The 56236-nt window shown below is 61.6% G+C and carries 54 protein-coding genes (2 of these 54 only partly in view); 25 read left to right on the forward strand and 29 right to left on the reverse strand.

The annotated features are described in order from the left end of the window. The 5 genes from glgC to RLCC275e_RS18550 all read left to right on the forward strand — a co-directional run. Positions 1-244: the end of a glucose-1-phosphate adenylyltransferase gene (gene glgC, locus RLCC275e_RS18530; protein WP_017995188.1), read on the forward strand. It extends 1019 nt beyond the left edge of the window; only the last 244 of its 1263 coding nucleotides appear in the window; its start codon lies off the left edge, out of view; the stop codon is at positions 242-244. A gap of 3 nt (positions 245-247) precedes the next feature. After that, positions 248-1690, forward strand: coding sequence for a glycogen synthase GlgA (gene glgA / locus RLCC275e_RS18535; RefSeq protein WP_033179658.1), 1443 nt, complete (start codon positions 248-250; stop codon positions 1688-1690). 6 nt (positions 1691-1696) lie between these two features. Further along, the gene (locus tag RLCC275e_RS18540) at positions 1697-3328 is read left to right on the forward strand and encodes an alpha-D-glucose phosphate-specific phosphoglucomutase (RefSeq protein WP_033179657.1); all 1632 of its coding nucleotides are present in this window, start codon (positions 1697-1699) and stop codon (positions 3326-3328) included. 12 nt (positions 3329-3340) lie between these two features. After that, the gene (gene glgX, locus RLCC275e_RS18545; RefSeq protein WP_033179656.1) at positions 3341-5317 is read left to right on the forward strand and encodes a glycogen debranching protein GlgX; all 1977 of its coding nucleotides are present in this window, start codon (positions 3341-3343) and stop codon (positions 5315-5317) included. A gap of 90 nt (positions 5318-5407) precedes the next feature. Beyond that, positions 5408-5896 (forward strand): MaoC family dehydratase, encoded by a 489-nt coding sequence (locus RLCC275e_RS18550; protein ID WP_033179655.1) that lies wholly within the window; start codon positions 5408-5410, stop codon positions 5894-5896. Between the two features lie 15 nt (positions 5897-5911). Here the strand turns inward: RLCC275e_RS18550 and RLCC275e_RS18555 are convergent, their stop codons facing one another. Genes RLCC275e_RS18555 through RLCC275e_RS18580 form a run of 6 tightly spaced genes read right to left on the reverse strand, consistent with a single transcriptional unit; the run spans position 5912 to position 11894 of the window. Beyond that, positions 5912-6310 carry a VOC family protein gene (locus RLCC275e_RS18555; protein WP_033179654.1) on the reverse strand — a complete coding sequence of 133 codons (399 nt, stop codon included), beginning with the start codon at positions 6308-6310 and terminating at the stop codon, positions 5912-5914. A gap of 44 nt (positions 6311-6354) precedes the next feature. Next, the gene (locus RLCC275e_RS18560; RefSeq protein WP_033179653.1) at positions 6355-6903 is read right to left on the reverse strand and encodes a sarcosine oxidase subunit gamma; all 549 of its coding nucleotides are present in this window, start codon (positions 6901-6903) and stop codon (positions 6355-6357) included. Then, positions 6896-9889, reverse strand: coding sequence for a sarcosine oxidase subunit alpha (locus RLCC275e_RS18565; protein WP_033179652.1), 2994 nt, complete (start codon positions 9887-9889; stop codon positions 6896-6898). Before RLCC275e_RS18565 ends, RLCC275e_RS18560 begins: the two co-directional genes overlap by 8 nt. Further along, positions 9886-10227 carry a sarcosine oxidase subunit delta gene (locus RLCC275e_RS18570; protein WP_003552810.1) on the reverse strand — a complete coding sequence of 114 codons (342 nt, stop codon included), beginning with the start codon at positions 10225-10227 and terminating at the stop codon, positions 9886-9888. Before RLCC275e_RS18570 ends, RLCC275e_RS18565 begins: the two co-directional genes overlap by 4 nt. 12 nt (positions 10228-10239) lie before the next feature. Further along, positions 10240-10641 carry a hypothetical protein gene (locus RLCC275e_RS18575; protein WP_003552812.1) on the reverse strand — a complete coding sequence of 134 codons (402 nt, stop codon included), beginning with the start codon at positions 10639-10641 and terminating at the stop codon, positions 10240-10242. Then, a complete protein-coding gene (locus tag RLCC275e_RS18580; RefSeq protein WP_003552814.1) occupies positions 10641-11894 on the reverse strand; it encodes a sarcosine oxidase subunit beta family protein in 1254 nt (417 codons plus the stop codon). Before RLCC275e_RS18580 ends, RLCC275e_RS18575 begins: the two co-directional genes overlap by 1 nt. A gap of 254 nt (positions 11895-12148) precedes the next feature. Between RLCC275e_RS18580 and RLCC275e_RS18585 the strand changes: the two genes are divergently transcribed. Further along, positions 12149-13216, forward strand: a complete 1068-nt coding sequence (locus tag RLCC275e_RS18585; RefSeq protein ID WP_033179651.1) for a FecR family protein — start codon at positions 12149-12151, stop codon at positions 13214-13216. Positions 13217-13221: 5 nt separating this feature from the next. Here the strand turns inward: RLCC275e_RS18585 and RLCC275e_RS18590 are convergent, their stop codons facing one another. Then, positions 13222-15393, reverse strand: coding sequence for a CHASE2 domain-containing protein (locus RLCC275e_RS18590; RefSeq protein ID WP_033179650.1), 2172 nt, complete (start codon positions 15391-15393; stop codon positions 13222-13224). 286 nt (positions 15394-15679) lie between these two features. Between RLCC275e_RS18590 and RLCC275e_RS18595 the strand changes: the two genes are divergently transcribed. From RLCC275e_RS18595 to RLCC275e_RS18615, 5 genes are all read left to right on the forward strand, one after another. Further along, complete coding sequence (locus RLCC275e_RS18595) at positions 15680-17281, forward strand: adenylate/guanylate cyclase domain-containing protein (protein WP_033179649.1); 1602 nt, start codon at positions 15680-15682, stop codon at positions 17279-17281. Positions 17282-17458: 177 nt separating this feature from the next. After that, positions 17459-17674 carry a 30S ribosomal protein S21 gene (gene rpsU, locus RLCC275e_RS18600; protein ID WP_003542939.1) on the forward strand — a complete coding sequence of 72 codons (216 nt, stop codon included), beginning with the start codon at positions 17459-17461 and terminating at the stop codon, positions 17672-17674. 135 nt (positions 17675-17809) lie between these two features. Continuing rightward, entirely contained in the window at positions 17810-18679 is an 870-nt protein-coding gene (locus RLCC275e_RS18605; protein ID WP_033179648.1) for a tetratricopeptide repeat protein, read from the forward strand. Between the two features lie 489 nt (positions 18680-19168). Next, positions 19169-20821, forward strand: a complete 1653-nt coding sequence (locus RLCC275e_RS18610; protein ID WP_033179647.1) for a sensor histidine kinase — start codon at positions 19169-19171, stop codon at positions 20819-20821. Between the two features lie 61 nt (positions 20822-20882). Further along, on the forward strand, positions 20883-21365 hold the full coding sequence (locus RLCC275e_RS18615; RefSeq protein WP_033179646.1) for a DUF992 domain-containing protein: 483 nt from the start codon (positions 20883-20885) through the stop codon (positions 21363-21365). A 95-nt stretch (positions 21366-21460) separates the two neighbouring features. Here RLCC275e_RS18615 and RLCC275e_RS18620 read toward each other — a convergent pair whose 3' ends face one another. From RLCC275e_RS18620 to RLCC275e_RS18645, 6 genes are all read right to left on the reverse strand, one after another. Beyond that, positions 21461-22864 carry an NAD(P)(+) transhydrogenase (Re/Si-specific) subunit beta gene (locus RLCC275e_RS18620; protein WP_033179645.1) on the reverse strand — a complete coding sequence of 468 codons (1404 nt, stop codon included), beginning with the start codon at positions 22862-22864 and terminating at the stop codon, positions 21461-21463. Between the two features lie 7 nt (positions 22865-22871). Then, a complete protein-coding gene (locus tag RLCC275e_RS18625) occupies positions 22872-23270 on the reverse strand; it encodes a proton-translocating transhydrogenase family protein (protein ID WP_003552830.1) in 399 nt (132 codons plus the stop codon). Beyond that, on the reverse strand, positions 23270-24418 hold the full coding sequence (locus RLCC275e_RS18630) for a Re/Si-specific NAD(P)(+) transhydrogenase subunit alpha (protein ID WP_033179644.1): 1149 nt from the start codon (positions 24416-24418) through the stop codon (positions 23270-23272). Before RLCC275e_RS18630 ends, RLCC275e_RS18625 begins: the two co-directional genes overlap by 1 nt. A gap of 155 nt (positions 24419-24573) precedes the next feature. Next, entirely contained in the window at positions 24574-24798 is a 225-nt protein-coding gene (locus tag RLCC275e_RS18635; protein ID WP_003552834.1) for an aa3-type cytochrome c oxidase subunit IV, read from the reverse strand. A gap of 242 nt (positions 24799-25040) precedes the next feature. Then, positions 25041-25793 (reverse strand): N-acyl amino acid synthase FeeM domain-containing protein, encoded by a 753-nt coding sequence (locus RLCC275e_RS18640; RefSeq protein WP_003542957.1) that lies wholly within the window; start codon positions 25791-25793, stop codon positions 25041-25043. Positions 25794-25934: 141 nt separating this feature from the next. Continuing rightward, positions 25935-28238 (reverse strand): putative bifunctional diguanylate cyclase/phosphodiesterase, encoded by a 2304-nt coding sequence (locus RLCC275e_RS18645; protein ID WP_033179643.1) that lies wholly within the window; start codon positions 28236-28238, stop codon positions 25935-25937. 328 nt (positions 28239-28566) lie between these two features. On the opposite strand from RLCC275e_RS18645, the gene RLCC275e_RS18650 reads away from it, so the two are divergent. After that, positions 28567-29106 carry a TRAP transporter small permease subunit gene (locus RLCC275e_RS18650; protein ID WP_033179642.1) on the forward strand — a complete coding sequence of 180 codons (540 nt, stop codon included), beginning with the start codon at positions 28567-28569 and terminating at the stop codon, positions 29104-29106. Positions 29107-29127: 21 nt separating this feature from the next. Further along, positions 29128-30621, forward strand: a complete 1494-nt coding sequence (locus RLCC275e_RS18655; RefSeq protein WP_033179641.1) for a TRAP transporter large permease — start codon at positions 29128-29130, stop codon at positions 30619-30621. An 84-nt stretch (positions 30622-30705) separates the two neighbouring features. Here the strand turns inward: RLCC275e_RS18655 and RLCC275e_RS18660 are convergent, their stop codons facing one another. Beyond that, positions 30706-31812, reverse strand: a complete 1107-nt coding sequence (locus RLCC275e_RS18660; RefSeq protein ID WP_018243590.1) for a TRAP transporter substrate-binding protein — start codon at positions 31810-31812, stop codon at positions 30706-30708. 281 nt (positions 31813-32093) lie between these two features. Between RLCC275e_RS18660 and RLCC275e_RS18665 the strand changes: the two genes are divergently transcribed. Next, positions 32094-32873: a gamma-glutamyl-gamma-aminobutyrate hydrolase family protein gene (locus RLCC275e_RS18665; protein WP_033179640.1), complete on the forward strand. Its 780-nt coding sequence runs from the start codon at positions 32094-32096 to the stop codon at positions 32871-32873. A 51-nt stretch (positions 32874-32924) separates the two neighbouring features. Here RLCC275e_RS18665 and RLCC275e_RS18670 read toward each other — a convergent pair whose 3' ends face one another. The 7 genes from RLCC275e_RS18670 to RLCC275e_RS18700 all read right to left on the reverse strand — a co-directional run bounded on the left by RLCC275e_RS18670 (position 32925) and on the right by RLCC275e_RS18700 (position 39494). Beyond that, positions 32925-33704 (reverse strand): VWA domain-containing protein, encoded by a 780-nt coding sequence (locus tag RLCC275e_RS18670; protein ID WP_024322302.1) that lies wholly within the window; start codon positions 33702-33704, stop codon positions 32925-32927. Between the two features lie 3 nt (positions 33705-33707). Then, positions 33708-34745 (reverse strand): hypothetical protein, encoded by a 1038-nt coding sequence (locus RLCC275e_RS18675; RefSeq protein WP_033179639.1) that lies wholly within the window; start codon positions 34743-34745, stop codon positions 33708-33710. Positions 34746-34758: 13 nt separating this feature from the next. Then, on the reverse strand, positions 34759-35466 hold the full coding sequence (locus RLCC275e_RS18680; protein ID WP_003552860.1) for a TerD family protein: 708 nt from the start codon (positions 35464-35466) through the stop codon (positions 34759-34761). Positions 35467-35488: 22 nt separating this feature from the next. Next, positions 35489-36664, reverse strand: coding sequence for a Toxic anion resistance protein (TelA) (locus tag RLCC275e_RS18685; RefSeq protein WP_033179638.1), 1176 nt, complete (start codon positions 36662-36664; stop codon positions 35489-35491). Positions 36665-36855: 191 nt separating this feature from the next. After that, on the reverse strand, positions 36856-37812 hold the full coding sequence (locus tag RLCC275e_RS18690) for a 2-hydroxyacid dehydrogenase (RefSeq protein WP_033179637.1): 957 nt from the start codon (positions 37810-37812) through the stop codon (positions 36856-36858). Positions 37813-37841: 29 nt separating this feature from the next. After that, positions 37842-38864, reverse strand: coding sequence for a LacI family DNA-binding transcriptional regulator (locus RLCC275e_RS18695; RefSeq protein WP_003542973.1), 1023 nt, complete (start codon positions 38862-38864; stop codon positions 37842-37844). A 117-nt stretch (positions 38865-38981) separates the two neighbouring features. Then, entirely contained in the window at positions 38982-39494 is a 513-nt protein-coding gene (locus tag RLCC275e_RS18700) for a MarR family winged helix-turn-helix transcriptional regulator (RefSeq protein WP_011653550.1), read from the reverse strand. Between the two features lie 85 nt (positions 39495-39579). Between RLCC275e_RS18700 and RLCC275e_RS18705 the strand changes: the two genes are divergently transcribed. The 5 genes from RLCC275e_RS18705 (at position 39580) to cysE (ending at position 44059) form a co-directional block, all read left to right on the forward strand. Beyond that, a complete protein-coding gene (locus tag RLCC275e_RS18705; protein ID WP_033179636.1) occupies positions 39580-40368 on the forward strand; it encodes a creatininase family protein in 789 nt (262 codons plus the stop codon). A 148-nt stretch (positions 40369-40516) separates the two neighbouring features. Continuing rightward, a complete protein-coding gene (locus RLCC275e_RS18710; protein WP_033179635.1) occupies positions 40517-41620 on the forward strand; it encodes a CobW family GTP-binding protein in 1104 nt (367 codons plus the stop codon). Next, the gene (locus RLCC275e_RS18715) at positions 41620-42609 is read left to right on the forward strand and encodes a WD40 repeat domain-containing protein (protein WP_033179634.1); all 990 of its coding nucleotides are present in this window, start codon (positions 41620-41622) and stop codon (positions 42607-42609) included. The genes RLCC275e_RS18710 and RLCC275e_RS18715 overlap by 1 nt, the downstream gene beginning before the upstream one ends. Before the next feature lie 15 nt (positions 42610-42624). Further along, positions 42625-43119, forward strand: coding sequence for a GNAT family N-acetyltransferase (locus RLCC275e_RS18720; RefSeq protein WP_033179633.1), 495 nt, complete (start codon positions 42625-42627; stop codon positions 43117-43119). A 121-nt stretch (positions 43120-43240) separates the two neighbouring features. Further along, on the forward strand, positions 43241-44059 hold the full coding sequence (gene cysE, locus RLCC275e_RS18725; RefSeq protein ID WP_033179632.1) for a serine O-acetyltransferase: 819 nt from the start codon (positions 43241-43243) through the stop codon (positions 44057-44059). 84 nt (positions 44060-44143) lie between these two features. Here the strand turns inward: cysE and RLCC275e_RS18730 are convergent, their stop codons facing one another. From RLCC275e_RS18730 to odc2, 4 genes are all read right to left on the reverse strand, one after another. Next, the gene (locus tag RLCC275e_RS18730) at positions 44144-45301 is read right to left on the reverse strand and encodes a GGDEF domain-containing protein (protein WP_033179631.1); all 1158 of its coding nucleotides are present in this window, start codon (positions 45299-45301) and stop codon (positions 44144-44146) included. A 164-nt stretch (positions 45302-45465) separates the two neighbouring features. Then, a complete protein-coding gene (locus RLCC275e_RS18735) occupies positions 45466-46494 on the reverse strand; it encodes a serine hydrolase domain-containing protein (RefSeq protein ID WP_033179630.1) in 1029 nt (342 codons plus the stop codon). A 252-nt stretch (positions 46495-46746) separates the two neighbouring features. Continuing rightward, the gene (locus tag RLCC275e_RS18740) at positions 46747-47337 is read right to left on the reverse strand and encodes a GNAT family N-acetyltransferase (protein ID WP_033179628.1); all 591 of its coding nucleotides are present in this window, start codon (positions 47335-47337) and stop codon (positions 46747-46749) included. Positions 47338-47431: 94 nt separating this feature from the next. Next, positions 47432-48565, reverse strand: a complete 1134-nt coding sequence (gene odc2 / locus RLCC275e_RS18745) for an ornithine/lysine decarboxylase (protein WP_003542992.1) — start codon at positions 48563-48565, stop codon at positions 47432-47434. A gap of 528 nt (positions 48566-49093) precedes the next feature. On the opposite strand from odc2, the gene RLCC275e_RS18750 reads away from it, so the two are divergent. From RLCC275e_RS18750 to RLCC275e_RS18760, 3 genes are all read left to right on the forward strand, one after another. Continuing rightward, the gene (locus RLCC275e_RS18750; protein WP_003542994.1) at positions 49094-49987 is read left to right on the forward strand and encodes a LysR family transcriptional regulator; all 894 of its coding nucleotides are present in this window, start codon (positions 49094-49096) and stop codon (positions 49985-49987) included. Positions 49988-50125: 138 nt separating this feature from the next. After that, the gene (locus RLCC275e_RS18755) at positions 50126-50767 is read left to right on the forward strand and encodes a DUF1007 family protein (protein ID WP_018072743.1); all 642 of its coding nucleotides are present in this window, start codon (positions 50126-50128) and stop codon (positions 50765-50767) included. Then, positions 50761-51837: a nickel/cobalt transporter gene (locus RLCC275e_RS18760; RefSeq protein WP_033179627.1), complete on the forward strand. Its 1077-nt coding sequence runs from the start codon at positions 50761-50763 to the stop codon at positions 51835-51837. The genes RLCC275e_RS18755 and RLCC275e_RS18760 overlap by 7 nt, the downstream gene beginning before the upstream one ends. Positions 51838-51839: 2 nt before the next feature. On the opposite strand, the gene RLCC275e_RS18765 is transcribed toward RLCC275e_RS18760, so the two are convergent. The 4 genes from RLCC275e_RS18765 to RLCC275e_RS18780 all read right to left on the reverse strand — a co-directional run bounded on the left by RLCC275e_RS18765 (position 51840) and on the right by RLCC275e_RS18780 (position 54360). Beyond that, complete coding sequence (locus RLCC275e_RS18765; RefSeq protein ID WP_017962148.1) at positions 51840-52046, reverse strand: hypothetical protein; 207 nt, start codon at positions 52044-52046, stop codon at positions 51840-51842. Further along, entirely contained in the window at positions 52043-52738 is a 696-nt protein-coding gene (locus RLCC275e_RS18770; protein WP_033179626.1) for a GNAT family N-acetyltransferase, read from the reverse strand. Before RLCC275e_RS18770 ends, RLCC275e_RS18765 begins: the two co-directional genes overlap by 4 nt. A 146-nt stretch (positions 52739-52884) precedes the next feature. Further along, positions 52885-53604, reverse strand: coding sequence for a tellurite resistance TerB family protein (locus tag RLCC275e_RS18775; protein WP_033179625.1), 720 nt, complete (start codon positions 53602-53604; stop codon positions 52885-52887). Positions 53605-53721: 117 nt separating this feature from the next. After that, the gene (locus tag RLCC275e_RS18780) at positions 53722-54360 is read right to left on the reverse strand and encodes a 2-dehydro-3-deoxy-phosphogluconate aldolase (protein WP_018072738.1); all 639 of its coding nucleotides are present in this window, start codon (positions 54358-54360) and stop codon (positions 53722-53724) included. Positions 54361-54514: 154 nt separating this feature from the next. On the opposite strand from RLCC275e_RS18780, the gene RLCC275e_RS18785 reads away from it, so the two are divergent. From RLCC275e_RS18785 to RLCC275e_RS18795, 3 genes are all read left to right on the forward strand, one after another. After that, on the forward strand, positions 54515-55003 hold the full coding sequence (locus RLCC275e_RS18785; protein ID WP_033179624.1) for a CYTH domain-containing protein: 489 nt from the start codon (positions 54515-54517) through the stop codon (positions 55001-55003). Next, the gene (locus RLCC275e_RS18790; protein WP_003552911.1) at positions 54981-55886 is read left to right on the forward strand and encodes a CHAD domain-containing protein; all 906 of its coding nucleotides are present in this window, start codon (positions 54981-54983) and stop codon (positions 55884-55886) included. Before RLCC275e_RS18785 ends, RLCC275e_RS18790 begins: the two co-directional genes overlap by 23 nt. 172 nt (positions 55887-56058) lie before the next feature. Further along, positions 56059-56236 carry the start of a VOC family protein gene (locus RLCC275e_RS18795; RefSeq protein WP_033180612.1) on the forward strand. Its footprint extends 299 nt past the window's final position, so the window shows 178 of its 477 coding nt (coding positions 1-178); its start codon is at positions 56059-56061; its stop codon lies off the right edge, out of view.

The raw sequence follows: 56236 nt of genomic DNA on the forward strand, positions 1-56236 counted from the left end.
CAGCCTGCTCTTCACCGGCGTCAGGGCCAACTCCTTCTCCAAGTTGGAAGGAGCGGTCGTCCTGCCGAACGTGAAGGTCGGACGGCGCGCGCAGCTCAAGAATGTGGTGATCGACCATGGTGTCGTTATTCCGGAAGGTCTGGTCGTCGGCGAGGATCCCGAACTCGATGCCAAGCGCTTCCGGCGGACGGAAAGCGGCATCTGCCTGATCACGCAACCGATGATCGACAAGCTGGATATCTGACTTATGAAAGTTCTTTCGGTTTCGTCCGAAGTCTTCCCTTTGATCAAGACAGGGGGTCTGGCCGATGTGTCCGGCGCCCTGCCGATTGCTCTGAAAGCCTTCGGGGTCGAGACCAAGACCCTTCTACCCGGCTATCCTGCCGTCATGAAGGGCATTCGCGACGCCGTCGTCAGGCTCGAATTCCCCGACCTGCTCGGTGAGCGGGCGACCGTACTCGAGGTCCAGCACGAGGGCCTCGATCTGCTCATCCTCGATGCGCCGGCCTATTACGACAGACCGGGCGGGCCCTATCTCGATCCGCTCGGCAAGGACTATCCCGACAACTGGCGTCGTTTCGCCGCTCTGTCGCTCGCCGCCTCCGAGATCGCCGCGGGCCTTCTGCCCGGCTGGCCGCCGGATCTCGTCCACACCCACGACTGGCAGGCGGCGCTGACGTCGGTCTATATGCGCTACTACCCGACGCCGGAATTGCCGAGCGTGCTGACCATCCACAACATCGCCTTCCAGGGCCAGTTCGGTTCCGAGATCTTCCCCGGCCTGCGCCTGCCTGCCCATGCCTTCGCCACCGAAAGCATCGAATATTACGGCACGATCGGCTTCCTCAAGGGCGGCCTGAAGACCGCCCATGCGATCACGACAGTCAGCCCGACCTATGCCGATGAGATTCTGACGTCGGAATTCGGCATGGGGCTGGAGGGCGTCATCGCCAGCCGCGTCGACGATCTGCACGGCATCGTCAACGGCATCGACACCGATATATGGAACCCGGCGACCGATCCTGTCGTCCACACCCACTATGGCCCGACGACGCTGAAGAACCGCGAGGAGAACCGTCGCTCGATCGCCGAATTCTTCCACCTCGACAATGACGACGCCCCGATCTTCTGCGTCATCAGCCGTCTAACCTGGCAGAAGGGCATGGATGTCGTCGCCAACGTCGCCGACGAGATCGTCGCCATGGGCGGCAAGCTCGTTGTGCTCGGCTCCGGCGAAGCCGCCCTTGAAGGCGCGCTGCTCGCCTCCGCCAGCCGCCACCCCGGCCGCATCGGCGTTTCGATAGGCTATAATGAGCCGATGTCGCACCTGATGCAGGCCGGCTGCGATGCGATCATCATCCCCTCGCGCTTCGAACCCTGCGGCTTGACCCAGCTTTACGGCCTGCGTTACGGCTGCGTGCCGATCGTCGCCCGCACCGGCGGGTTGAATGACACTGTGATCGACGCCAATCACGCCGCACTTGCAGCGAAAGTCGCAACCGGCATACAATTTGCCCCCGTGACAGAAACAGGCATGCTACAGGCAATCCGCCGTGCGATGCATTTTTATCAGGACCGAAAACTCTGGACCCAATTGCAAAAGCAGGGCATGAAATCGGATGTCTCCTGGGAGAAGAGCGCCGAACGCTACGCTGCCCTCTATTCAAGCCTCGTCTCGAAAGGCATGTGACCTAAAATGATCAAGTCCGTCTCCACCACGCCCTATCTGGACCAGAAACCCGGCACGTCGGGCCTGCGCAAGAAGGTTCCGGTCTTCCAGCAGCCGAACTATGCGGAGAACTTCATCCAGTCGATCTTCGATTCGCTGGAAGGCTATCAGGGCAAATGCCTCGTCATCGGCGGCGATGGACGCTACTACAATCGCGAGGTCATTCAGAAGGCGGTCAAGATGGCCGCGGCCAATGGCTTCGGCAAGGTCATGGTCGGCAAGGGCGGTATCCTGTCGACGCCGGCCGCGTCCCACATCATCCGCAAATACAAGGCTTTCGGCGGCATCATTCTCTCCGCCAGCCACAATCCCGGCGGCCCGACCGAAGACTTCGGCATCAAGTACAACATCAACAATGGCGGCCCGGCGCCGGAAAAGATCACCGACGCGATCTATGCGCGCTCCAAGACGATCGACAGCTACAAGATCGCCGATTTCGCCGACGTCAATCTCGACCGCATCGGCAAGGACGAGCTTCCCGGCGGCACGATCCTCTCGGTCATCGATCCGGTCGAGGACTATGCCGCGCTGATGGAAGAGCTGTTCGATTTCGGCGCCATCCGCAATCTGATCAGCCTCGGCTTCCGCATCGCCTTCGATGGGATGAGCGCCGTCACCGGTCCCTATGCCAAGGAAATCTTCGAGAATCGTCTCGGCGCCCCCTCGGGCTCGGTGCGCAACTTCATGCCGCTGCCGGATTTCGGCGGCCATCATCCGGACCCGAACCCGGTGCACTGCAAGGAACTCTTCGATGAAATGATGGGCGATGACGCGCCCGATTTCGGCGCCGCTTCCGACGGCGACGGCGACCGCAACCTGATCATCGGCCGCGGCATCTTCGTCACGCCCTCCGATAGCCTGGCGATCCTTGCCGCCAACGCCAATCTCGCCCCCGGCTATTCCGGCGGCCTTGCCGGCATCGCCCGTTCGATGCCGACATCGGGTGCTGCCGACCGCGTCGCCGAAAAACGCGGCATCGGCATGTATGAAACGCCGACCGGCTGGAAGTTCTTCGGCAACCTGCTCGACGCCGGCATGGCGACGATCTGCGGTGAGGAAAGCTCCGGCACCGGCTCCAGTCACGTTCGCGAAAAGGATGGCCTCTGGGCCGTGCTGCTATGGCTGAACATTCTTGCCGTGCGCGGCGAGAGCGTCGCCGATATCGTCACCCAGCATTGGCAGACCTACGGCCGCAACTATTATTCTCGCCATGATTATGAAGGCCTCGACACCGATGCGGCGAACGGCTTGGTGGACAATCTGCGCAGCCAGCTTCCCACGCTGCCCGGCAAGAGCTTCGGCAACCTGAAGGTCGAGAAGGCCGACGACTTCGCCTATCACGATCCGATCGACAAATCGGTGAGCGAGCATCAAGGTATCCGTGTACTCTTCGAGGGCGGCTCCCGCGTCGTCTTCCGCCTGTCTGGCACCGGCACGTCTGGCGCAACCTTGCGTGTCTATATCGAGCGCTACGAGCCGGATTCGACTCGTCACAACATCGAAACGCAGGAAGCGCTCGCCGATCTGATCGCCGCCGCCGAAAGCATAGCCAGCATTCGTGAACGCACGGGACGCGATGCGCCAACCGTGGTCACCTGATCCGGGGGGAACATGCGGGGGAACAGTTCGGCGCAAGCCGGCGCGATCGTCTTCGAGACCGGCGTCGAATTTGCCGTGTGGTCGCATCATGCCGCACAGATCGAACTCTGCCTCTTTGAGGATGACGGCAACAGGGAATTCGCGCGCCTGCCGATGGCGCGCGACAGCAACCACATCCATCGTCTGTTTGTCGACGGATTGAAGGCGGGCGCGCGCTACGGCTATCGCGCCGACGGTATCTACGCGCCCGATAACGGCCTCTGGTTCGATCCTTCCAAACTGCTGATCGACCCCTACGCCAAGGAGATCGATAGGCCGTTTCGCTACGATCCCCGCCTCGGCATCTATGGCGAGGACAGCCAGGATCTGATGCCGAAGGCGATTGTCACCACCGATAGCCCAGCCGCGATCAGCAAGCCGCTCTTCAAACCGGGTGGCTTTATATATGAGGTGGCGGTACGGCCCTTCACCATTCTCCATCCCGACGTGCCGCAAGCCCAGCGCGGCACGGTCGCAGCGCTTGCGCATCCCTCCGTCGTCGCGCATTTGAAGCGGATCGGTGTCGATGCCGTCGAACTGATGCCGATCACTGCCTGGATCGACGAACGCCACCTGCCGCCGCTCGGCCTCACCAACGGCTGGGGCTACAATCCCGTCGCCTTCATGGCGCTTGATCCCCGGCTCGTCCCCGGCGGCATGACCGAGCTGCGCGAGACGGTTGCTGCCCTCCATGCCGAAGGCATCGCCGTCATCCTCGACCTCGTCTTCAACCATACCGGCGAGAGCGACCGTTACGGCGCGACGCTGTCGCTGCGCGGCCTCGACAACCTGCATTATTATCGCCACGTCCAGAATTGCCCGGGCGAACTCGTCAACGACACAGGCACCGGCAACACGCTCGCCTGCGATCATCCCGAGGTCCGCCGCCTCGTCGTCGACAGCCTGCGCCATTTCGTGCTCAACGCCGGCGTCGACGGTTTTCGCTTCGATCTCGCCCCGGTGCTCGGCCGCACCGCGACAGGTTTCGAACGCGACGGAACACTGGCCGCGATCCTCTCCGACGATGTGCTTGCCGACCGGATCATGATCGCCGAACCCTGGGATATCGGCCCTGGCGGTTATCAGCTCGGCAATTTCCCACCGCCCTTCCTTGAATGGAACGACCGGGTTCGCGACGACCTGCGCTGCTACTGGCGCGGCGACGATTGGAAGACCGGCGCGCTGGCAACCGCAGTCGCCGGCTCCTCCGACATCTTCTCCCGCAACAACGGCAAGGAAACGCGCAGCGTCAATTTCCTCGCCGCCCATGACGGCTTCACGTTGATCGATCTCGTCTCCTATGCCGGAAAGCACAACGACGCCAACGGCGAGCACAATCGCGACGGCCATAACGAGAACCATTCCTGGAACAATGGCGTCGAAGGCGAGACCGTTTATCCGACGATCCGCAAGCGTCGCCGGGACGATGTGATGGCGCTGATATCAACGCTCTTTGCCACCCGCGGCAGCATCATGCTGACGGCGGGCGATGAGGGTGGCCGCAGCCAGCACGGCAACAACAACGCTTTTTGCCAGGACAACGAGATCACCTGGCTGGACTGGAAGGCGTTGGACGGGGATCTCATCGCCCACACCGCCTTCGTTGCGGGGCTGCGCCGCCGCTTCACCGTCTTTTCCGAAATGGGCTTCCTGGCAGGAAATGGTGATGTCGAATGGATTTCTCTTTCCGGGGAGCCGATGACCGTTGCCGAATGGGAGACGCCGTCGCTTTCCACCCTCGGCATATTGCTATCGACCGGTGATCGCTCCGCGCGCGGCAGGCAGACCCGGCTTGGCGTGCTTTTCAACCGCTCGGGGAGCCGCCAGTTTTTCACGCTTCCTTCCAAAAGCGAATCGGCCTGGCGCCAGTTGACGCCGGATGGAGCGAAGAAGACCGGTGGCCGCGCAACCGTAGAGCCGCGCTCTATCGCCTTTTTCGTAGAAAATTGACCGCCTCCCGTCCCGCACGCAAATCCTTGTCGCAATCGTCACAAATGCACGATAAGGCTTTGCCGCGGCGGCTTATTTCACGAGGAATTCATGGTCACGGAAATTTCACTCTCCGACGTGCGGGGATTGATCGGCATGGAAACGGGCCTTTCGGATTGGGTCACCGTCGACCAGACGATGATCGACGCCTTCGCGTCGGCGACCGACGACCATCAGTTCATTCATGTCGATCCTGAGCGCGCGGCGGCCGAAAGCCCCTTCGGCGGCACCATCGCCCATGGCTTCCTGACCCTGTCTTTGCTGTCGACGATGAACTACAACTGCCTGCCGAAAGTGCGCGAGCAGACTCTTGGCATCAATTACGGCTTCGATCGCGTCCGTTTCATGACGCCGGTGAAAAGCGGCGCCCGCGTCCGCGGTCGCTTCCTGCTTTCCGAAGCCCGCTTCCGCGGCGCCGGCATGCTGATGACCACCTATGACGTTACGATCGAGATCGAAAACGAGAGGAAGCCGGCGCTGACGGCAAAATGGATCACCATCATCCAATTCGACCCGAAGGACCGTCCCGAGGACGTCTGAGCAAAACGGCTTTTGCTACTCGGCCGAGTTGAACACCGCTTCGAGAGCGTGTCCGTCGGGATCCATGACGAACGCCGCGTAATAGTGCTCACCGTAATGGGACCGCAGGCCGGGCCGGCCATTGTCACCGCCGCCTTGCGCGATTGCCGCCGCATAAAACTGATCGACTGCCTGGCGGTTCGGCGCGGCAAACGCCAGATGAAAACCCGGGCCGGGCGCACGCTGGCCGTCCGGGCGATGCTTGATCGCCAGCTTGTCCCCGCCGCCGGGAAGGCCGTAGCCGATTGCCTGCCCTGTTTGCCCCGGCCTGATATCGTCCCAGACCCTGATATAACCGAGCGCGGCAAGGGCAGCATCGTAAAATGCCGCCGACCGCTCGATATCAGAAACACCAAGGGAGGCATGGTGCAGCATTCACTTACCCCTTGAATGAGCGCCCGCCCGCGACTTGCTGAGACTCAGTGCCCCGCGTCTTCAGCGGCCTCGTTCAGCAGCCCGAAGACATAATCCGAAAACGACCGCCAGCACTCCACACGGAACGTGTCTTCTTCCGTCCGGATGAGCACGATTTCCGCCTTGCCGAAGACCGTGCGCGATGCGGCGCCGACCGGAAAGGAAGAAAGCGACAGATCCTGCGGGCAGCCGGCCGAAAGCGTCGCCTCGGCACCCGGTCCCGAGACGATGATCGCGACATTTCGGTGGGAAACGTCGGTCGCCGAATGCAGCGTGCCGGCGGCGGAAAATGCTGCCATCAGATCGGCGCCGGCCTCGTCGATCACCAGCCACTCGTCCGGGCCAATCCAGAGCGCCGATCGGGCGCCGGCCCGGCCGGATGTCTTCGGCGCATCCGGCAGCGTCAGGCCGAGAGCAGAAGAAAGTGCCGAGAGCGATTCTGCCGGCGCGCGCAGCGCCACCCGGCTGGCCGTGGGTGCGGTCGTCAGCCGCACCGCTGCAGAGCCGCCGAGACGTCCGGCAAGCGCCGGTCTGCGAATTGCGAGATCAGCCATGGATGCGGCCCCCTTCCTTGTCAAAGAATACCAGATCCGTCACTTCGACGGCGATCGTCCGGTCCGGCATCGGCACATAGAGCGTTTCGCCCATCCGCCCCCGGCCGCCGGCGACGAGCGCAAAGGCGATCGACCTGCCGCAACTTTCCGACCAATAGGCTGATGTGACGTGGCCAAGCATGGTCATCGGCTTCGGCTCGTTCGGGCTCGCGACGATCTGCGCGCCTTCTTCGAGCACCAGCTTCGGGTCCTTGGTGACGAGGCCGACGAGCTGTTTGCGCCCGTCCTTGACGAGATCCGGCCGCTTCAACCCGCGAATGCCGACGAAATCCGTCTTTTTCTTCGAAACCGCCCAGGAAAGTCCGGCGTCATCGGGGGTAACCGTCCCATCGGTATCCTGCCCGACGATGATGTAGCCCTTCTCGGCGCGAAGAACGTGCATCGTCTCCGTGCCATAGACGCAGGCGCCAAGCGGTTCGGCATTGTCCCAGACCGCTTCGAGCACCGACTGGCCGTAGTCGGCCGGCACGTTGATTTCGAAGCCGGTTTCGCCGGTGAAAGAGACGCGGAAGAGCCGGGCCGGCACGCCGCAGACCGTGCACTCGGCAACACTCATATGCGGGAAGGCCTCGTTCGAAAGATCCAGCCCTTCGACCAGCGGCGCGACGATCTCGCGCGCCTTCGGCCCCTGCACGGCGATGACAGCCCATTGTTCGGTCACCGAGGTCAGCCATACCTTCAGATGCGGGAATTCCGTCTGCAGGTAATCTTCCATGTGATGAAGAACACGCGGCGCGCCGCCGGTCGTCGTCGTCACATGGAAACGGTCGTCCGCCAGGCGTCCGACAACGCCGTCGTCATAAACGAAACCGTCCTCGCGGGTCATGATACCGTAGCGGGCCTTGCCGGGCTTCAGCGTGTCCCAGGCATTGGTGTAGATGAGGTTGAGAAATTCCGCCGCATCCGGCCCCACCACCTCGATCTTGCCGAGCGTCGAGGCGTCGAAGATACCGGCCGCCTCGCGTGCCGTCCGGCATTCGCGAGCCACCGCCTGATGCATGGTCTCGCCGGCCTGCGGATAGAACCAGGCACGCTTCCAGTTGCCGACATCCTCGAAGACCGCGCCATGGGCTTCCTCCCAGGCGTGCAGCGGCGTCTTGCGTGTCGGATCGAACAGCTCTCCGCGCGAATGGCCGATCAGCGTACCATAGGTGACCGGCGTATAGGGCGCACGGAAAGTGGTGAGCCCGACCTGCGGGATTTCCTTGCCGAGCATTTCGGCGGCAATCGCCAGGCCATGCATGTTGGAGAGCTTGCCCTGGTCCGAGGCCATGCCGTTGGTCGTGAAGCGCTTGATATGCTCTATCGAATGCATGCCCTCGCGCACGGCAAGGCGGATATCCTTGGCGCAGACGTCATGCTGGAAATCGATGAAGGCCTTGGCGTTGGTCTTGGGCCCGGCACCTTCGGCAGCACCGATCATGCCGCCCGTCCAGTCATAGGCTTGCTCGGCCGAAATTGCGATCTTCTCACCGCTGCTTCTGCCGGTGGCCTGCGCCATCAACTCGCCGGCGGCAAGCGACTCCTCGATCGTGCGCTGCAGGTCGTCGGTGCCGTTGCAGGCGCCGACCGAGAGGCAGTCCTGCGCATAGGAGCCGGGCAGGAAGCGCTGGCTTTCGGCATCGAAGGCCACTTTGCCGCGCGACTGCGAGAACAGATGGACGGACGGCGTCCAGCCGGCCGAAACCAAGAGCGCATCGACCGCGACCTTGCGCGGCGAACCGCCGCCGTTGCGCGCCACCGTCATCGACGAGATGCGCAGGCGCCCCGACGTATTGACGACCGACTGGCCAGCCAGGACATCGATGCCGAGCGCCCGCGCCTCCTCCAGCACCGCCGCTCCCGGCGTCTGCCTGCAATCGACGATGGCGGCGATCGAAACACCAGATCGTTTCAGATCGAAGGCCGCCTCATAGGCCGAATCATGCGCCGTGTAGATGCCGATCTTGGTCCCGACTGCAACGCCGTAATGATTGAGATACATCCGCCCCGCCGAGGCGAGCATGATGCCCGGCCGGTCGTTGTTCGGAAATACCATGTGCCGTTCGATCGCGCCGGTGGCGAGGATCACCCGCTTCGCCCGGACCTGCCACAACCGCTCGCGCGGCAGATCGCGGGAAGGCTTGGCGATATGATCGGTGACGCGCTCGGCAAGACCGACGAAATTGTGGTTGTAGTAGCCGAAGGCGGTCGTGCGGACCAGCACTTCGACATTGTCCATCGCCTTCAGCCGCGCCACGGCCTTCTGTGCCCAGCTATTGCCGTCCTGTCCGTCGATCCTTACCCCGGCATCGTAGCGCAACGCGCCGCCCGCTTCCGCCTGCTCGTCGCAAAGGATCACCCGCGCGCCAGTCTCGGCCGCAGCCAGCGCCGCCGAAAGCCCGGCAACACCGGCGCCGACAACCAGCACATCGCAATGAGCATAGCGGCTGGCATAGTGGTCCGGATCCTCCTCCGTCGGTGCGACGCCGAGGCCGGCGGCACGACGGATGAGCGGTTCGTAGACGTGTTTCCAGGCGGCGCGCGGCCACATGAAGGTCTTGTAGTAGAAACCGGCGGCGAAGAACGGCGACATCAGGTTGTTGACCGCACCGACGTCGAAGGCGAGCGAGGGCCAGCGGTTCTGCGAGTTGACGATCATGCCGTCGAAGACTTCCTGCACGGTGGCGCGCACGTTCGGCTGCTTGCGCGCCGTATCGCGGGAAACGTCGATCAGTGCGTTCGGCTCCTCGGCCCCTGCGGACAGAATACCGCGGGCTCGGTGATATTTGAACGAACGTCCGAGAAGATGCACGCCGTTGGCGATCAGCGCCGAGGCGACAGTATCACCTTCGAGCGCCGTATAGCTCTTGCCGTCGAAGCTGAAGCGCGCGGTTCTGGCCGGTGTCAGGCGCCCCTTGCCGGCGATACGGTTCACGCCGCTCATTGCGCCTCTCCTTCCACGGCTTCATATGTCTCGACAGGCCCATGCTGCTGGGCCGCCGCACCGATCTCAGGCTTTGGTTCACCCGCCTTGTAGGTCACGATGAACTTGTCGGTCACCGTATCGCGCGCCGCATTGAAGAAGCGCCCGCAGCCGTGAATGTGCCGCCAGCGTTCGAAGATCAGCCCCTTCGGATTTTCGCGGATAAAGAAATAAGACTCGAATTCCTCGTCCGAGATCGAGGCGATGTCCGCGGGCCGCGCGATATGCGCGTCACCCGCGCCACGGAATTCGAGCTCGGAGCGCTCTTCCTGACAGTAGGGGCAATAGATCAGCAGCATGTGTTACCCGTCTTAGAGTTCCGACCCGGAAACATTGGTTCCCGGAGGTTGATTGCAGAGACGCTTTCCCATCGTCACGTAGGGAATGAGGCGCTTGAGAAGCTGTTCGAAATTGTCATAGGGCTCCAGCACATCGGTCATGCCGATATTCGCAAAAGCCATCTTGGCGATATCGTTGTCGATCACAAAGGCACGTCCCGGCGTTCCGCCGACCTCAGGCACGAAATAAACGGCTGGTTTGCGCAGGATCATCGCGCAAAGCAGCGTGCCGCTCTCGGCGACGAAGGGCCACTCGCTTTCGCCGGCAACCCTGTGGATCTTCTGCAGGCGGAAATCCCCGACGCCAGGAAAGACGTCACCGGCCGGCATGGCCGCGCCGTCGATGCCGATTGCAAGGAGGGCCGCCGTCCACATCAGTGCGCCACCGCCGCCGCCGCCGCTTCGTCGATCAGCCGGCCACTGCGGAAACGCTCCAGCGTCAAGCCGGCATTGAACTTGTGCGGCTCGTCGCGGGCAATCAGATGCGCGAAGAGATTGGCCGAGCCCGGCGTCGCCTTGAAGCCGCCGGTGCCCCAGCCGCAATTGACGTAAAGCCCGGGAACCGGCGTCTTCGACTGGATCGCCGAACGATCCGGCGTATTGTCGACGATGCCGCCCCATTGCCGCATCATCTTGACGCGCCGGAACATCGGGAAGAGCTCGCAGATAGCGTCGAGCGTGTGCGTGATGATCTGCAGCCCGCCGGTCTGGGAATAGGAATTATACTGGTCGGTGCCGGCGCCGATGACGAGCTCTCCCTTGTCGGACTGGGAGATATAGGCATGCACCGTGTTCGACATGACGACGCAGGGAAAGATCGGCTTCAGCGGCTCGGAGACCAGCGCCTGCAAAGGGCTCGATTGCAGCGGCACGCGCACACCAGCCATCTGCATGACTGTTGTCGTATGGCCGGCCGCCGAGACGGCGATCTTTCTGGCGCCGATGAAGCCGCGCGAGGTCTCGACCCCGGTCACCCGTCCGTCCGGACCGCGCCGGATGCCGGTCACTTCACAATTCTGGATGATGTGCACCCCGCGGTCTGAGGCCGCCCGCGCATAACCCCAGGCGACCGCGTCGTGCCTGGCCGTACCGCCACGCCGCTGCAGTGCTGCCCCGTTGATCGGGTAGCGCGCGCTGGCCGAGATATCGAGCGGCGGACAATAGGCCTTCGCCTGCTCCGGCGTCAGCCATTCATTGTCGATGCCGTAGAGACGGTTGGCATGGATATGCCGCTTGAAGGACTGCTGGTCGTGAATATTGTGCGAAAGCATCATCACGCCGCGCGGCGAATACATCACATTGTAGTTGAGCTCCTGGGAAAGCCCTTCCCAGAGCTTCATCGAATGCTCGTAAATGTGCATGCTCTCTTCGTAGAGATAGTTCGAGCGGATGATGGTGGTATTGCGCCCGGTATTGCCGCCGCCGAGCCAGCCCTTCTCGATCACCGCCACATTGGTGATGCCGTGCTCCTTGGCGAGATAGTAGGCAGCACCCAACCCGTGGCCGCCGGCACCGATGATGACGACGTCGTATTCGGCGCGTGGCTCAGGCGAAGTCCACTGCTTCTCCCAACCCTTGTGGCCACGAAGGGCCTCCCGTGCCACGGCAAAAACCGAATATTTCCGCATCCGCCTTCTTCTCCTTCGGGAAAGGGCTTGTTCTCCGCGCTCATACAAATCGCAAATCCAAATGCGGCACAACGGTTCTTTTGCGACGCGCGAGAGCTTTGGTTTCGACACGCCGAAGAGAATGCCGCTTCAGGCGGAAGACGCAAGCCACGGCATTTCCGCTTAACCGTCGGCCGGCGACCTAACCCAAGAGGGTGAGAAGACAAGCAATTACTAAAATGTTAATTAACCCAGTGTTCCGGGGTACGTGTATCATGTGGGGTTGGCGCTCAGTATCAGTCGCGACGCTTTGCATCGCGTTAAGTGGCGCATGGCCGGTGATCGCCGCCGAGCCGGTTGGCCAGGCTGTCGTCATCAAGACGCAGGTGACGGGACAGAGCGGGCCGATCGAGGTCGACACCAGCGTCCATCGCAACGAGCGCATCAAGACATCACCGTCGGGGCTTGGCCAATTCGTGTTTCGTGACGGCACGAAGCTCGCGGTCGGCTGGGGTTCGTCGGTCGTGATCGACAAATATGTCTTCGATGATTCCCAATCGGTCAAGAAACTCACCATCAGGGCGGCAAAGGGTACATTCCGCTGGGTCAGCGGCAATTCCAACTCCTCGGCCTACCAGATCCTGACTCCGGCCGGCACGATTGGCGTGCGCGGCACCGCTTTCGATTTCTACGTCGGCCCGGATGGCACGACCGCCGTCGTGCTGCTGAATGGCGCTGCCCGTTTCTGCGGCCCGGGCGGCTGCCGGCAGTTGCAGCAGCGCTGCGATTGCGTCGTCGCCAAACCGAACGGCGATATGTCGGCGGCACGCCGGGTCGATCCCAGCATCCTCGCGACGCTCGGAAATCAGCGCGCCCTACCCTTCCTCTCCGGCAATCAGCGACTTGCGGGCGGCATCGGCATGCTCGGCGGCTGCAATATGGCGTCAGCCGCGCCGGAAAGAAGGGACAGAAACCGGCCGCCGCCTCCGGCTTCGCCCGATCCACAGAAACAAGATCCGCCGCAGAAACAGGCCGAGCCACAAAAGGAGCGGCCAAACAAGCCCGATAAGCCGCATCACGACAAACCGCACCATGATAGGCCGCATCACGACAGGCCGGATAGGCCCGACAAGCATGATGGGCATGACAAGCCGGACGGACATGGCCGGCATGACAGTCATGATAGGCCGGGAAATCACAGCCAGAATCACGGGAATGACCGGGATCATCGAGGACACGACCGCGACCATGGCGGAGATCGTGATCACGATAAGGATCGTGATCGAGATCACGACAGGGATCGCAACCATGACAAGGGCCGGAGTTTCAACCGTAACCGCTGACGCCTTCAGTCAGCCGCGCTCTTCTCGAAGCGATCAGGCACTTCGCGAAAATGATCGGTCCTGCCGGAGATCCGCTGATAGAATTCCGCCAAACCGCCGATCACCTGCACCGCCCGGAGCTTTGCCGTGCCGAGAAGCTTGCGGGTGTTCTTTGAATGCGAAAGCAGGGCCTGCATCAGTTGCTGGTGAACGACAACAAGTGCTGCAAACTCGGCAGATGCTGCAACGCGCTCGTCGCCGACGACGGCGAGGATCTGCGTTCGGCTGCTTTTGCCCTTGAGCGGGATGGCACCGGCCTCGATCAGCGCCATTCCCCGCACCGACCTTGCCGTGCTGTCGGATATCAGAATATCGAAGCCGACCTCTTTGCAGCATGATTCCAGCCGCGCCGCGACGTTGACGGCATCACCAACCGCCGAATAGTTGAAGCGCGTCTTGGCGCCCATATTGCCGACGCAGGCAAGGCCGGTATGGATGCCGATGCCGATCCCGACCTCCTGTCCTGGCCCGAAGCCGAAGGCGTCGCCGGCGTTCAATTCGGCCAGCGTTTCGCGCATGGCAAGTGCTGCGCGAACGGCCTTGGTTTCATGATCGGCCACATCGATGGGCGCATTCCAGAACGCCATGATCGAATCGCCGATGAACTTGTCGAGCGTGCCTTCATTGGCCACCACATGGCGGCTCAGCGCATCGAGCAACGTGTTCAGGAACGCGACGACATCCGCCGGCGCCAGCCGCTCGCTGATCTCTGTAAAGCTCCTGACGTCGACAAACATCACCGTCAGTTCGCGATCGTCGCCGCCAAGGCGCAAAGCGTCGGGGGTATTCTCGATGCGGTGGAGCAGCGATGGAGAAAGATAATGCCCGAAGGCGCGCCGCACCGCGCGCCGCTCCCGGTCGATCACCAGGATCCGGAACGAGGTGGCGGCAAAATGGATGATCGATCCGCTGACGATCGGAGCCAGCGGATCGAAGAGAAGCCCCGCGTAAAGAAACGACAGCCAGGACGCCACCAGCGCCATCGCCGTGATCAGCAGGCCGCAGACCAGCGCGACGGCCGGGCTGACGAAGGTCGTCACCACGACGAGCAGGCATCCGACCACCGCGATCGTCAGGATTTCCAGCCCGTCCGCCCAGTCGGGCCGCGACAGGAAATGGCCGGAGAGGATCTGCTCGACAGCCTGCGCATGCAGCGAAACGCCGGGAACGTTCTCACCAAGCGCGGTGACGCGGATGTCCTGCAGGCCGGCCGCCGATGTGCCGACGAAGACGATGCTACCGTCGATGGCGGCGGCGACATCTGGAGAGACCCCTTCGGCCGCAAGCACCTGCCGGGCGGATATATAACGCTCCGCCCGGTCGGGAGTGACATAGAGCCAAAGCTCGCCTGCCGCCGTCAGCGGCACGACGAAATCCCCGATCTTTACCGATGTCATGATACCGGCGCGATCGGGCGCGCCTGATAGCACATAGGTCGATGCCCCCTGTGCGACACGCAGCGCCTCGATCGCGAGATTCGGATAGAGCTGCTCGCCGTCGGTCAGGAACAGCGGCACCGCCCGCACCACCGGCGAGGGATTGCCGGGGTTGAGGCTGATATGGCCGAGCCCAGCCGCATTGGCCTCCAATTGCGGTCTGAGCGGCGTCGAGGCGCCGAGATAGGGCGGAGCCGAGATAGGGCTTTCGCCGGTGAAGGCAAAGCCCGCCTTCACCGGCGGCCGGTAGTGGCCTTCATTGGAAAGGCCGAAGCCGAGCACGACGGGTTTTTCGACAGTCGATCGAGCGAATATCTCGTCGTTATCAGGCAGTTTCTCTGCAAGCGAAGGGTCTATCCCCGCGACGTCGCGGACAACATTGCGCGGTGACAGCCGGTCCGGCTCGGCGAAAAGAATATCGAAGGCGATGGCCGATGCGCCCATCTCCGAAAGCCGGTTCACCAGCAAGGCCATCCGGTCGCGCGGCCAAGGCCATTGGCCGAATTCGTGCAACGAGGCCTCGTCGATGTCGATCACGCGCACCGGCATCGGCTCGAAGGTCCTGGGAACCAACCGCTGATACTCGTCGAAGGTCACGCCGCGGATCAACTTGAAGATCCCGGGATCACTTGCTCGAAGGATCGTCAGCGCAGTCACGATCGCCAGGCCGAGAACGACACCGATTTGCTGCGCGCGCGTCATGATCTCACCGGGTGTGCCCTCCCACGGCCGGCAGGGCGACCCGCACCTGCCGGCAGACAGGCTACGCCGCTTTGCTCCCAAACGCCATTCGCAGATGCATCCCGGGCGCTCTCTTTTCAGCCTCCCGCATTTCGCTTTCCGGCGAACGGCAGGGAACCGTCTTCAATACGGCCACGCCCCCAGTTTTCGCCGGCCTTTTGCCTGGATGAAAGGGCTTCAAACTTGCCCGGCGCGCGGTGAAATGCTCTTGTAACAATCGAAAATCGGATGCTCTTTCGAGAGAAGGATGAAGGTCGCCGTGATTTCCGAATCCGCCGCACGCCGAAGCGGCTACTGGCTGATTGTCGTCGTGCTGGCAATGCTCGCCGGGCTGCCGCTTGCCGTCTGGCTTGATATCAGCGATCTCTCCGGCAATACCCTGCGGCGCCAGGCCCGCGACATGAGCTCGCTGATATCGAGCATCCGCTCCTATTATTCCACGAATGTTGTGGGGCGCGTTCTGGCCGCCCATGCCAGCGGCGCGACCGAGGGCACGGTGGTCTCCCACAACTATGCGAATATTCCAGGCGCCATCCCGCTGCCTGCCACGCTTTCCCTGGAGCTCGGCGACGTCATCAAGGAGCAGCAGGCCAATATCACCTACCGTTTCGTCTCCGACCTGCCGTTCAAGAGCCGCGCATCCCACGAGCTCGACGACTTTGAGAAAAAAGCGCTCGCCGCGTTGCGCGCCAATGCGCAGCAGACGCTGAACGATCTCACCCGCGTCGGATTGACCGATACCTTGCGGTTCATCACCCCCGTCGTCATGGGCCAGGCCTGTGTTGCCTGCCACAATACCCACCCCGAAAGCCCGAAGACCGATTGGAAGCTGGGCGATGTGCGCGGCATTCAGGAAGTCATCATCCGGCAACCCTACGCGAGCAACGTCTTCGCCTTCAAATACCTGCTTTGCTATTTTCTTTTCGTCGCCGTCATCGGCATCAGCTTCATTGTGCTCCAGCGGCAACAGACGCGCGCGATCCATAGCGCCAACAAGGATCTGGAAGCGGCGAACGAATTCCTCGCCAGCGTTTCGATGAAGATTTCGCGCTATCTCTCGCCGCAGATCTACAAGAGCATCTTCTCCGGGCAGAAAGACGTCGTCGTCCATACCGAGCGCAAGCGCCTGACGATCTTCTTCTCCGACATCAAAGACTTCACGGCGACGACCGAGCGCCTGCAACCGGAAGCCCTGACGGAGATGCTCAACGAATATCTGACCGAGATGTCGAACATTGCCCTGGAGCATGGCGGCACGGTGGACAAGTTCATCGGCGACGCGATGCTGGTCTTCTTCGGTGATCCCGAAACCAAGGGCCCGGAAGAGGATGCGAAAGCATGTCTGCGCATGGCCGTCGACATGCAGCGCCGTCTCGGCGAACTCAAGGACAGATGGCGCAGAAACGGCACCGAAGAGCCTTTCGTCGTCCGCATGGGGGTAAACAGCGGCTATTGCAACGTCGGCAATTTCGGCAGCAACGACCGCATGGACTATACGATCATCGGAGCGGAGGCCAATCTCGCAGCCCGGCTGCAATCGATCGCCCAGGGAGGAGAGATCGTCATCAGCTACGAAACCTACGCGCTGGTGAACGAAATTGTCGACGCCCATCCCCTGCCGCCGATCACGATGAAGGGCATACAGCGCGAGATCGTACCCTATGCGGTGGATGGGTTGACGCTCGGTGCGAACCACAAAAGCCGCGTTCTCAGCGAGCACCTCTCGGGCCTTGACCTGCATTTGGATATGAGCCGGCTGGAGCCTGCCGATCGCCTCCGGGTCAGGACGGCTCTCAAGGAGGCGATCGCCGCACTGGACGAAACCCTGCCCGAAACCGCCGGATCGTGACCGGATATCGGGCAAGCGTGATTTTTCCGCCCGCCTCCCATATCCATATGGACTTCCCGTATCCGATCTGCTATTTCGCATCACCAATCGCAAGGCCCCGGCCGCGCGAACGTCATTGTTTTGCCTCTGGCCGCTGCGCCGCCTCCGGCATCAACCAACCAAAGGAACGTGATTCTCGTGCAGGTACTTGTCCGCGATAACAATGTTGATCAGGCTCTCCGCGCTCTCAAGAAGAAGATGCAGCGCGAAGGCATTTTCCGCGAAATGAAGATGCGCGACTATTACGAGAAGCCGTCGCAGAAGCGTGCTCGCGAAAAGGCCGAGGCTGTTCGTCGTGTTCGCAAGCTGGCCCGTAAGCGCGCCCAGCGCGAAGGTCTGGTCGCAGCACGCTGAGCGTTTCCGTCGTTTTTTCGACGCTTTCAGATGCATTGTGGCGGGGGCGATCGGTTCGCCGCCGCCTTTTTTAGTTTGCCGCTGAAGATCGCATATCCGTGCACCGGATATGCCGCATGGGGAAAGCGAGCCCGAATGGCTGTCAACACCTTTAATCCGTCCCGCGCTTTGCGCTTGCAGAAAACTGCATCCCTGCCCGCTTTGGCGCTGGCGGCAATGTTCGGCCTCGCCGGCTGCGAGACGACCAATACCACGGATGCCGTGATCCGCATCGACAAGGCGCAGGGCTCGGAAGAGAACATCGCGTCGCTGACGGCGGTCATCAACGCCAATCCGAGGGATCCCGAAGGTTACAACGTCCGTGGTTCCGCCTATGGCCGCGCCGGCCAGTTCCGCCCGGCGCTGAACGATTTCAACACGGCATTACAGATCAATCCGCGGTTTTTCCAGGCTTACGCCAACCGCGCTCTCGTCTATCGCAACATGGGCCAGCAGGCCCAGGCGATTTCCGATTACAATGCCGCCCTGCAGATCAATCCGAGCTACGACGTCGCCTATATCGGCCGCGGCAATGTCTATCGCATGGCCGGCCAGGATGATCAGGCTTTCAACGATTTCGACAAGGCGATCCAGCTCGGCACCACCGATGGCCGCGCCTACCACAATCGTGGCCTGATCTATCAGAAGCGCAATCAGCAGGATAAGGCGATCGACGATTTCTCGAAAGCGATCTCGCTCGCGCCGAATTCGCCCGAGCCCTATAATGGCCGCGGCATTTCCTATATCGCGCTGAACGACGACGACAACGCCTTTGCCGATTTCAACCATGCGATCGAGCTCAACGGCAACGTCGCCGAATCTTGGGCCAACCAGGCGCTCGTCTACGAACGCCGCGGCGACAAGGCGAAGGCCGCCCGCTCCTATCGGCACGCAATCGGCCTCGATGCGAAGTACCAGCCGGCTCGCGACGGCCTTGCTCGCATCGGCGTCGCCCCAGCCGGCTAAAGACATCATCGGGCGGCCCGCAACCGCCTCTTGCCGGTCGCGCCGCCTATCGCAGATGTCGGCCAAGGCATTGATGATTCAAGCCAATCTTCCGGCCGCTCGATGTCATCGAGGTGATAGCGTGCTAACCCGGGGGAGGAAGCGACGCTGCCGCAAAGCCGGTCGCACCGCCTTGCAAAGACAAGCCGAAAAAGCGTCCATCATCGTCGATGGCCTGTCATAGTGTGTTGCAACCTGCTCTCGCTCCCCCTAACATGGACCTGCTTCGATAGCCCGCTATCGGATGTTCGAACACGTGTTGGGGGCGGTTTGCGAGAGATGCGGATCTTTGCTTTCCTGGCCGCAGGCGAAAACCGTTGCGGGCCACGCGCATTACAGCGTCGCGCGTCTTTTCAGACGCGCAAAGAACACTATAGCCCTTTGAGTTGCTGCATGATTTTATCCTTAAATCGATTCCGATTTAAGGAATTATGCGATGTGGCGTAATAGATGAAAATCGTCACACTGTTTTTTCCCAAGGCTTCGATCGGCACCTATCTCGTCGCCATGGCAGTGGCGATCGCACTGCCGATCTTCGCCTTCGTGGCGCTGCTTCTGCTGCAGCTGGAGGACAACCAGCGTTCGACGCTGAAGCGCGAGACGGCACAGGACGCGCTTGCCCTTTCACGCATCATCGACCGCCAGCTTCAGGACATGGCGACGACGCTTCGGCTGCTTTCGAGTTCGCCGGAACTTGAAAACGGCAATCTCGCCTCCTTCCACGAGCGCACGGAAACCGCCCTCAGAGACAATACGCTTTTCGTCATCGCCGTCGACCGCACCGGCCAGCAGCTGCTGAACACGCGCCGGGCGTTCGGCACGCCGCTCGGCAAGACGGCGAACATGACAGCCTTCGAAGCGGTCATGGCTTCCGGTCGCATCGAGGCATCAGACGTCTTTCGGGGCCGGACCAGCGGCGAATGGGTCTATAACGTCACCCTGCCCCGGAAGAATGATCCGGTCGCAGCCCTCATCATCACGCAGGACGCCAAGGATCTGGGCAAGCTCGTGACCACCGAGGGCCTTGCGCCCGGCTGGTCGGCCGCCATCATCGATGAGAGCGGCCACGTCGTCGCGGCCACCGGCCCTGCCAACCTCGAACCCGGCACGCCCTTCGACCCGCGTATTCTGCCGGCGCTCACCGTGTCCCGCGGCGTCTTCCAGGACGAGACAATCCTGCCGCACATGCTCCTCGGTTATGCCCAGATTCCCGGTTGGTCGTGGAAGACGGTGATCTGGGGACCCATCGCCCAGGCGTCGATCCTCAGCACCTGGCGTTTCCTCATCATCGGCGGCGTGGCACTGGTGCTCGTCGCCGTGCTGGGCGCTTATGCCGTCGCAAGACAGGTGCGCACCACCATTCGCGATATCGCCGAAATGGCGAACCGCATGGGCGAAGGCCATATCGTCTCGCCGGTCGAGACCAGCGTCATCGAGGCGAACCAGGTGGCGATTGCCCTTTCGAATGCCTCTTTCGATCGTAGCCAGACCGAGGACCGGCTGCGTTTCGTCATGCACGAGCTCGTCCACCGCACCAAGAATCTTCTGACGCTTGCCCAGGCAATGATGCGCCAGCTCGCCAAGCAGTCCGACAGCGTCGAGTCCTTCCGCGCCGCCGTCGCCGACCGCCTCGAGGGCTTGGTGCGTTCGATCGAGCTCCTGACCAGCGAACAATGGGGAGGCGTGTCGCTGCGGCGGGTCGTCGACATCCATCTGCAGGCCTTCCCGCAATCGCGCGAGCAGATCGACATCAGCGGCGAAGACTTCGTGCTGAAGCCGGATGCCGTGCAGAATCTCGGCCTCGCCTTGCATGAACTCGCCACCAATTCGGTGAAATACGGCGCGCTTTCCGTACCGCAAGGCCGTGTCCGCTTCGAATGGCGCGACGTCAGCGAGGAGGACAAGCCGGATGCCCTGCTTCGCTTCACTTGGGAAGAGCGCGGCGGCCCGCCGGTCACCGAGCCATCGCGCTCGGGCTTCGGCACGACCGTTATCAAGGCCCATGCCGCCTCCGCCTTTCGCGGCACGGTCGAGATCGATTTCCGGCCCGAAGGCTTGTTGTGGGTGCTGACGGCGCAGCGCGCGACGTTGGTGCGGGACTAAGGCCCCGGAACAATCGCTATCTCCACCCGTTTCGGACAGGTCATTCCAAAGGAGAAAGACCATGTTCAAGCAAACGATGATCGCAGCCGCGGCATTGACGGCCGTTGCCTGGGGTAGCCCGGCAGGCGCGGAAAGCTATGTCACGCTTGGCCGTCTTGTCTGCGGATCGGATGGCGGCCAAGGTCTGATCGTCACCTCGCAGAAGAACCTCATCTGCACCTATACGCCGGCGGCCGGCGGCGCCAAGGCGGTCTATGCCGGCAAAATCGAGAAATTCGGCCTCGATATCGGCCAGACCGGCAAGAGCGTCATGATCTGGCAGGTGTTGGCAAAGACCGGCACGGATATCCCGCAATTCGCTCTAGCCGGCGAATATTACGGGATCGGCGCCGATGCGAGCATCGGTGCGGGCGCCGGCGCCAAGGTTATCGCCGGCGGCACCAACAAGGCCTTCATGCTGCAGCCGTTGAACGTCCAGGCGCAGGAAGGTTTGAACCTGGCAATCGGCGTCGAGAAGATGACACTCGTGCCGGGCGAGACCTGACGAAAGCGCAGAGAGAGATTGCCGTTGTCGAGGCACGACGGTGCAGACTGGCATGAATCAAACAGCCGCCCGGAGGGCGGCTGCATTGGCGTCGATCAGTGCGCGATCGCCTTGTTGATATCCTCGGTCATCTTCTTCGCGTCACCGAGCAACATCATCGTGCCGTCCTTGTAGAACAGCGTATTGTCGATGCCGGCATAACCCGAGCCGAGCGAGCGTTTAACGAAGAGGCAGGTCTTTGCCCGGTCGACGTCGAGGATCGGCATGCCGTATATCGGCGAGGTCTTGTCGTCGCGCGCCGCCGGATTGGTGACGTCGTTGGCGCCGATGACATAGGCAACGTCGGCCTGGGCGAATTCCGAGTTGATGTCCTCGAGCTCGAAAACCTCGTCATAGGGAACATTCGCTTCGGCGAGCAACACGTTCATGTGGCCGGGCATACGGCCTGCGACCGGATGGATCGCATATTTTACCTCGACGCCGTTCTTCTTGAGATTGTCGGCGAGTTCGCGTAGCGCATGCTGGGCCTGGGCGACCGCCATGCCGTATCCCGGCACGATGATGACCTTCGATGCATTGGCCATCAGATAGGCCGCATCTTCGGCCGAGCCGAGCTTGACCGTCCTGTCTGAGGTGTCGGGTCCGCCGGACGCCATCTCACCGCCAAAACCGCCAAAACCGCCGAGAATGACGGAGACGAAGGAACGGTTCATGCCCTTGCACATGATGTAGGAGAGGATCGCGCCGGAGGAGCCGACGAGCGCGCCCGTGATGATCAACGCCAGATTGCCGAGCGTGAAGCCAATGCCGGCCGCAGCCCAGCCTGAATAGGAGTTCAGCATCGATACGACGACCGGCATATCGGCCCCGCCGATCGGCACGATCAGCAGAACGCCGAGCGCCAGCGACAGCGCCACGACGGCCCAGAAGTCGAAATGGCTCTCGGTGGCGGCAAGCCCGATGATGAAGAGCACGATCAACACCAGCAGGCTCGCATTGATCACATGCCGGTAGGGCAGGAGGATCGGCTTGCCGGACATGCGCCCGTCGAGCTTCAGGAAAGCAATGATCGAACCGGTAAAGGTCAGCGCGCCGATCGCCACGCCGAGTGCCATCTCGACGCGCGCCTCGGTGTAGATTTGGCCGATCTCACCGATGCCGAAGGAAGCCGGCGTGTAGAGCGCGGAGGCCGCGACCAGCACCGCGGCAAGGCCGACCAGCGAATGGAAACCGGCGACGAGCTGCGGCATCGAGGTCATGGGGATGGTGCGGGCGACATAGGCGCCGACGCTGCCGCCGATGGCAAGGCCAAGGACGATCAGCACGAAGCCGCCGAAGTCAGGCGTCGCCAGCACCAGCGTCGTCAGGATCGCTATCCCCATGCCGATCATGCCGTAGAGATTGCCCTTGCGGCTGGTGGCCGGATGCGACAGGCCGCGCAACGCCAGGATGAAGAGCACGCCGGAGACGAGGTAGAGGAAGGCTGCGATATTGGTCATCAGTCCCTCACCGGTCCTTCTTGCGGTACATCGAAAGCATCCGTTGCGTGACGAGGAAGCCGCCGAAGATGTTGACCGAGACGAGCACCAGGGCGACGAAGCCGAAACCGGTCGCAAGCCCGCTGGTCGAGATGCCGACCGCCAGAAGCGCGCCGACGACGATGACGGAGGAGATCGCATTGGTGACGGCCATCAGCGGCGTATGCAGCGCCGGCGTCACCGACCACACGACGTAATAGCCGACGAAGATCGACAATACGAAGATGGCGAGTTGGAAGACGAAGGGATCGATCGCCCCGCCGGTCGCGGCACTTGCCGCTTCCGGTGCTTGGGCCGCCGCCGTGATCACGGCGGTCACCGCATGGTCGAGCTGCTCCAGCGCCCTGTCCATTGCTTCACTGGCCATCAGATGTCTCCCTTCTTCGCGCCGCCGAAGGCGGGATGAACCACGTCGCCGGCATAGGTCAGCATCGTCGCCTTGACGAGCTCGTCGTCGAGATTGACGACGACGCTCCGCGTTTCCTTGTTGACCATGGTCTCGAGGAAGGTCACGAGGTTCTTGGCGTAGAGCGCCGAGGCGCTGGCCGCAACCCGGCCCGGCATGTTGGCGAAACCGACCACCCTGACGCCTTCGACATCGGCGACCTCGCCGGGGACGACGCCCTCGATATTGCCGCCGCGCTCGACCGCGAGGTCGACGGCGACCGCGCCTGATTTCATCGAGGCGAGCATGGCGCGCGAAACGAGCCGCGGTGCCGCACGACCGGGGATCAGCGCGGTGGTGATGACGATATCCTGCTTGGCTATGTGTTCGGCAACCAGAGCCGCCTGTTTCGCCTGATAGTCGGCGGACATTTCCTTGGCATAGCCGCCGGCCGTTTCCGCCGCCTTGAACTCGTCGTCTTCGACGGCGATGAACTTGGCGCCGAGCGAGGCGACCTGCTCCTTGGCTGCGGGGCGAACGTCGGTGGCCGACACCGCCGCGCCGAGACGACGCGCGGTCGCGATCGCCTGGAGACCGGCGACGCCGGCACCCATGACGAAGACCTTGGCGGCCGGGACGGTGCCGGCCGCCGTCATCATCATCGGCATGGCGCGGTCATAAACCGCCGCCGCCTCGATGACGGCCTGGTAACCGGCGAGATTGGCCTGGGACGACAGCACGTCCATGGACTGGGCGCGGGTAATGCGCGGCACCAGTTCCATCGCGAAAGCCGAAAGCCCGGCACTTGCCAGTGCCGCGATCGCTTCGTCATTGCCGTAGGGATCCATGATGGCGATGATCACGGCGCCGCTTTTATAGCCGGAGATTTCCGATCCGCTGGGACGGCGCACCTTCAGCACCACGTCGGCCAAGGCTGCATCCGCAAAACTGCCGATCCTGGCACCGGCGGCCTCGAACTCCCCGTCCGGAATACGCGAAGCCGCACCGGCACCGGCTTCGACGACGACGTCGAAGCCGAAACTCTTCATCTTCTTCACGGTCTCGGCGGAGGCGGCGACGCGCGTCTCCTCGCCCGTAACTTCCCTTGCAACGAAAACAATATTGCCCAACTGCCCCCTCCTCCGGGTCAGCCAGACCGCCGCAGGTTTCCCTGCGCAGGCCAAGCACCTCATTCAACAAGCTTCGGAGAAGCTCTCCTCCCCTCAGAGCGCCGTGCGCCCTTTCGGACGCACAAAGGACGCTCTGATCCCCTGAATCTACGCGATCAGCGGAACAGGAAGATGCCGGCGGCGAGAAGAATGATGAAGACGAAGAGGCCACCGAGAAGACCGGCGCCGCCGAAGAAACCGGCGGTCATCGCAAGCAGGAGGACGATGAGCAGCATCGAGCCGTATTTCGCGCTGGCGATGAACATGTCGTAGGTCTTTTCATGTTCTTTGTAATCCATCGGCGCGCCGGTCTCGACCGGTCCGGTATGATGTTCGGCCATAAATATCGTCTCCCTGAAATGCCTCTGCGCTGCTCGATTCCCTAGCCTGAGCGAGGGAAATCCCTTCTTGCAGGGATTACACAATGACAGGCAAAAGCGCAATGCATGAGAATGCCGCAGGCGCGCGTGGCAACCGCGATGTCAGAGGCCCGGACAGACCTGAACGACGGCTGATATCGCCTGCCGTCCATCGCCCTCCTCTGCCCGGCGGAGAACGTCTCTTCGTCGGGAACAAGGGTAAATTACAGCGGCAGGTCGGTGCCGAGTTCGCCTTGCGGCACGAAACGCGCCGTCGGAATGATGGTGAGCGGCGGCAGGGTGTCGTTGGGATTGCGCGAAAACATCATGCGCTGCTCGCTGGCGCTGGAGATGAAGAAGGGATAGCGCGTCAACAGTTTGCGCCCAACCTCGATCACATTCGTCGCCATCAGCGTCATGTCGATCCCGTAATTCTTCGCCAGCCGGCCCGGCACGACCGTATCGGCATAGAAGACCCGCTTGTAGAAGGCTGCATGCGGCGGCCGAACGAATTGAAGAACGCGGTCCGCACGGAAATACGCCGCCGCCACGATGGTCGGCCTCAGCGTCAGATAGGGAACCCAGGGCAGGTCGGCGGTGAGTTCAGGGTCGGCCGCGAAACGCGCCGGATCAATCAGGGTCAGCCCCGCATCCAGAAGTTCATCCATCGCCTCGGGAAAAGCGCCGCCGGACTGGCTGAGGCGATGTTCGGGTGTCACATAATGAACCCGGATCGTACTGACCAGTTCCCCATAATAATACAGACCGAAAATATAGGCGTGGCTGTCGAAATCGCTGTCGTCCAACAGCCCTTTCGGGGCGAGCGCCAGCACGTCATGGGCCTTGTAGGCCTTGTAGCGCAACCGTTCCACCTGCTCCATGTCTTCGCTGCTTTCGACGCGGCGATACTCGACATGATCCAAAACTTCCAAAATTTTTGTGCTGAAATCGCTACGCTTGAACAGTGTCTCTGACATTTTTCGATCCGCTCGTTAACGGATCATTAATCATACGCCAGCGAAATTTAGGCAAGGAAATCCGATAATTTCCCTTGTTTTTAAATCGTTAAGGTTAACGCGGCACGCGCTTTTCAGGGGGAAACTGTCAGTTGAGACCGCTCAGGCGACCTTGTTGCGGCGGCGTTGCACGACGCGGCGGCCGATGCCCTGCTGCAACAGTGGGATATTCTGGGAAGGCACCGGCGGCGAGAAAACGTAACCCTGAACAAGATCGGCGCTGCGGTGCTTGTTGAGCAGTGCGAGCTGCTCCTCGGTTTCGACGCCTTCAATGACGATCTTCAGGCCCAGTTCGCGGGCGAGATGGACCGTGCCGCGCAGCAGCTTCAGACGGCGGTTATCTTCGACGATGTTGCGCACGAAGGAGCGATCGATCTTGACGATATCGAGCGGCAGTGTGTCGAGGTAGCTGAGGCTAGAGAAGCCGGTACCGAAATCGTCGATGGCGATGGTGATGCCGCGGGCCCTGAGCTCCGCCAGGATGGCGCGCACGGCCGCCGGCTCGTCGATCAGGCAGCTTTCGGTGACTTCGAGATGCAGCCGCGCCGCGTCGAGACCGGAATGGGCAAGCGCTTCTGCGACCACCGAGAGAATATCGGCATCGCGCAGATCCCGCGCTGAAAGGTTGACCGAGACGGCGATATGTTCCGGCCAGTTCATGCATTCGCTGCACGCCTTGAACAACACGAAACGGGTGATGTCGGAGATGATGCCCATATCCTCGGCGAGCCGGATGAAGACGTCGGGCGGGATCGAGCCCTTCTCCGGGTGAACCCAGCGCGCCAACGCCTCGGCGCACTCGATCCGCGAGCCGTCTGCCCGAAACATCGGCTGGAAGGCGAGATGCAGCGCCTGCGCCGAGACCGCATCGCGCAGATCCGCCTTCAGCTTCTGCTGCTCGATATAGCGGCCATCCATCTCCCGCTCGAAGCCGGAAATGCCGCCCTTGAAGCGCGACTTACTTTCAAACAGCGCCAGATCCGCCTTGACGCTCCATTCGTCCATCGCAAACGCAGCACTCTCGAGGATCGCGTAGCCGGCGCTGAGCGAAACGAGGAAGGTCAGCTCGTCGACTGCGTAGTTGCCCTGGATTGCGGCGTGCACGCGGCGGATCTCGACGTCGAGCGAAGCCTGTTCCTTCGCATGCGGGAAGAACAAGATGAACTGGTCTCCCATCAACCGGCCGAGGATGGCGTTGCCGGAGGCCTGCTTGATGCGGGCGGCAATGGCGCAGAGCAGGTGGTCGCCGGTAACGTGGCCACGCATGTCGTTGACATGTTTGAACTCGTCGATATCGAGAACCATGAAGCCGAGCGGCCCGACTTTCCTGTGATGTTTGGCGAGATAATCCTGCACCAGCTGCCCGAAATATTCTCGGTTCGGCAGGCCGGTCAGCGCATCGAAGCGGACCATGTGCATGATCTTCTGCTCCGCCTTCACCCGGCTGGACACGTCCTCGAAGATCAGCACGGCGCCGCCGTCAGCCCTGCGGCTGGCGGAAAATTCGAGCGACAGGCCCTCAGGGAAGTGGATGAGCGTGCGCGACAGGTTGCCTTCGGCGACCTGGGTGAGTTGGCGCAGGATGAGCTCCGGCTGCGAGGCGTCCATGAAGCTGTAGCGCGCGCCGTAGCGCAGCACGGCGCCGAGATCGCGGTCCTTCAACCGATCCGGCGCACCGATCTTCAAAAGCTCGCAGGCCTTGCGATTGACGACCTGGATGCGGTTTTCGGCATCGACCATGACCAGGCCATGCGGCATGTTGTTGAGCGCCGTATCGAAGCGGTCGGCGATGATGGTGATTTCCCGGCGCGCGATGACATTCTCATAGAGGAACTCGCGCACGCCGTTCGCCATGGCCCGCGTCGTCAGCCAGAAGGGAATGAGGAAGATCGACAACAAGCCACGATAAAAATCGAGCGCCATCAGGCTGCAGACGATCATCGGCAGACAGCAGGAAAAGGTCTGGAGGTCGACCGCCAGGCGCGAACCATAATTGCGGCCGACAACGGAAACCATGGTCGCCATGGTAACCGCAATGCAGGCAAGTTCCGCAAAGGAATCATGAACGACGAAGATGGCGTATCCGCTGGCGATGCCAAGCAGGGTGGTGGTGCAGGCAGCACCGGCAACCAGGATCCGCTCCCAACGCTCGATTCCGGCGTGCGACAGGCTCTCCTTTTCGACGCGGTCGAACTGCCGGAAGATGACCATGCGAACACAAAAGACCAGGAGGAAGGCGGCCGCCAGCAGGATATAGACGAAGGACTGGGTCTTGGCAGCAACGGCAAGGCATGTCGCGACATGCACGATCACGCCAGCAAGCAGCGTCATGCGGTTCCCGGAAAGGGAACTCACAAACGACAGATACACATCTATAGGGACCCTGTTCGGGTTATCTGGCTTCATCCACACTTTCCCTGTGCGCGGGAATTCTAGGCCCAACCTTTTAAAAATTGATTTCAATGGAATCAAACATTTGGTCAAATTTTCTAAAACCATAGGGTGAACCGCACAGCCTACGCGAGTTAATGCAGCCTACCGGCGAGATTACCGGAATAATTTATCCACGCCTGGGTTGTTGAAATATTTGACGGCCCTACGGCGGGGCCGATGCGTCTAAGACTATACTCCAACGCGAGGCATTTATCCTTCCAATTTCAAAGGCCGTGGTCTACATCGATTGCAAGAGGGAAAACTGCCGGAAAATCGGCGGGACAAGAACAAGGGGAGGCGAATGTCGGTACTTCTGACCGCAAGCCGGTTGATTGACTCGATCAGTCAGTTCATGGGCAAACTTTCCGAATATATGGTGCTGTTCTGCTGCCTGATCAGCGCCGGAAACGCCATCGTCCGCTACGCCTTCAACTACAGTTCGAACGGCTGGCTGGAGATTCAGTGGTATCTCTTCGCCTTCGTCGTCATGCTCGGCGCCTCGCATGCGCTGCGCAACAATGAGCATGTCCGCGTCGACCTGATCTATGGTTCGGTTTCTGACAGGGCGAAGATCTGGATCGACATCGTCGGCCTCATCCTCTTCCTCCTTCCCGCATGTGTCTATCTCACCTGGCTATGCTGGCCTTTCTTCACGCTCTCCTACCATCAGGGGGAAATATCGGGGAACGCCGGCGGGCTGATCCGCTGGCCCGTCAAGCTGATCCTCGTCGCCGGCTTCGCGTTGCTCTCCCTTCAAGGCCTCTCGGAATTGGTCAAGCGGATCGCAGCCCTCACCGGCCATATCAGCATCGATACGACATACGAAAAGCCGCTGCAGTAACGCGGGCTGGGAGAAACGGATTTGTTTGATTTCGGCATCATCCCGCCGGCCATGTTCCTGGGCATGATCATCTTCATGCTCTACGGCTTTCCGGTCGCCTTTTCGCTCGCCGCCGTCGGCTTGTTTTTCGCCATCATCGGCATCGTCACCGGCCATTTCGGCGAGGTCTTTCTGCAGGCTCTGCCGCTGCGCTTCTTCGGCATTCTTTCCAACGACCTTCTGCTCGCCATTCCCTTCTTCACCTTCATGGGTGCGGTGCTGGAGCGCTGCGGCCTGGCCGAGGACCTGCTCGAGGGCACCGGCAAACTCTTCGGTGGCATACCCGGCGGGCTGGCCTATGCCGTCATCCTCGTCGGCGCCGTGCTCGGGGCGATCACCGGCACGGTGGCCGCTTCCGTGATCACCATGGGGATGATCTCGCTGCCGATCATGCTGCGCTATGGCTACAATCCGCGCCTTGCCACCGGCGTCATCGCCGCCTCGGGCACGATTACCCAGGTCATCCCGCCCTCGCTCGTGCTCGTCGTTCTCGCCGATCAGCTCGGCAGGTCGGTCGGCGACATGTATCTCGGCGCGATCGGCCCCTCGATCCTGCAGGTGACGATCTTCGTGCTCTTCATCCTGGTGATGTCGATTATTCGGCCGAAATCGATGCCGCCGCTGCCGAAAGAGGTGCGCGGCGATTTCAACTGGGCTCTGCTCGTGAAGGTGCTGATGGGCATGGTCCCTTCGATCGTGCTGATCTTCCTCGTGCTCGGCACGATCTTCATGGGTCTTGCAACGCCGACGGAAGCAGGCGCGCTCGGCGTCGTCGGCGCCATTGTGCTTGCCGCCATGAATCGCCGCCTCACCTGGCCGCTGATCCGCGAAGCCATGGCATCGACCACACACATCACATCCATGGTAGTGATGATCCTGATCGGCTCCACCTGTTTCAGCCTGGTGTTCCAGGGCATGGACGGCTCGCGCTGGATCGAGCACATGCTGTCGGGCATTCCCGGCGGGCCGGTTGGTTTCCTGATCTTCGTCAACATCTTCATCTTCGTGCTCGCCTTCTTCCTCGATTTCTTCGAGATCGCCTTCATCGTCATCCCGATGCTTGCCCCCGTCGCCTCCAGTCTCGGCATCGATCTGATCTGGTTCGGCGTCCTGATCTGCGTCAACATGCAGACGAGCTTCATGCACCCGCCCTTCGGCTTCGCGCTTTTCTACCTGCGCTCGATCGCCAGCAAGGACGTCAAGACCTCGGATATTTACATGGGGGCTCTCCCCTGGGTCGGTATGCAGCTGATCCTGGTGGCGATCGTGATCTTCTGGCCGCAATCGGTAACCTATTGGCTGGATCACGGCCCGAAGGTCGACCCGAACTCGATCAAAATCGAAGTCCCGGGCTTCGGCGGCCAGCTCGGCCTGCCGCCGATGGGCGGCGGTGGCAATGGCTCACCGCAGATCCCCGGCCTGACCCTGCCGCCGTTGAACGGCCTGCCGGGAGCACCGCCGCCACCGGCAAAATAGTCCAGCAAAAACAAAACCCCGGACAAAAATCCGGGGTTTTGGTATCGCCTTCGTCTAAATCGCCGCGCTTGCCTGCGAAAAGCCTTAAAGCTTGCCGGCCCGCTGCTGGATCATCATGAACGTATCGAAAGTGTATTCCGACAGCTGCATCCACAAATAGGCGTCCCGCTTGAAGGCGGTCTGATCGTCGTAGATCTTCTTGAAATACTGGTTCGTGCCCGAAATTTCGCTGTAGATGCCCGTTGCTGCCTGGAAGCAGGCTTCCATGATCTCCTGGCTGAACGGGCGCAGCGTCGCGCCTTCCGCGACCAGCTGTTTCAGCGCGGTCGGATTCTTCGTGTCGTACTTCGCCAGCATGTTGGTGTTGGCGAAGGCGCAGGCGTCGGTCAGCGCTGCCTGATAATGCTTGGGCAGGCTGCTCCATTTTTCGAGATTGAAGAACCCATGCACCGTCGGGCCACCTTCCCACCAGCCCGGATAATAGTAGTACTTCGCCACCTTGTGGAAGCCGAGCTTCAGGTCGTCATAGGGGCCGACGAATTCCGCCGCATCGATCGTGCCTTTTTCCAGCGCCGGATAGATGTCGCCGCCGGCGATCTGCTGCGGGATGACGCCGACCTTCTCCATGACGCGGCCGGCGAGACCGGCAATGCGCATCTTGACGCCCTTGAGGTCATCGAGCGTATTGATTTCCTTGCGGAACCAGCCACCCATCTGCGCACCGGTATTGCCGGCCGGCAGGGCATACATGCCCTGCGTCGCATAAAACTCGTTCATCAGCTTGTTGCCGTTGCCTTCATAATACCAGGCATTGGTCAGGCGGCTGTTCAGTCCGAACGGAATGGCCGTTCCGATGGCATAGGTCGGGTCCTTGCCGACGAAATAATAGGAGGTGGTATGGGCTGCTTCGACCGTACCGGCGGCAACCGCATCGACGGCCTGCAGGCCCGGCACGATTTCACCGGCCGCGAAGGGCTGGATCGTGAAATTGCCATCCGTTGCGGCGGCAACATGCTTGGCGATATCCTCGGCGCCGCCATAGATCGTATCCAAGCTCTTCGGAAACGACGACGTCATGCGCCACGCGATCTTCGGATTCTCCTGCGCGATCGCAGGCGCTGCCAATGCCGTTGCGGCGACCGCACCGGCGCTGGCGGTTCCCGCCTTCTTGAAAAACGAACGACGATCCATCAAAAACCTCCCATATAGATGACACTGCGCGGTCAATCTCACCCCTACCCGCAGCAAGGGCAAAGCTAAGCATGGCGCAAGCCGCGATTCAAGCTTTAGTCTATTAGCCTTTGGCATCAAGACGGCAATAAGGCAGCCCGCACCTATCCATCAGAATCAGCGGCTTAGCGGTACAGGGCGCCGCTTCCGCCGCAATTTGGCCACCCGGTGCAGCCAAGCGTTGACTCGACGGCCATTCTGGCGGCAGAAACGGCGAGCACAAAGATTTCACCGGGGCTGATATGACGAAACCGATCGTTGCCATTCCTGCCGATATCCGTAGCTTCGACGGCGCGACCTGGCATGCCGTGCAGCATCAATATCTGCGCGCCGCATTGAACGCATCCGGTGTCATGGCCTTCATCATCCCCGCTTTCGAGGAGGGCTACGATACCGATGCGATCCTCGACCGCGTCGATGGCCTGCTGGTCTCCGGTTCGGCCAGCAATGTTCATCCCTCGCTCTACGGTGCCGCGGCGAATAACAAGGACGGCCCCTTCGACCCCGCCCGCGACGCCACCAGCCTGCCGCTCATCCGCCGCGCCATCGACCGCGCCATCCCGCTGCTCGCCATCTGCCGCGGCATCCAGGAGCTGAATGTCGCCCTCGGCGGCTCGCTGGCAAGCGAGATTCAGGAGCAGCCCGGCAACTGGGACCATCGCCGGCCGGAAGGTGTCGACCGGGACGGCATGTACGCCATTCGCCAGACCGTCCACGTCAAGGAAGGTTCCTGCATCGCAGGCATTCTCGGTCCGGGCGAGATCCGCGTGAATTCCCTGCATCGCCAGGCAATCGCCAGAACCGCCCCACGCCTGCAGGTGGAAGCGGTCGCCGAGGACGGCACGGTGGAGGCCGTTTCCGTTATCGACGCCAAGGCTTTCGCTGTCGGCGTGCAATGGCATCCGGAATATTGGGCTGAAACCGACAAGTCCTCGAACCAGCTGTTCGCCGCTTTCGGCGACGCCGTCCGCGCCTATGCCGCTGCCAAGCTGCCGGTCTCCCCCGCGCAGTCGATCGCGTGACGGCACAACGCCGGCGAGCCACCAGACCCGCCGGGCGTTGAACCGCGTCGATCAATGGTGATCTTCGTCCTCGTCATCATGCTCATGCTTGAGCCAGGTGCAGAGCTCCGCCGGCAGCAGTTTCTCATAGGCATCGTCGCTGCCGACGAACTCCCCAAGATCCTTGACGCTGACGAAGCCGACATTCGGAAATTGCTCTGCCGCGCTGCGCAGGAAGTCGAAGCGTTCGTCACCGACGCCGACCATGACGTAGTATATCTGCGATTCGGCGTGCTCGGCCTTCTGCAGCAGCGTCCAGGCCGCATCCCGGTCGGCATTCTCGCCATCCGTGAGGAAGTAGTTGATCGCCGGAACACCCGAACGTGTCTCCTCGCCGAATGTATCGCGGCTCATCCCGAAGATCATGCCGAGCAGGCCGCCAGCCGCCTCCTCTTCCATCAAACCATATGTCATCAGGTTCGAGCGGATGACTGGGCCATAATCGGTGCCACCCCAGAGCACGGTTTTCAGCTTATTATTGCTGATGATCTCGCGCTCGACGTAACCTTCGTAATTTTTCGCGGTAGCCGGCGCGAGCGATGCCATCTTCTCCTGATTGGAGAACACCCAGGTATCGATACGCCCGTCATCATCGAAATAAAGAGCGACGGGAAGAATACGCTCAAGCGCCGCCTGTACCGCGCCGGATTTGAAAAGGTCGCTCATCGAGCCCGAGACATCGATGTTGAGGCCGACCTGCGCCGGAATGCGCTCGTGAATGCCCTGTTTCTGAAGGACGAAGCCGACGCGGCGAACTTCTTCCTCGGGCTTGTGCAGCTTGAATGTCGTCATGGGTCATCCCTCCGATTTTAGTTTTCCTAGAATACGCGCGTGAATGCCGCGCAACGGCGCTCCGGCGCCGGCCTGCGATGGTGATTGAGCGGTTCGCGCCGCCGTCAGCGCCGCGGAATAGGCCGCATGCCACGCCGGCAGTTCCTCCTGCAACAGGCCTTCTGCAGCGTGTCCCAATGCATCGACGTGTCGTGCAACGGCAGCAACCGTCCGCGTGCTCACCTCAATCGTGGCTTTCGTGGCCGCGAGACTGACAGTCCTCGTCTCGATCGCCTCGGCTTGCGAGGCGTAATGCGCCTGCCGCTCGTGATCGGACAGTTGGAGCCCGCTGACGTAATGAACGAGGAAACGCCCCGCCAGAATATGGGCCGCCAGATTGCGGTCGAGCGTCGCATATCCTTTGCCGACCGCGCGCAACCCTTTCGCGATGGTGACAATCTCGGGCGCAAGCGTATCGAGCTCTTTCGCCAAGGCCTGCACTTCAGGGTAAAGCTGCGAAAACAGGCCGGCAGGATCGCGCGGCGCCGCCAGCGCTTTGATCGCCCTCAGAACGCCGCCGCGAACGGCAAAGACGCGGTCAGGGTCGAGATCGCCGAGACGCTGGAGCAGCTCGGCACTCAGGCGCTTTCCACGCGCCAACACTTCGCTGTCGACAAGGGCGAGTTCGCTTTCGGCAAGCCTGCCATGCTCTGCCTGGAGGCTGGCGCCAAAGCGCACGACGTCGTCGAAATGATGGTCGTCGAGATTGGTCCCGTCAACGATGCGCAGCGCCGTCGACGCAAGCGATGCCGCAGCATTGGTGTCGATCTCCAGAAGCGCCGCCACGCTGCAGGGAATGCGCCGGCGAACTTCGCCGGCCGCAAGAACGCGCGGTGTGTCGCCTTTGGGTGTCGGGGCTTGCGGCGAACCAAACAGGATTCTCGGTTCAGCAGGCGGCCGGGAAGGAGCGGCAATCTCAGGCGATGCGCTTTCCGGAAAAAGCACCTTTGGCAACCGGCCCGGCTCCTTTTCCGGTGGTCCATCTGCCTTGCCGCTTGTCAAGTGAGGCTCCCGTTCAGCCGAAATAGGCTTGAATGACGTCGCCAAGTCCGGCATTCGATCCCGCGCCGACGGCATGGAATCGCCAGGATCCATCCGGCTGCTTCAGAAAGGAAGCCACCTGTATCGTCGTCTTGCCGGCAAACTCGGCCGTAAGCTGGTAGCGGCAGAGCTCGTCGTCCATCGCATCGCAAACTTCGATATAAGCGTTCTTGACCTTGCCGAAGTCTTGTCTCTTGCGTTCCGCATCATGGATCGTCGCCCAGACGGCAAGCTCCGAGACCTCCGCCGGCAGCTTCGCCAGCACGATCTTGAACTCCTCGCGGAACCCCTCGTCATGATGACCGCCGCCATGGCCGTCTTCGTCACCGTCATCGTCCGGCTCTGACCTTTTTATCAGGCCGCCACGTCCGGTCCGGTCGTCACGTTCGTGCCACATCGAGCCGTCATCCGTCTGGAAGGAGCCGTCGGCGTTCTTGATGAGCGAGCCTTCCGGATTGCCGGAACTGCGCACGAAAGCATAACACAGCGCATGCGAGCCTTCATTGTAGAGCCGCGCACGGTTGGCATCGCCGCCCGGATGGACCAGCGCAAAACAATGCACGTCGAGATCGAAGGCCGGGCCTGAACCTTCGGGCGGATCCCAGACAAGTCCCGAATGGACGAGCTGGATTTCCTTCTGGATCTGAAATGACTGACCCTTGTTGAGCTTGAAGGTTGCCATGCGCTGTGGTTCTCCTGAAATCTCAGATCGGGCGATCGGTCACGATTTGTCGCGCTTGCTCGAGCTTGACGCGGGCGGCAGCATAACGCTCCTTGTTTCGCTCGCCTTCGGCGACCACCTTGTCGGCGATATCGCGCAGCCGCTGGGCGGTGCTAAGCACCAGATCGGCATCGGCAAGCCGGGTCTCGCCGGCGGCTTTGACTGCATTGACCGAAACATCCTCGAGCACCTGCGATCCATATTGCTGAAGCGATGCGCGCAGTTCGCGCCGCATGGCGTTCATCTGCTGGATCGACTGCATCTGGAAGAGCGCGTGCAGCCGAATGAGGATCGACTTGATGTCATTGAATTCCGCATTGGCCGAGGTGACCGTATCCGCAAGGGTCGCGAGCGCAGCACCACGTGCAATCCCGATCGAGTCGAGATCAGCCGGAGCCTTGGCATAGGCGGTTTCAAGAACGAGGACCCGGTTCTGGAAGATGTCGAGCTTCTGCGAGAAATCGCGGGCTTCCTGCACCTTGAGCGGATCGCCGGAGGCCGCCTCTTTGGTCAACCGGTCAAGTTCGCGGCCGGCATCGGCGACGATACGGCGGCCGGCCTCGACGAAGACGCCGAGAGACACGATCGTATCGCGATACCCCTGCGCCAGCGTACTCATGCGCGACACCTCGAGGATGAGCTTGCCACTCTCCTCCTCGATCTGCACCTCCATCGGCCTGACGAGATCGCCGAGGGACTTGGCCTTGCTTTGCAGCATGCCGCGAACCTCGTCCGTCACCGTCTTCAGGCGTTTGGCCGGATCACCAAGACCGACAGCCATCAGCAGGCGCTCGAGGAAATTGCCCTTCAGCTTCTCCCGGATGCTTGCCTCGAGCCCTTTGAGATCGGCATCATTGACGCCATCCCGGATCGTCCGGAATAATTCGAACAGCACCGGCGACTGCGCATTGGTGATCTGCGAAAGGATGGCATCGAGCTTGGCGCCAAAACCGCCGATAGCCTCCTGGCCGAAGGTGATCAGACCATGCGGCTCTACGGTTGCCAGCCTGAACCGCTCTGCGAGATCGCTGACCTCGCCGGCCTTTTCAGGCGGAAGAACGACCGTCACGACGGCGGGCAGATTGCCGGTTGAAAGCGTAGGCATCAGACCCGGGCACGTCTCGCGGGTCGTGGTGTTCGGCGTGCTTGGCTCCGACATGCCGTCAATCCTTTTTGTTCGGCTAACCTTACGGTTCGGCTTCAAGCCGCCCGGAAAGTTACGAACCTAAGTTGTAAAAATCGGCAGGAATGTAGCCGAAGGGTTCGTGTCGGGCAACATATCATCGAGGAATAACAGTCGATTGACATCAGGTGAGGCTCCCGATCGCTCCTGGACCGGCGCCCCCGCGCCTAAGCCTTCTGCGGCGTCTCCGGCACCGGCGTCAGCGCCGCACCCTTCTCGAACCAGGCGATGAGATTGTCGGCGACGAGATCGGCCATCGCATTGCGTGTCGGCACGGATGCGGAGGCGACGTGCGGCAGCAGCACGGCATTGGTCGGTTCCAGCAGGTCGGCAGGCACGGTCGGCTCTTCATAGAAGACGTCGAGGCCGGCTGCCCCGAGCGCGCCGGAGGCAAGGGCGGCACTCAGCGCCTCTTCGTCCACCGTCCAGCCGCGGCCGACATTGACGAGAATGCCGTCAGGGCCGAGTGCTGCCAGAATATCCGCATCGATCGTCTTGTGCGTCTGCGGCGTCTTCGGAACGATGGCGATCAGCGTATCCACCGCTTCCGCCAGCCCCTTCAACGTCGGGTGATAATCGTAGGACACATCGGCATGGCGCGAACGTGTGTGATAACTGATCTTCACCTTGAACGGCTCCAGCCGCTTTGCGATTTCGAGCCCGATGCGGCCAAGGCCATAAAGCCCGACATGGCGGCCCTTGAGCGAGAATCGCGATAGCGGATAGGCCGTGCCCGGCTTCCAGTTGCCGGCACGCAGCCAGGCTTCGGCCCGCGGCAGCTCGCGCACCGTGTTCAGCAGCAGGCCGATCGCCGTATCGGCGACCTCATCGTTCAGCACATCAGGCGTATTGGTGACGACGATGCCTTTTTCGGCGGCGTGTTTCACATCGACGCCGTCATAGCCGACACCGAAATTGGCGATCACTTCGACATGCGGCAGCTGCTCCATCCAGGCGCCCGGGAAGGAACCGGAAACGGCGACGCCGCGGATGTGGCCGGCGGTCTCGCTGTCAAGCGCAAGCTTCTCCTCGCGTGCGACGGCAATAATCTCAAAACGATCCTTCAGCCTTTCGAGAACACGCTCGTGTATCTTCCCGGGAACGAGAATGGCGATGCGGGACATGGCTTTTCCTCTTGGATGGCGGTCGTGGTTCAGGCGCGGGGCCGATGGGGACTGGTGGACTGGCGAATACGCATTTCCGGCTTGATCAGATGCATGCCATCAGGCTCATGGCTGCCGGCGAGGCGATCGAGCAGCGCCCGGGCGGCCAGGCGCCCGACCTCGGCCTGACCGTTCCAGACGGTCGTTAGCGCAGGCGTAGCGATCGAGGCCTCCTCGAGATCGTCATAACCGGTGACGGAAATATCGCGCCCCGGCACCAGACCGGCGCGCGCAATGCCGTTCATCAGGCCGATCGCCACGAGATCGTTCCAGCAGACGGCTGCGGTCGGCTTCTGCGGTAGCGAAAGGAAATGCACCGCGGCCTCGAAACCGCCCTGTTTCGAGCGCGGTCCGGGAATGCGCAGGTTCGGATCGACCTCGATGCCGGCCTTACGCAGCGAGTTGACATAACCCTGGTAGCGATCGCGGCCGGTGGATGTCTGGTCCGTACCGCCGATCATGGCGATCGAGCGATGACCGAGGCCGATCAGGTGGTTGGTGGCAAGCGAAATGCCGTAGCTGTCGTCGCCGCGATAGGTCGGCAGGTCCTGCCCTTCCATCGAGCGGGCGACCAGGATCGCCGGCATGCCGTTGTCTTCTGCCAGCTGCACGTCCTCAGGCGGCGTACCGATCGCCGGCGACATGATGACGCCGTCGCCGCCGAGCTGCAGCAGTGTCTCGATGAAGGTGCGCTGCTTTTCGACATTGTCGTAGTGGTTGGAAAGGATGAAGGTGTGGCGGCTGCGGTCGAGCTCGCTTTCGATCGCCTTCAGGATCTCCCCATAGAAGGGGTTCATGATGTCGTGCACGACGACGCCGATGATGCCGGAGCGCGAGGTGCGAAGGCTGGCGGCGCGGCGATTGTAAATATAACCGAGCGCGCGCGCCTGTTCCTTGATCTTCTCCCGCGTATTGCCGGCGACGAGCGGACTGTCGCGTAAGGCAAGCGATACGGTCGCCGTTGAAATGCCGAGCGTTTCGGCGATCGTCGAAAGCTTGATCTTCTGGACCACGTGTCCTCCTCCAGGCAGCACGCAAGCAGCAAGACCCCGCCAGCAAACCGGCGCGGCCCTTAAAATGTTTAATTAAAAGATTTAATCGGTGGAAGCAATTCGTCTTTCGGGGAAATTTCAGTCTTCGTCCGGTTCTTCGATATGAATGGCTTCGGCCTGCAGATTGGCATCGATCGCCTTCAGCAAGCGGACGAGATTGCGAATTTCCTTCTCGGAGAACTCCTGCGTCGCCAGGCTGTCGCAGGCCGAGGCCGCCATCTCGATCCCCTGAACGCTGCCGCGGCCGAGTTCGGTGAGATAGACCTTGGTGAGGCGCGCATCTTCCGCATCGGGCTTGCGCTCGAGGAAGCCCTGCGCCTCCATGCGGCCGATCGTGCGTGTCATTGTCGGCGCCTTGACGCCGAGCTTCTGGGCAAGGCCGCCGGCCGTCATGCCGTCGCTCTCGGCAAGCGAGAGAATGACGCCATCCTGGCCGGCATAGAGGCCGCTTTCGAGCAGGTTGCGCGAGAGCACTGTCCGCATGGAACGTGCCGCCTGGGTCAGAGCCGGGGAGAGATCGACGAGCGTATACTCGGTCTGGTCCTTCTTCTTGGACTTGTTCTTTTTGCCGTCCTTGTGCTTCTTTCCCATAGCCATCCCTTTGATCTTTAAGCCCCGGCGCCGCTGCGATATGACATTGCTCAGGATCTCGTCATAAACAAGAGGCAACGACCGGATGATGACACCTTCGCCGCGCTTCGAGGACGGCAACCCGGCCTTTGCACCTGACGGGCGCCGCTTGATCGCCGTGCTGCCGCTCGGCGCCCATGAACAGCACGGCCCTCACCTGCCCTTCGAAACCGACACTCTGATTGCCGAAGGCATAGCCGGGCGATTGAAGATAGCCTTGCCCGCCGGCCTACCGGTCACCTTCCTGCCCGCCGAATCCATCGGCTATTCCATAGAGCATATGGATGTTGAAGGAACGAAGACGCTTGCCTTCGACGAAGCGGTAAACCGCTGGCTCGGCATCGCCGAGGGATTGGCAAAGCAGGGCATCCGCAAATTCGTGATGCTGAACGCCCATGGCGGCAATTCGCCCGTCATATCGATCGTCGCGACCGAGGCGCGAGTCCGCTTTGCCATGCTGGCGGTGGCAACGAGCTGGACCCGTTTCGGCGTGCCGGATGGCGTGGTCACGCCGGAGGAAAAGGCGATCGGCATCCATGGCGGCGATATCGAGACCTCGGTGATGCTGGCGCTTCATCCCGATAAGGTAGATATGGCGAAGGCGGCGGACTTTTCCTCGCGACAAACGGAATTCGCCGAGCGCTTCAAACATCTGCGCGCCTACGGACCACACACCTTCGGCTGGAAGATGTCGGATCTCAATACGGAAGGCGTGGCGGGCAACGCCGCGGCTGCGACGGTGCAAAAGGGCGAGGCGCTAATTGCGCATGCGGTCAAGGGACTGGTGGAACTGCTGGAGGATGTCGATGCATTTGACATCACTCAGCTGCGGTAAATATGGGTCGTCTGCGCCGCGCAAACGATGTGATCTTATAACATTATAAAACCCTTTGAACTGCCACGCTCAAGCCATTATATGAGACCAACCGTTCAAGCAGCCGATCCCAAGCCGCTCGTCCGCACGCCTAATCCTAGAGGTTCTCATGACCGACGCGATCTCCACCCTGAAGCCCATTCCCGTTACCGTGCTCACCGGTTATCTCGGCGCCGGCAAGACGACGCTGCTCAACCGCATTCTCTCCGAAAATCACGGCAAGAAATATGCGGTCATCGTCAATGAATTCGGCGAAATCGGCATCGACAACGACCTGATCGTCGAGTCGGACGAGGAAATCTACGAGATGAACAATGGCTGCGTCTGTTGCACGGTGCGCGGCGACCTGATCCGCGTCGTCGAAGGCCTGATGCGCCGTCCCGGCCGCTTCGACGGCATCATCGTCGAAACGACGGGCCTTGCCGATCCAGTGCCGGTCGCCCAGACCTTCTTCATGGATGATGACGTGCGCGCCAAGACCGAGCTCGACGCCGTCGTCGCCCTCGTCGATGCCAAGCACCTGCCGCTGCGCCTGAAGGACAGCCGCGAGGCCGAGGACCAGATCGCCTTCGCCGATGTCGTCATCATCAACAAGAGCGACCTCGTGACCCCGGAAGAACTTGATGTGATCGAGGATATCGTCCGCGCCATCAACCCGGCCGCCCGCGTCTACAAGACCAGCCGCTCGGGCGTCGATCTCGCTCGCGTGCTCGATCAGGGCGCCTTCAACCTGGAGCGCGCGCTCGAAAACGATCCGCATTTCCTTGAGCAAGGCCATGACGACCATGTCTGCGGCCCCGATTGCGATCACGACCACCACCATCATGACCATGATCATCAGCATGGTGACCACGGCCACGACCATCATCACCATGGCGCCCATCAACATGGCGCGATGTCGGCGATCCACGATGTAACGGTGCAGTCGGTGTCGCTGCGCGGCGGCGAGATGAACCCGGAGCGCTTCTTCCCCTGGATCCAGAAGATCACCCAGACCCAGGGGCCGAATATTCTGCGTCTCAAGGGCATCATCGCCTTCAAGGACGATCCCGAGCGGTATGTCGTTCAGGGCGTGCACATGATCATCGAGGGCGACCACCAGCGACCGTGGAAAGAAGGCGAAAAGCACGAGAGCCGTCTCGTCTTCATCGGCCGCGAACTTGACCGCGAGAAGCTCGAAGCCTCCTTCAAGGCCTGCGAGGCAGCCGCCTGATGCCGACAGTTGCACCGCTTGATCTCGACGGCCACGTTCTGGCCGTCGAATTTTTAGGTGATGTTCCCTTCTTCGCAAGCGCAAACGGTACATTCCACCGGCTGGACGGCGGCGACAGGGTTTCCGAAGCCCACCAGGGCATGCTCACCGCGATCCGTGATCCCTACAGCGAGAGCCTGATCTCGGGCGGCGAGGACGGCAAGGTGCTGCGCATTGCCGCCGACGGCAGCGTCAGCGAAATCGCGACCGCGCCGCGCAAGTGGATTTCGCAGGTCGCAGCCGGCCCGCAGGGTGCCGTTGCCTATTCCTACGGCAAGAGTTCGCTCGTGCGCCTTGCCGACGGCACGACCAAGGAATTCCCCGAGGAGCGCACGGTCGAGGGCCTTGCCTTTGCACCGAAAGGCCTGCGCATCGCGGCGGCGCGCTACAACGGCGTGTCGCTGCACTGGATCGGCATGAACGCCAAGCCGGTCGATCTGGAATGGAAGGGTGCGCATACCGGCGTCACCTTCTCGCCCGATGGTAATTTCCTCGTCACCTCGATGCAGGAAAACGCACTGCACGGCTGGAAGCTCGACATCAAGCCCGGTACCGAAGCCCGCCACATGCGCATGACCGGCTACCCCGCCAAGGTGAAATCGCTCTCCTGGTCGGTCAAGGGCAAGTGGCTCGCGTCTTCAGGCGCGCCTGCGGCAATCGTTTGGCCCTTCCAGGGCAAGGACGGGCCGATGGGCAAGGCGCCGATGGAGCTCGGCACCCGCGCCAATATCATGGCGACCGCGGTGAAGTTCCATCCGCTCGAAGACATCCTCGCCATCGGCTTCATCGACGGTATGATCCTGGCCGTGCGCATCACCGACAGCAAGGAAGCGCTGCTGCGCCGACCCGGCAAGGGCGCGATCACGGCGATGAGCTGGAGCAAAAACGGCAAGCTGCTCGCCTTCGGCTCGGAAGCCGGCGATTGCGGCGTCGTCGACATTTCGGCTTGAGGCCCGTTGTCGGCAATGGACGGTGCCCTGATGGAACCCGAAATCATGGCGCTCACCGCCGATCACATGCAGGCGGCGGCCGGAATCAGACATGTCACCCTGTGGGAACGGCTGCCCTGGCTGCCTGATGTGCATACGCCCGAGGAAGAGGAGCAGTACTGGCGCATGCATCTGCTGCCGAATTGCTCGATCCTCGGCGCTGCCATGGGCAACCGGCTCGTCGGTGTCATCGCCTATGGCGACAACTGGATAGAGCAGCTTTACGTTCTCCCCGGGTTCCAGGGCATGGGCATCGGCTCCTCCCTCCTTGGCTGCGCTAAGGAGGAGATGAACGAGATCAAGCTCTGGACGTTTCAGCGTAATGCGGGCGCTCGCGCTTTCTACGAACGGCACGGTTTTATCGCCGAGGAGGAGACCGATGGCGCCGATAACGAAGAACGCGAGCCTGATGTACTCTATCATTGGCGCCGGCTTCCGGAGCTGACTGCTCGCCTGCAGCCATCCGGCTAGAATATGCTATCGGACCCAAGGCCATAGGATATCGGGGCTTGCCAAACGCCTTGCCCGGGCGAAACATGAAGCACGGTAGGAAGCGCTTTGCGCGCCACCTTGGCTGACAGAGGAAACGAGAATGTCGAAATCGACCGGCCTCGGTTTGACCGAACAACAGCCGCAGGCTTTGGGCGACGCATCCGTCTGGACCGTGATCCGCGCCGAGGCCGTTGAACTCGCCGTACGCGAGCCGATATTGCAGCAGCTGCTTGCCGCTCAGGTAACGGACACCGCTGGCAACGATGAGATCATCGCCCGCGTGCTGGCCGCGCGGCTCTCCGTGGCGCAGGTGGAAACAGGTGATCTCTTCGATCTCATCCTGTCCACACTTGATGGCGATATCATGCGGAAGGTCGAGGCCGATCTCATCGCCGTGCGCGAGCGCGATCCGGCCTGCACGACATTTCTGCACGCGCTTCTCAATCTCAAGGGCTTTCATGCGCTGCAGACGCATCGTATCGCCCATGCGCTCTGGGTCTCCGGCCGTCCGGAGATCGCCAGTTGGCTCGCCAATCTCGTTTCGCTGGTCTTCGGCCCGGATATCCATCCGGCGGCGCGGATAGGCGCGTCCATCATGCTCGACCACGGTTCGGGCATCGTCATCGGCGAAACGGCTGTCATCGAGGATGAAGTGTCCATCCTGCAGAACGTCACGCTCGGCGGCACCGGCAAGGAGACCGGCGACCGCCACCCGAAGATCCGACACGGCGTGATGATCGGCGCGGGCGCCAAGATCCTCGGCAATATCGAAATCGGCGCCTTCAGCAAAGTCGCCGCCGGCAGCGTCGTGCTCAAGTCGGTTCCCACGCATTGCACAGTCGCCGGCGTGCCGGCGACGCTCGTGCGCGTCCACCGCGTCGACGAAATCCCGGCCGAGACGATGGATCAGAATATCTAGAGCAATTCCAGCAAAAGTGCGCAGCGGAATTGCGCAAAGGCAATGAGATAGAGCCGCTCCGAGATAGGAACATTCGCCCGGTTCCTACGCGGCCTGCTGATTTTCTCCGAAGACTTCGACCCGGTTGCGGCCTTCGCGCTTCGAGCGATAGAGCGCCTCGTCCGCCTTCTGCATCAGCCGCTCAAAATCTCCGCCGCTTTGCGAGCGCGCGGCAACGCCGATGCTCAGCGTCGGAAAGACGGCCAGATCCGGCCGCTGCAGGACGGCGGTGGCGAAGGCGAGACGGATGCGCTCGGCAATCGCCACCGCATCTTGCCCGGAAACATTTTTCAGCACCGCTAGGAACTCATCCCCACCTTGACGGGCAAGCAGGTCGTCGGAGCCCATGATGCTTCTCGAAACACTGGCGAAAAGCCGCAGGATGTCGTCGCCGGCGGCATGGCCATGCCTGTCGTTCAGCTGCTTGAAATGGTCGATGTCGATGATCAGCAGCGATACCGGCTGAGAACCGAGCGCCGGCAGATGCTGGGCAAGGCCACCGCGATTGAGGGCGCCGGTCAGCGGATCGTGGTGAGCGAGTTCCGTCAGCTGATTTCGGCTGCGCTCGGCGGCCATCAGCACCATCGCCATGCTGCGCAGCATGATGAACGCGACCGCCGATACCGCCATCCAGCTATGAATTGCACTGCCGCCGAAAGAATCCGGCCCACCGATCTCACCGGTCGCCGCGAGAATGCTGCGAACCGCAAAGATCGCCGCAGTGCAAATATAGAGGCCGACAAGCAAGGCTGCCGAATAAAGCCTCTCGCGCCGGGCAATGATGATTGCCTCCCTTGCGACGGCAAGATCGCACAGGCAGCAGATGACGGAGACGTAGAGGAGCCTCGCCGAGACTGCCGAGGGATCGCTGACGATAAGCGCGATAGGAACGCTGACGAGCAAGATGGCAAGCCAGAAAGTGCGTTGGTCGAGCGCTCGTCCCGAAAACACCCGCACGGCAAAGAACATCAGCATGTAGCCGGCGATGGTGACGATATTGCCGCCGTCGATCGAGACGGAGGTTGGAACGAGATTGCGCAACGCGACGAGGAAGGATCCGACGCCGACAAGAAGGTTGCTCAAACCCCACCAGAGCGGCCACCTCTCGAAGCGGCCGGTCGCATAGGCTGCAAGCTGGAGAATGCCCAGCACGAAACAGCTCACGGCAACAATGAAATAGATTGTCCTGAGATCCAGCAGCATGGCGCTTTCCCGAAATTCTCGCGGAACTTACAGCAAGCGTTTTGCGGTTTGATTGGGCGCTTCGCTAAGAATTTAACGATCGCGGGGTTTTCCTGCGGCATAATGCAACAATTCAAGCGTTTCCAGCGTCCCTTGCGCGTCTGCAAAGACGCGCGGCGCTGTTTTCAGGCGGCCCGTACCGCTCCGATGATGTCCGCCAACAGACCGTGCAGCAAGTCCCTGTAGCCGTTTCGGGCAGACGGACCGCTCTCTTCCGAGGTCATAACGACGGTGAGATCGAGCGACGGCACGATATAAAGCATCTGCCCGCCATACCCCCAGGCGAAATGCACCTGCTCGCCGCCGATCTGCCGCGTGAACCAGGCATAGCCATATTCATCGCCCGAGAAGCGCGAGTTGGTGCGCTGCTGCCACGACTGGGAGATCCAGTCGGCAGGGACGATCTGGCGGCCGTCGGCGGTCTTGCCGCCGTTGCGGTAGAGTTCGCCGAAGGCAAGCAGGGAGCGGGCGCTCATCGCCATCTGATTGCCGCCGAGATAGATGCCCTGCGGATCGCGCTCCCATGCACCGATGCGAAAACCGTCGACCGGACCCAACCATTCGCGCGCCAACACCAGCGTCGGCCGCCGGCCGACCTTGGTGAGAATGGCCGACAGCAGATGCGTGGATGCGGTGGAATAAAGCATCTCGCCACCGGGCTGATCGACGAAAGGCTGCGACAGCGCAAAGCGCACCCAGTTGCGCGAGGAGACCCAGCGGCCGTAGTTCGCCCCCGACATGCGATCGAGCCCAGCCTGCATGGAGAGAAGATTGCCGATGGTAATGTCGTTGATGCGCGGGTCGGGCGTTACAGGGAGATCGGCCTTGAGGATCGGTGCGATCTTCTGATCCGGCCCCTCAAGCAGGCCTTTGTCGATGGCGATACCGACTAGCGCCGAAATGATCGACTTCGAAGCGGATTTAATATTGGTCGATTCCGAGGGCGAATGACCACGAAACCCACGTTCGCTGAGCACGCGCCCATCGCGAGCGACGATCACCGTCTTCAAAGGCCGCATCGCCGGATCGCTCGCCGCGCGATCGAGACGCGGACCAAGCCCGCCAACGGCGGAAGCCGTGCTCTGGGCAGCAGCCGGCCCCGTTGCGGCAAGCGGCAGGCAGAGGAGAAGCAGAAGGGGGAGAATGCGGATCATGTGGCGCAAGATAGGATATCGCAGCGATATGTTCGCATGCCGGCGCCACTTTTCACGCGATTGTGTTTCCGCGTGCGCCGGCGCCTTCTCGAAACTTGATGCTAGAAAGATAATCCGCGCCGCAACCACACCAAGCCCGCCTGCCTGGGTGGTCAAACGGCGCGGATATTACCAGCCGGGGGAAAAGTTCCCAACCTGGCCGGCCGGTCGGCGCAGCCTTACAAGCGCCGCGCGTCTTTTCGAATCGATGCGCTAGGCTGTGCGGCGAACCGGGGCACCGGCCAGCATGCGTCCCGAGGCGACGATCATGCCGGCCGCGCCGTCAAGCCAGCCTTCCGTGAGCTCGAGCGCCAGAAAGCGCGAGCGTTCAAACGGACCCGGCATGACAAGATGGCGGGCCTTTTCGGCAAAGAAGCCGAAGCGCTCGTAATAGGCAGCATCGCCGACGAGCAGGACGGCGCCATGCCCGCGCTTCTTCGCTTCGAGGATCGCCGCGCGCATCAGCGCCGAGCCGATGCCCTTGCCGCCGTGATGCGGCGCAATGGCGAGCGGTCCAAGCAGCAGCGTATTGATCGGCGTGCCTTCGTCATTGACGCCGGCCTCGATGTTCCAAAGCCGCACCGTGCCGATGACATGGCCGTCGCGATCGCGCGCGACGAGCGCAAGGCCCTCGGCCGGAACGCGGTTGCGGCGGATCTTCTCCGACGACTTCTTGCGGCGATCCGGGCCCATGACGCGGTCGAGCAGGTTTTCACGCGCAACGACATCCGAAGGATTCTCGGCGTCGATGGCGAAAGTGGTAGGCGCAAAGAATGCGCGGACAGAATCAAGAACAGCGGCCATCTTGGCCTCCCGTACCCAATACCGTTATCAGCGGCGATGAAGGAAAATTGTGAAGTTGCCGCCCCGGCTGGTTACGGGGCCGGCGGAAACGACCTTAGATGACGTAGGCCTTCAACGGGTCGAAACCGTTGAAAGCGACCGCCGAATAGGTCGTCGTATAGGCGCCGGTGCCTTCGATCAGGACCTCGTCGCCGATCGAAAGGGAGATCGGCAACGGATAGAGGTTCTTCTCGTAGAGCACATCGGCCGAATCGCAGGTCGGACCGGCAATAACGCAGGGCTCCATCTCGTCGCCGTCGTGTTCCGTGCGGATCGGATAACGGATGGCTTCGTCCATCGTCTCGGCGAGACCGCCGAACTTGCCGATGTCGAGGAAGACCCAGCGGGCATCGTCATTGTCCGACTTCTTCGAAATCAGCACGACTTCCGCCTTGATGACACCGGCATTGCCGACCATGCCGCGGCCCGGTTCGATGATCGTCTGCGGGATCTGGTTACCGAAATGCGTGCGCAGCGCCTGGTAGATCGACTTGCCGTAAGCTTCTGCGGACGGAACGTCACGCAGGTACTTGGTAGGGAAGCCGCCGCCCATGTTGACCATCTGCAGGTGGATGCCCTGCTTGGCAAGCGATACGAAGACGCGCTTGGCATCGGCGAGTGCCGAATCCCAGGCATCGACCTTGGTCATCTGCGAACCGACATGGAACGAGACGCCATAGGACTGCAGGCCAAGCTGATGGGCGTAGACGAGAACGTCGACAGCCATCTGCGGAACGCAGCCGAACTTGCGCGACAGCGGCCATTCAGCGCCTTCGCCATCCGTGAGCACGCGGCAGAAGACACGGGCGCCGGGAGCGGCGCGCGAGATCTTCTCGACTTCCTCGTGGCTGTCGACGGCAAAGAGGCTGACGCCGAGCGCATGCGCGCGAGCAACGTCACGTTCCTTCTTGATCGTGTTGCCGTAGGAGATGCGGGCGGCGGTTGCACCGGCTTCGAGCGCCATTTCGATTTCGGCAACGGATGCGCAATCGAAATTGGAGCCGAGGCCTGCAAGCAGCTTCAGCACTTCGGGAGCAGGATTGGCCTTGACGGCGTAATAGATGGCGCTGTCCGGCATGGCGTGGCGGAAGGCGTGAAAATTATCGCGAACGACGTCGAGGTCAACCACGAGGCAGGGACCGTCGGGACGTCGGGTTGCGAGAAAGTCGCGGATGCGCTGGGTGGTCATATCGATTCCCTCTTCCAATTCCAGAGCTCCGGTTTCAACCGGAGGACAAAGGGCATACGATAGCTCGCATTGGAACCAGCCGGTGGAGACCCCGGAACCATAGCAAGCGCTCGATGCGCAGATAGTGAACCAACGCCGCGATGCGGTGTAAGTTCGGCTTTGTCTGCCATGGATTGGAGGGAGAATCCCAACCGCACTTCCGGCAATGATGGTGTGCCTCTTCAGTAACCCCCGCTGATGGAAAGCAGGGAGAGAACAAAAAGGCCCGCACCGTCGTTGCTTCAGGCGTCCTCGCATTTTCCGGTTGGCCGGAATAGCGACTGGAGGGGTTAATTCCAGGTACCTTACCGATTTCCTCACCAATTCGAGGGTTCGGCGGACACCCATGGGCACGTGCGACTTTGGGCTGAGTGGGAAATAAGAATATTCGCCTTCATAATCAAGCGATTTTTTGATCTCGGGGCTAAAAAAATTATTGAACAAGACGAGCCAATTTGTTCAACATTCCGAAACAGCCTGAGGGGTGCCATGGATACCTTGACCCGCATACGCGCCTTCATCGATGTCGTCGAGGCCGAAGGCTTCTCCGCCGCGGCACGGCGCACGGGCCGTTCGAAAGCGCTGCTCTCCAAATATGTGCGCGAACTGGAAGATGAGCTCGGCGCCCTGCTGCTCAACCGCACCACCCGGCAGTTCTCCATGACCGAAGCCGGCCACACCTATTACCGCACCGCCTCCGATATCTTAAAGGAGATCGACAACCTCGCCGATCTCGTGCGCGAGAACAATGCACAGCTCAAAGGACGACTGCGCATTTCCGTGCCGCGCACCTTCGTCGATGCAGATGTCGGCCAGTCGCTGATCGATTTCGCCAAGGAGAACCCCGACCTTTCGCTGGAGATCGCTGCCGATGACCGGTTCGTCGATCTGATAGAGGAAGGCTTCGACGTGGCGATCCGCATCACCAAGCTCGAAGATTCCGGCATGATCGCCCGCAAGATATCGGATTTCCGCATCCATATCTGCGCCACCCCTGAATTTCTTGAGCGTTATCCCGATCTCGATCACCCGACGGCCCTTTCCAGCGTCCCCTTCATCGTTGATACCAATGCGCGCACCCAGGCGAGCATCCGCTTCCACAATCCTGACAACACCTCGTTCGCCGTCGCCGTTTCCGGACCGATAGAAGTCAACAGCCCGCATGCGACACTACGCGCGGCGCTTGCCGGCATCGGCGTAGCCTTCATCCCGGATTTCATCGCCCGCAAGCCGATCGAGAGCGGCGAACTGGTGACCCTGTTCAACGATTACACCCCGACCGACCGCGGCATCTATGCCGTCTACCCGCACCGGCGCTACCTGCCGGCCAAGGTGAGGATCTTCGTCGATTACCTGCACAACTGGTTCAAGAAGCATCCTTAGGGCAGCGCTCTTGCGAAGCGATGCGACATTCCGCCCCGCTTCAACGTGTGGCCCCACGGATCCGATACGGAGTCCGGTCCCAATTCCGTCCCAATTTCTGGCAAGAAGTCTGGGGCAGCGAACAGGGCAGCGGGATAGATGAGACATTCAACGATACTGATCGCCGCGCTCCTTTCGCTGGCGCCGGCCGCCGCCTTTGCCCATCCGCACATCTTCGTGGAGGCGCGTCTCGAAGTCGTGGCCGGCAAGGACGGCAATGTCGAGGAACTGCGCAATGTCTGGCGCTTCGACGAGGTCTTTTCGTCCTCTGTGGTCATGGATTTCGACAAGAACACCGACCTGAAGCTGGAGCCGAACGAGCTGACCGACGTCGGCAACACGGTCAAGAAGTCGCTTGCCGATTACGACTACTACATGAACCTGACGATCAACGGGAAGAACATCACCGTCCAGAAGCCCGACATCATCCATGTCGACTACAAGGATGGCCAGCTGCTGATGTTCTTCGCGGTGAAGCCGGTGGAGAAGATGCCGCTGAAGGGCAGGCTCACCTTCGGCGTCTACGACCCGACGCTCTATACCTCGATCGATTTTCCCACAGACAACGAGCTGGCAATCGTCGGCGACGGCTTCAAGGCCTGCAAACATCAGGTGGTGCGGCCGGATGCCGACGAGGTAATCTCGCAAAACAAACAGTCGCTGACGGACGCCTTCTTCAACGATCCCACCGGCACCAACATGTCCAAACTCTTCGCCACCCGGCTGGAGGTCACATGCTGACGAAACGCCTGTCCCTCATCCTTTCCGCCGCCGTCTTCGCACTGGTGACGGCGGCAAGCCTCGCCCATGCGCAATCGCCACTCGGCATCGGCACGGCGGAGCCGAGCTTCCAGCCGACAGGCGGGCCGCTCGCACCGCTCTTGCTCTATGTGAACTATGAGCAGCAGGCCTTCTATCGGGCGCTGACCGGCGCCTTGAAGGCGATGCGCCAAGACCCCTGGCAGCTGGCATCGCTGATCGGCCTCTCCTTCGCCTATGGCGTCTTCCATGCCGCCGGCCCGGGCCACGGCAAGGCGGTCATCTCTTCCTACATGATCGCCAACGAGGTCGAGCTGAAGCGCGGCGTGGTGATTTCCTTCATTTCGGCCTTCGTCCAGGGCGTGATGGCGGTGGCGTTGGTCGGCGGCGCCTGGCTGGTGCTGCGCGGCACCGGCATCACGCTGACGGCAGCGACCCACGCGATGGAGATCGCAAGCTTCATCATGGTCATCCTCTTCGGCGGCTGGCTGCTGTTTCGCAAACTGCGCTCGCTGGTGGGCAACATGCCGCGCCGCCGGCTGATGGCGACGCCTGCCGGTCCGGTCAGCATGATGCTCGACTGGAAGGACAATGCCGCCGAACGCCAGGCCTATACCTTCAACGGCAAGGCGCAGCCTGTCGAAGCCGGCCACACCTTCGTTCCCGGCATGCTCTGCGAGACCTGCGGCAATGCCCATGTGCCCGATCCAGCCCTGCTCGGCGGCGACAAGTTCAGCGCCAGCGAGGCCTGGTCGGCGATCGTTGCCGTCGGTCTGCGCCCCTGCTCCGGCGCATTGCTGGTCATGACCTTCTCACTGCTGAACGGGCTCTATCTCGGCGGCGTGCTTTCGGTCGCTGCCATGTCGCTCGGCACGGCGATCACCGTTTCCCTGCTTGCCACACTTGCGGTCACCGCCAAGAGTGCGGCCGTCCGCCTCTCCGGACGCGGCTCGACCGCCTCGATCTGGGTCGGCAATGCCATCGAAATCCTCGGCGCTGTGCTCGTCATGCTGATGGGCGCCCTGCTGCTCGGAGCCTCGCTGCAGGGATAAAATTACTTTCCCCGGCTGCGCTGGTAACGCGCCCGCAGCCAGAAAACTGCAAAAAACGCCATGATCAGACAGACGCCGACGACGATCGCCAGCGTCGGCGAGAAATTGCCGATCCACAGCACGATGGTCGGCAGGAAATAGATGACGAGAGCGGCGCTAAGCAGGATGATGCCGGCGGCTGTCGCCTGCGAGCGGCTTTCCGGGCTCATACCAGCCTTTCCTTTTCAAGATCGGCGCGGATGTCCTGCAGGCGACGGATCTGGTTGCCCTTGGCATCGAAATTCCCAGGCGAAAGCCAGGCTTCGAAGGCATCGTTGATCATCGGCCATTCGGCATCGATCATCGAGAACCAGGCAGTATCGCGGTTGCGACGCTTGGAAATCATGTGTTGGCGGAAGACGCCTTCGAAGCTGAAGCCGTAACGGTCAGCCGTCGTTTTGCTCGCCTCGTTGTTATTGTCGCATTTCCATTCGTAGCGGCGGTAGCCGAGATCCTCGAAGACGTGTTTGGCCATCAGGTAATGCGCCTCGGTCGAAAGCGGCGACCGCTTCATTTCAGGCCCGTGCGCCACACCGCCGATCTCGACGACGCCGTTTGCCGGGTCGGCGCGCATGTAATTCGCCATTCCCAGAATCTTGCCGGTGGCGTTGTCGCGGAAGATATGGGTGAGCCAGCCGGACTTGGTGTAGACGGTTTCCAGCCACTTGGCGAAATCGTCGATACCGGAGAAATCGTCCTGGGCGAAATAGAGAAGCAGTGGATTGATGCCCATGCCGCCGAGCCCGTCCCACAGCGCCTCGAGATGTTCGGCGCGCCGATACGGCTCTACGGTAACGAAACGGCCCTTCAGCGTGACCGGCTTCGGCGCCGGGCAGCCCTTAAAATTTGCAAGATCGCGCATGGTCACTCCCCTTTTCGGAAGAGTGGATAGGCCAGCCGCCCGACAAAGGCAACCGGCCTAAAGCGCGTCGCGCTTTAGGCCCCTATTTCCAACGCATGTCGTTGTCGCAAAACCGCTGCACACTTTTGCGCAACATGCTTTAGATGTCACTGTGACAAGGTCACCTTGGCGGAGGACACCGTTGCCTCGATATGGTCTACCAGCTGGTCGGCAAGGCCGAGGCGGCCGGCAAGCAGATCGAGATAACCGCGCTCGGCACGCGAATCCGGGTCGATGGTGAGCCGCGAAGCGGTGTAAAGCTCGACGCGCTGTTCTTCCGTCGTCGCGGCGGCAACGAGCGCATCGATATCCGTCGGCGAAGCGAGTTCATGCTCGATGAAGGCCGCAGCCTCGCCGCTGACGTCGGCGGCCTTGACCTTGTCCATGATGAGGGCGCGTTCGGCATCGTCGATATGGCCGTCGGCCTTGGCGGCGGCGATCATCGCGCGGATCAGCACCAGCACAAATTCATTGCTGCCGGCAGGCGATGTCGGCCCGAAACCGGATTCGACGGGCGGCGGCAGGAGCACCGGATTATTGGCGGACGGTGCATCCGAAGGGGCAGCGGGCGCCTGCCCGGCCTGGTAATTCTTGTAGGCCTGGTAGCCGAGGCCGGCAATCGCGGCAAGACCGCCGATCGCCAGCGCATTGCCGGCAATACTGCGGCCGGTCTTGGTGCCGAGCAGCGCCGCGGCAATCGCGCCGGTCTTCATCGGATTATTCCTGGCCGTCTGCACGGCATCGCCCGCCCTGTCGCGGACCGAACCGCCAAGACCCGGCACCTGCGAACCCAAGAACTGGTCGAGAAGCTTCTTCGCGTCGAACATTCCTCGTCATCTCCCTTTTTGAGGTTGGAGCAGAACATAGGTTTGCGACGGCCGAAATACAAACACGGAGAGTTCGACTGCGGGTGCAGCACGCACCCGCCCGCCCGAATACGAACGTCAGGCCTTCAACGCGGCAGCCTCTGCCGCGAGCTTGGTAATGCCAGCCCAGTCGCCGGCCGCGACCAGTTCCTTCGGCGCCACCCACGAACCGCCGACGCAGATGACGTTCGGCAGCGAGAGATAATCATTGGCGTTCTTCAGCGAAATACCGCCGGTCGGGCAGAACAACGTGCCGGCAAGCGGCGAGGACAGCGCCTTGAGATAGGCGGCGCCGCCGGCCTGCTCCGCCGGGAAGAATTTCAGCACCTGGTAGCCTTCTTCGCGCAGCGCCATGACTTCGCTGGCGGTCGCAGCCCCCGGAAGCAACGGCACGTCGGAATCGGCGGCGGCATCGAGCAGTTCCTGCGTCGTGCCCGGGCTGACGATGAACTTTGACCCGGCCGCGACGGCGGCTTCCCAATGGGCGACATTGAGGATCGTGCCGGCGCCGACTTCGGCGCCCTCGACCTCGGCTGCGACGGCGCGCACGGCCTCGAGGGCTGCCGGCGTGCGCATGGTGATCTCGATCGCCTTCAACCCGCCCGCGACGAGCGCCCGGGCCAGCGGTACCGCCGACTTGGCATCGTCGACGATCAAAACCGGAACGACCGGCTGGAGCTTCAGGATGGAAAGGAGCTTCTCTGTTTTCTCGCCCATGGTCGTGCGACTTCCTTGAAACGATTGAATTCGGATCCCGAATAACGCCCCCACGGAACCTTGTCGAGATAAAACCAGACCGCAGGACAAGATGGGTATGAAATGCGTGGAAATTGGTCTACCGTGCCGCAATCGTCACAAAAGGTTCACCGGTATGGCGAAAGAGATCGAGCGGAAGTTTCTTGTACGCGGCGATGGATGGCGTTCCGCTGTCGAGACGAAGTCTGTCTTCCGGCAGGGCTACATCGCCTCGATGGACGACCGTTCCGTCCGGGTGCGCATCCTCGACGGCAGGAAAGCGAAACTGACGATCAAGATCGGCCGCAGCACTATCACCCGTGACGAATTCGAATACGACATCCCGATCGCCGATGCCGAAGAGCTGTTGCAGAATGCGATCGGCGTCGTCATCGAGAAGACCCGTCACCGTGTTCCCTATGAGGGCTTCGTCTGGGAAGTCGACGTCTTTGCCGGCGAGCACCGCGGACTGGTGATCGCCGAGGTGGAGATGACGGCGGAGACCGACAATCCCGCCCTGCCCGCCTGGCTCGGACGCGAGGTGACCGGCGATTTCCGCTATTCCAACCAGGCCCTCGCCACAGAATACGAGCATGACCGGCATGGGCTATCGCATACGGCCTGAGGCCGATTTCACCGAGGAATTCCGCAGCGTCGCCAAGAAACAGCTCCTCCATGCAGTGACTGTTCTCGAAGAGCAGCCGGACGGGGTGGACGAGGCGATCCATTCCTTCCGCAAGAACCTGAAGCGGTTGCGCTCGCTCTACCGGCTCGTCGCCCGCGAGGTACCGGATTTCCAGAAACGTGAAAATGCAAGGCTGCGCGAAACCGCGCGATCGCTATCGGCAATCCGCGATGCGGCAGCACTCATCGGCACCGTGGAATATCTACGGCGCACCGCCCGCAGCCCCGACGAGAACGAAGCTCTCGGCCGCATCATCACAATCCTGGAAGGACGTCGCGACTGGATGGCAGAGGCCGAACGCGGGCTGGAACAGCGGCTGATGGAAGTCGCCGGTACGCTGAAGGAAGCGATCACCTCGCTCGACACGATCTCTTTCGACCACAGTCACCGCAAGAATGCCCGCATGCTGGCGAAAAGCTGGCGCCGCACGAGCCTGAAAGCAAAGGCAGCGCTGACGGCCTGCCATGACGAGGGCACGGCCGAGGATTTTCACGATCTGCGCAAGCGCACCTATGATTACCGGCTCTACCACGCCCTTTTGCGTGACATCTGGCCGGGCGCCATGAAGGCCAAGCGTGATGCGGCCAAGACGCTCGTCGAGGATCTCGGCCATATCCATGATCTCGTCGTGCTCTCCGAACTCGTCGAAGCCGAACCGCAGCTCTTCAACCGCAACGACGACCTGACGCATCTGCTCGACGCCATCATCTTCCGCCAGCAGCAAGACCGGCGGGAAGCCCTGCTGAAAGCCGAAATCGTCTTTTCCGATCATCCGGATGAGGAAGCGCAGCGCATCGAGCTGCTCTGGGCGGCCGTGACGTAAGAGACCGGGTATCGGTTCCGACGGCGCATTCTCCGAAATCTCGAAAAATCCCCGCCTGACAAGCTACGCCGCCACTCAATGACCGCCTGAAAAAAAGCTGTTGACCTCAACTATTGTTGAGGTTCTAGCCTCCCGCGATCGAAACATGCAGAGATCCGATCGCGAGGAAGACATGACCGCAGAAACAACACCGATGCCGAAGGTGCTCGGAATCTACGAGACCCATCTGACCGTTGCAGACCTCAAGACCTCCATCGATTTCTACCGCGATGTCGTTGGGCTCGAACCGGCAGCCTCATTCGAGGAGCGTAAAGTCGCTTTCCTCTGGGTGGACGATAGGAAGACCGGCA

This window comes from Rhizobium brockwellii, assembly GCF_000769405.2.
Classification (GTDB): Bacteria; Pseudomonadota; Alphaproteobacteria; order Rhizobiales; family Rhizobiaceae; genus Rhizobium; species Rhizobium brockwellii.

Coding starts and splice junctions, on each gene's coding strand:
- glgA (WP_033179658.1), top strand. CDS start 248: ATGAAAGTTCTTTCGGTTTCGTCCGAAGTCTTCCCTTTGATCAAGACA.
- RLCC275e_RS18540 (WP_033179657.1), top strand. CDS start 1,697: ATGATCAAGTCCGTCTCCACCACGCCCTATCTGGACCAGAAACCCGGC.
- glgX (WP_033179656.1), top strand. CDS start 3,341: ATGCGGGGGAACAGTTCGGCGCAAGCCGGCGCGATCGTCTTCGAGACC.
- RLCC275e_RS18550 (WP_033179655.1), top strand. CDS start 5,408: ATGGTCACGGAAATTTCACTCTCCGACGTGCGGGGATTGATCGGCATG.
- RLCC275e_RS18555 (WP_033179654.1), bottom strand. CDS start 6,310: ATGCTGCACCATGCCTCCCTTGGTGTTTCTGATATCGAGCGGTCGGCG.
- RLCC275e_RS18560 (WP_033179653.1), bottom strand. CDS start 6,903: ATGGCTGATCTCGCAATTCGCAGACCGGCGCTTGCCGGACGTCTCGGC.
- RLCC275e_RS18565 (WP_033179652.1), bottom strand. CDS start 9,889: ATGAGCGGCGTGAACCGTATCGCCGGCAAGGGGCGCCTGACACCGGCC.
- RLCC275e_RS18570 (WP_003552810.1), bottom strand. CDS start 10,227: ATGCTGCTGATCTATTGCCCCTACTGTCAGGAAGAGCGCTCCGAGCTC.
- RLCC275e_RS18575 (WP_003552812.1), bottom strand. CDS start 10,641: ATGTGGACGGCGGCCCTCCTTGCAATCGGCATCGACGGCGCGGCCATG.
- RLCC275e_RS18580 (WP_003552814.1), bottom strand. CDS start 11,894: ATGCGGAAATATTCGGTTTTTGCCGTGGCACGGGAGGCCCTTCGTGGC.
- RLCC275e_RS18585 (WP_033179651.1), top strand. CDS start 12,149: ATGTGGGGTTGGCGCTCAGTATCAGTCGCGACGCTTTGCATCGCGTTA.
- RLCC275e_RS18590 (WP_033179650.1), bottom strand. CDS start 15,393: ATGACGCGCGCGCAGCAAATCGGTGTCGTTCTCGGCCTGGCGATCGTG.
- RLCC275e_RS18595 (WP_033179649.1), top strand. CDS start 15,680: ATGAAGGTCGCCGTGATTTCCGAATCCGCCGCACGCCGAAGCGGCTAC.
- RLCC275e_RS18605 (WP_033179648.1), top strand. CDS start 17,810: ATGGCTGTCAACACCTTTAATCCGTCCCGCGCTTTGCGCTTGCAGAAA.
- RLCC275e_RS18610 (WP_033179647.1), top strand. CDS start 19,169: ATGAAAATCGTCACACTGTTTTTTCCCAAGGCTTCGATCGGCACCTAT.
- RLCC275e_RS18615 (WP_033179646.1), top strand. CDS start 20,883: ATGTTCAAGCAAACGATGATCGCAGCCGCGGCATTGACGGCCGTTGCC.
- RLCC275e_RS18620 (WP_033179645.1), bottom strand. CDS start 22,864: ATGACCAATATCGCAGCCTTCCTCTACCTCGTCTCCGGCGTGCTCTTC.
- RLCC275e_RS18625 (WP_003552830.1), bottom strand. CDS start 23,270: ATGGCCAGTGAAGCAATGGACAGGGCGCTGGAGCAGCTCGACCATGCG.
- RLCC275e_RS18635 (WP_003552834.1), bottom strand. CDS start 24,798: ATGGCCGAACATCATACCGGACCGGTCGAGACCGGCGCGCCGATGGAT.
- RLCC275e_RS18640 (WP_003542957.1), bottom strand. CDS start 25,793: ATGTCAGAGACACTGTTCAAGCGTAGCGATTTCAGCACAAAAATTTTG.
- RLCC275e_RS18645 (WP_033179643.1), bottom strand. CDS start 28,238: ATGAAGCCAGATAACCCGAACAGGGTCCCTATAGATGTGTATCTGTCG.
- RLCC275e_RS18650 (WP_033179642.1), top strand. CDS start 28,567: ATGTCGGTACTTCTGACCGCAAGCCGGTTGATTGACTCGATCAGTCAG.
- RLCC275e_RS18660 (WP_018243590.1), bottom strand. CDS start 31,812: ATGGATCGTCGTTCGTTTTTCAAGAAGGCGGGAACCGCCAGCGCCGGT.
- RLCC275e_RS18665 (WP_033179640.1), top strand. CDS start 32,094: ATGACGAAACCGATCGTTGCCATTCCTGCCGATATCCGTAGCTTCGAC.
- RLCC275e_RS18670 (WP_024322302.1), bottom strand. CDS start 33,704: ATGACGACATTCAAGCTGCACAAGCCCGAGGAAGAAGTTCGCCGCGTC.
- RLCC275e_RS18680 (WP_003552860.1), bottom strand. CDS start 35,466: ATGGCAACCTTCAAGCTCAACAAGGGTCAGTCATTTCAGATCCAGAAG.
- RLCC275e_RS18685 (WP_033179638.1), bottom strand. CDS start 36,664: ATGTCGGAGCCAAGCACGCCGAACACCACGACCCGCGAGACGTGCCCG.
- RLCC275e_RS18690 (WP_033179637.1), bottom strand. CDS start 37,812: ATGTCCCGCATCGCCATTCTCGTTCCCGGGAAGATACACGAGCGTGTT.
- RLCC275e_RS18700 (WP_011653550.1), bottom strand. CDS start 39,494: ATGGGAAAGAAGCACAAGGACGGCAAAAAGAACAAGTCCAAGAAGAAG.
- RLCC275e_RS18705 (WP_033179636.1), top strand. CDS start 39,580: ATGATGACACCTTCGCCGCGCTTCGAGGACGGCAACCCGGCCTTTGCA.
- RLCC275e_RS18710 (WP_033179635.1), top strand. CDS start 40,517: ATGACCGACGCGATCTCCACCCTGAAGCCCATTCCCGTTACCGTGCTC.
- RLCC275e_RS18715 (WP_033179634.1), top strand. CDS start 41,620: ATGCCGACAGTTGCACCGCTTGATCTCGACGGCCACGTTCTGGCCGTC.
- RLCC275e_RS18720 (WP_033179633.1), top strand. CDS start 42,625: ATGGACGGTGCCCTGATGGAACCCGAAATCATGGCGCTCACCGCCGAT.
- cysE (WP_033179632.1), top strand. CDS start 43,241: ATGTCGAAATCGACCGGCCTCGGTTTGACCGAACAACAGCCGCAGGCT.
- RLCC275e_RS18730 (WP_033179631.1), bottom strand. CDS start 45,301: ATGCTGCTGGATCTCAGGACAATCTATTTCATTGTTGCCGTGAGCTGT.
- RLCC275e_RS18735 (WP_033179630.1), bottom strand. CDS start 46,494: ATGATCCGCATTCTCCCCCTTCTGCTTCTCCTCTGCCTGCCGCTTGCC.
- RLCC275e_RS18740 (WP_033179628.1), bottom strand. CDS start 47,337: ATGGCCGCTGTTCTTGATTCTGTCCGCGCATTCTTTGCGCCTACCACT.
- odc2 (WP_003542992.1), bottom strand. CDS start 48,565: ATGACCACCCAGCGCATCCGCGACTTTCTCGCAACCCGACGTCCCGAC.
- RLCC275e_RS18750 (WP_003542994.1), top strand. CDS start 49,094: ATGGATACCTTGACCCGCATACGCGCCTTCATCGATGTCGTCGAGGCC.
- RLCC275e_RS18755 (WP_018072743.1), top strand. CDS start 50,126: ATGAGACATTCAACGATACTGATCGCCGCGCTCCTTTCGCTGGCGCCG.
- RLCC275e_RS18760 (WP_033179627.1), top strand. CDS start 50,761: ATGCTGACGAAACGCCTGTCCCTCATCCTTTCCGCCGCCGTCTTCGCA.
- RLCC275e_RS18765 (WP_017962148.1), bottom strand. CDS start 52,046: ATGAGCCCGGAAAGCCGCTCGCAGGCGACAGCCGCCGGCATCATCCTG.
- RLCC275e_RS18770 (WP_033179626.1), bottom strand. CDS start 52,738: ATGCGCGATCTTGCAAATTTTAAGGGCTGCCCGGCGCCGAAGCCGGTC.
- RLCC275e_RS18775 (WP_033179625.1), bottom strand. CDS start 53,604: ATGTTCGACGCGAAGAAGCTTCTCGACCAGTTCTTGGGTTCGCAGGTG.
- RLCC275e_RS18780 (WP_018072738.1), bottom strand. CDS start 54,360: ATGGGCGAGAAAACAGAGAAGCTCCTTTCCATCCTGAAGCTCCAGCCG.
- RLCC275e_RS18785 (WP_033179624.1), top strand. CDS start 54,515: ATGGCGAAAGAGATCGAGCGGAAGTTTCTTGTACGCGGCGATGGATGG.
- RLCC275e_RS18790 (WP_003552911.1), top strand. CDS start 54,981: ATGGGCTATCGCATACGGCCTGAGGCCGATTTCACCGAGGAATTCCGC.